Origin of the sequence: Bernardetia aquimarina (assembly GCF_042180575.1) — a bacterium.
In the GTDB taxonomy this organism is placed as follows: Bacteria; Bacteroidota; Bacteroidia; order Cytophagales; family Bernardetiaceae; genus Bernardetia.
In genome coordinates this window covers 3,258,358-3,316,028 of record NZ_CP170094.1, presented here as the reverse complement: position 1 = coordinate 3,316,028, position 57,671 = coordinate 3,258,358, and the positions used below count along the sequence as shown (strand labels likewise).

Below are 57,671 nucleotides of genomic sequence, written 5' to 3'. Positions count from 1 at the left end.
TCCCATGTAGAAGATGTTCCAAATATAAATACAGAGTACACATAATTAATAATTGTTACATAACGTGTAAACAAACCAACAATTAAAAAACACAATACAATAGTCCAAACAAGCAGAAAAGCATTGATGCTAAATTCATAGTGTATGTGTATTGATTGAGGATTAAATATTAAGTATCTAAAATAAAATAACTGCAAAACTTCTCCCAACAGAACAAAACCAAAGCATATACGAAACAAGGCTAGTCCAGTAGGATCTACTTTTTTATCATAAAGCTTTTCAAAAAAATCATATATTTTTTTCATCTGAATGTATTAACTTCAACAATTATTTATTTAATATAACTCTAATACTTCTTCCGAACTAGGAACTTCATTAGGCGAAAATTTTCCTACCACAGTTCCTTCGTCAAGCATCCAAAGTGCAGGGTTTGAGCGAGCTATCGTTTTGATAACAGTTGCGTCGATATAATAAAAAGGATAATTAAAATTCTGACTAGCTTTAAAAGCATCAATGGCTGTTTTTGTATCAGAGGTAAGAATTGCAACTTTTATGTTTGCATTCTTTGCTGTTACTTCACTAATCACTTTTTTAATTTTCTCAAAGTTACTAAAATCCCCCTTTTCTACATTCTGAACTAAAATGAAAATGCGCTTTTCTGTTAAAGACTCCTGTGTAAAATCTCCTTCATCATTCCAAAGACTATAATCTGTAATTTTAGGTTTGCTTTCAGCTTCGTTCAGAAGTTCATTACTTATATATTTATAAGCTGGGTCAGTTGGATATTCTTCCATTCTGAATTCTTGTCCGTCCTTTTCCATTATGTAAATATAACGAGGAGGCTCTTGAGATTTCATTTGTTCAGAAATATTTTTACCAACTGCATATGCTCTAAAATCAATAGGAGCTTCATATTGAATAGCATAATAAGTCAAAAACCCTGAAAGAAGTGTTGTAGAAAGCATAACTACAAAAGTAAAAAAATTAGATTTATTGGTTAATTTCTTTACTTGAACTAATAGAATTGTAATCAAAATAAAAAGAACAACATCTTTTGTAAAGGATTCCCAAGGCTTTAAAGGAATAAAATCGCCAAAACAACCACAATCTGTTACTTTATTGAAATAAGCTGAATAAAAAGTAAGAAACGTAAAAAAGGTAATCATCAAAAATAAAAGCCAAACCGTAATTTTTCGTTTAAAACCAATCAAAAGAGCTGTTCCTAAGACTATTTCTGAAACAACAAAAACCACAGCCAAAACAGTAGCATTCTGATTCAAAAAATGAAAAAAGCCATGAAAAGAGGGTACATCTGTTGCAAAAACTTCAAAGTATTCGCCTAATTTTATAGCTGTTCCAATGGGGTCAATGGCTTTTACTGCACCCGAAAAAATAAATAATGCACCAACTAAAAAACAAATGATTTGATTGAGAAATTTCATGGTAATTTTTATTGTTCTTGTAATTTTTTATCTATTTTTTGTTCATTACTTCCTTTATTTTGATTAGAGCTTTGGTTTTGTTCCATCATCAAAATAAGTGCAAAAACAGAGTAATTTATCATATCTTTATAGCCTGCATCAATGCCTTCAGAAACCAATGTTTTGCCTTGGTTATCTTCAATGCGCTTAATACGAAGCAGTTTCATCAAAATAATATCTGTAATACTTGTAATTCGCATGACACGCCAAGCCTCTCCGTAATCGTGGTTTTTACGGTTCAAGAGTTGCTGTGAAACTTCTGAATGTTTTTGATAATATTCAGTTACTTCTCTAAGTGGAAGCTCTAAACGCTCATCGTTTCGAAGCTGAATTTGAATGAGTGCCATCAATGAATAATTGATTATTCCAATAAACTCAGAAGCAATATCATCACCTACCATTTGCGAACCTTTATCTTGAATAGTTCGGATGCGCTGTGCTTTGATATAAATTTGGTCTGTAATACTTGGCAATCGCAAAATACGCCACGAAGTACCATAATCTTTGTTTTTTTGGTCGAATAGTTGCCTACACGTAACCATTATTTGGCGATATTGAGCTAGTGTTTTGTCGGTCAAGGCGTTTCTTTTTTTAATGAATAGTTTTGATTGTACTTACAAAAATACATAATCTAGTTTACTTATTCGAATTTGATAGATATTACTCTATTTTTTGTGAACGTTGCTTTTTCCTATAAATAAAAGTATTAGTCTTTTCTCTAACCAACTATGTAGAGGTACAATAGGAAGAGCAATAATTAAATTTGCAATAAGTTTTATTAAGATATTGCCAACAGCTAATGCTTCTATTTTTGGTTCTAATAAAAGAAGAATAAACTCAAAAAGAAGTAGTAAAACAAAAAACAAACCTGCTTTAAGTACTTTTTCAGAAGCATTGAATGTTTTGAGAAGGTATAAAAAGCCAATAATAACAAAAAGAATAATTGTTATTCCTGTATAAATAAGCATGTTTTGTCTTTCTATTTTTTCCTCTAAAAGCTGTTTTTGATTTTCTTCTTCTTCTTTTTCTTGTGCTATTTTTCGTTCTATTTCAAAATTGCCTTGTAGACGAGCAGCATCCTTTTGACTTTCCAAATCATTTATAGAGTCTGTATATAATTGACACTGACGTTCATGAAATAATGCTTTTTCAAACTTTTTTATTTTCTCGTTATATTCAGTAGATACTTCATGATAAAACAATGCTATATTTATATCATAATTATTTTCTAAAAAATCAGCGACTTGGTCTAGTGTTATTTTTGCTTCATTATATTTATTTTCTAATAAAAATAACTTAGTTTGCTCCAAACTAATGCTGTTTTTAAGTATCCCTTCTTCTGCTACTATTGCTGCTTGTAGTCCTTTCTGAAAATACCATCTAGCAGAATCATAATTCTCTAAGGCTATATAATTTATGCCTATATTTTCACATATCATTGCAATACTACTATAATCTTGTAACTTTTCATAAATATCTTTTGCTTGATAACTATAGTGCATAGAAATTTTATATTCTTCTTTATCACTATAAGCAGCACCTAAATTTTGTAGAACCCAAGAAGCTCGTAATAAATCTTCATCTTCTTTATAAAGCTTTAAAGATTTTTCATAATATGGAAAAGCGACATTGTACAGACCTTGTATATCATATATTGCTCCCACAACAAGATAGACCCAAGCACGAGTTTGTAATGTAGTAATCTTGGCAGAATCTAATAGCTTAACAGATTGAATTCCATAATCAAAGGCTTTATCAATTTGTCCTCTTTGCTGATAAAACCAACTCAAATGAGAAAGTGAAATAACCTCTCCCTCCGTATAATGTATTTTACGTGATTCTTGATAGGCTTTTTGAGCATATTCTCCGTACTTTTTTGTATCATTTAAAAAATAAGCCCAACCTATTTCATTGAGTAAATCAACTTTTTTCTCTTCTGTTTTAATCTTTTTCAGTTCTAAGACAAGACTATCTATAGTTTTTGTTTGACTATATGAATAATTAGAAAATGATAGAATAAATAGAAGTATAAGTAAAATATGTATTTTCATAAGTATTATTTTTTGTTGGCTACTTTTTTACTCTACAAGAAAGTAGTGTAATATCATCTGGGTAAGGCGTATTTCCTTTAAAAAGATGAAGTTTATCAAATAACCGTTCGTGAAGTTCTTGGTGTGAATGGTGAAAGTTTTCTTTTACACCTGCGAGTAAATTCTCTTCTCCAAATTCTTCTCCATCTTCAGCAGCCGTTTCTGTAAAACCATCTGTGTAACAAAAAATTAAGAAATCATCTAAATTATTTAGATTTGCAACTGTCAGAAAAGGAAGTGTATCAAATGTTCCTAAAATAGTTGTTCCTTCTTCCAAATGCTGAACGTGATGAGGATTAAGTATTAAAATAGGTGCATTGTGTCCAGCATTAATATAAACTGCCGTTTTTTGACTTTTATTATACAAGAAAAAGAACGCCGTAATAAAATGTCCACCACCCGAATTTTGAATAATCAAATGATTAAGTTCTTCTACAATTTTTTTTAAATCTGTTGTCTGACGTGCCATTGTACGTAGAGCTGCTTGAAAGTTTGACATAAGTATAGCAGCAGGAAATCCTTTTCCAGATACATCAGCTACACAAAGCAAAAATTGGTTATCATTAATTTGAATATAATCATAATAATCTCCTCCTACATTGTGATGAGGGTAATAACTTGCCACAACACTAAATTTGTCTTGATTAGGCAAATGCTTTGGTAAAAGTAAAGATTGTACTTCACTAGCTATTTCCAACTGACGATTAAATGCCTCTTGTATTTTTTGTTTTCTAGCTAATTTTTTATTCTCCACAGCAACAATGATAATATCACTCAGTGCTTGAATAAAAGGCAAATCCAAATCCTCTTCTAATAAATTATCATAAGCTCTGCCTAAGAAAAGGTATGCCAAAACTTGATTCTTGTGATGAATGGGAATCAAAAAACAAAACTCATTAAAAGGAGCTAAATGATTAAAATCTGTTGTAGAAGAAACTTTATTTATCTCTAATATTTCTTGTGGCAAAAGCACATTTCTATAATTTCCCAACGTGCCAAAACCTTCTTTATTAAACCATTTATTTCTGCTTGCATCCACTTCTGTATCTTCATCTAAGACATACAAAGTCATCTTCGAAATATGTGGATATGAGCGCAATGTAAACATAAAAGTACGGTACAAGTCCTGTTCTGGAATGTTTCCGTTAATAGATTTAATAATATCGATGAGTGAATCCAACTCAATTTTTTTGAGTTCTAATTCATCTAATGCTTCTGTTGCTTTTTCTGACATGTTATTATAAAGAAGAAAGAGTAGTGTTTAACTCTTTATATTTTGCTATTATTTTTTGATACTGGCTAAATTTGATAGGCAATTTACAAAAAAGGAACGTATTTTACAGCATTGTTTTTTTCATTTTGTTTTGCTTCCTATTCGATATTTTAATTTATGCTTTACCATTTTCAAAAAAAATTAGATTCTAACTCAAAAATTCGTTTTTTGATTGGTTTTTTGATTCTTCTTATTTTTCAAATTTGGAGTACTTATAAAGGAGTAGCACAGACACATGATTCAGTACAATATCTCAAAACGGCTGAAAATTTAGTTTTGAATTATACGTTTTATACAAATAGATTCTCAGCCTTATATTGCTTGGGCGTTGGGTTTTCCTTTTTTACTGATTTTTTTGGCTCTTCCGACTTTTTAGCGATTATATGAATTTGACTATCATTCTCAATCTAAAATTTTGAAAGTTTCTAAACCCATACCCACTCCTTTTGAGGGTCTTAATTTTATTATTAATTCCCTCTACTATTCCGTTAGAATATCTATCTTTGAAGAAATTAATAATATCATTTTTCCAAGAATTAAACGTATTTATAAATCTATTTAGAGCCTTATGATTTATTTTTTGAGCTTCTTCTATCCATTGGTCTAGTAGTTTTTTAGCTTCTTGTTTACTCAAATCAGTATTAAATATATTTTGTAATTCCACTTTCATAAAATACACCTGTCTAAGCGTTGAGCTAAACCTAAACGCTTTAAGTAAAACTCGTCTTTCTTTATAAGTAAGGTCTTTCCATGCCTTGTATAAAAGCCATTTTATTTGCTTGAAATGAACGTTTTTATCATCTTTTCGTCGTAATTCTTTACGAATGCTATCTAGCACTTTATTACAATGCTGAAAAAAATGAAAGCGATCTATTACTACATCAGCGTTAGGAAATACTTCTTTTGCTGTATTTGAAAATCCCTCCCACATATCACAAGAAAATACTTCTATACTAGTACAAAAAACTTCGCCTTTGGATAAAAAATAGGCTTTTAAATACTCTTTATTACGGTATTCTAAAATATCCCAAACTTGACCTGTATCTAAATCTACTAAAACAACAGCATATTCCTTTTTTCCTTTTTTGTAAGCAAATTCATCAATACCTAAACGTCGAGGAAAATAATCTAGGTGTTTTTTTATCTCACGTTTACTATAGGTTTTAAAAATACCATCTAAAACATCCCAAAGTATGTTTTCTCGGATAGCTACTTCTTTGAAACTGCTATCTTTCAAACATAAATAAAGATATTTTTCCAAACGATGAGTTTGATTTTTTTGCTTAGAAACAAAACTAAAAACTTCTTGAAAGTAACGAGTACAATCTTGACAATGAAATTGACGAGAAGTTAAGTGTAAATAAACCTCTTTGTCTAAAATATTTCGGTCACGAACAATACGTTCTGAAGTAGAAGTCACTTTATTGCACTTTTTCAAGCAATTAGGACAAATAGAATCGGCTAAATTACTTTCTCCATAAATAGTTAAGCGAAGTGGAGAAGATTCTATTTTCGTTACTGAAAAATCTGAAAAACCTAATAAAATTGCTATTGTGTTAGTATCCATAGAAAGGCTAAATTAAGAAATTATCGCTAAATTGTCGGAAGAACCATTTTTTTTAAGAATTCTATTTTTTTAAATTTACTCAGACTAAACGCACTATAAAATTAATAAAAAAGAGTTAATTTTCGTTCTCACTTTTAATTTTTTCTCTTTTATGGTCAGTTTAAGCTCTTATTTATCAGAAGTTCCTGATTTTCGTAGGCAAAATAAAAATTACTTGCACAATTTGCAGGATATTTTGCTTTTAAGTGTATGTGCTATTTTTCATGGTGCAGATGGTTATGAAGAAATAGCCGATTTTGGTATTGAGAAAAAGGAATTTTTACAAAATTTTCTACGTTTGCCTAACGGAATTCCTTCCCATGATACTATACGTAGAGTTTTTTTACACTTAGATAGTGCTTTTTTTAATAGTTGTTTTATGGATTGGATTTCAGCTTGCATTAAAGATTTAGGTTTACCTTATCAGCAAATTAGTGTGGATGGAAAAGCTCTTCGGGGTAGTAAAACGGGGATTTATTTAGTTAGTGCTGTTGCTAGTGAACTAGGTTTGAGTTTAGGACAGGTTCAAGTAGAAGAAAAAAGTAATGAAATTACGGCTATTCCAGCTCTTTTAGGAATGCTTTATTTGAAAGGATATGTTGTTTCTTTAGATGCTATGGGAACACAACAAGCGATTGCTCAACAGATTATAGAGAAAGAAGGAGATTATTTTTTAGCCCTAAAAGGAAACCAAAAACATCTTTTAGAGCAAACAGAGCTTACTTTTAAAGTAGAAAAGGCTGATGATATATTTGAGACACAAGATTGGTCAGCAAGTGCTAATCAAGTAGTAGAATATAAAGTAGAGGTAAGTTCAAACTGTAAATGGATAGAAAATCTAGCTAATTGGTTAGGTTTAGTAACTTTAATAAAATTAACTACAAATAGCTCATTACGAGGAGAACATATACGCTATTATATCTCAAGTATTAAAAATTTGAGTGCAAAACAAGCCTATAAATTAGCTAGAGGGCATTGGGCAATAGAAAATAAATTACATTGGCAACTAGACGTTATTTTAAAAGAAGACGAAAAAAGAAACCGAAAAGACAATTCAGTTCATAATTTAGCACTAGTCAGAAAAATAATACTAAATGCTGCTAAAATGTATGAAACTAAACTTAGCACTAAAAAAATGATGAATAAAATTAATTGGAATACAAGCTATGCTGAACAACTTTTTACCAAAATGTTCATTTAATAGTGCGTTTAGTCTGATTTTACCCAACATAATTTTGAAAAAAGGTTAGTTATGAGTAATTTGATACGTGGAAGTTTCCCTTTTAATTTCACACACTCTATTACTACTTCTTTTTCCTAAAAATTGCCATTGATTATGAATAGAATTTATTATTTTTTTACTTTTTGCATCCTTGTTTTTTTTGCAAAAATAAATTTTTCTTATAGTCAAGATAATGTGCAACAAGGTAATGTAGCTGCTCCAGACTCTACCATGCGACATTCATTTGAGTCTTCTTTGCAAGAGCTTTTAGATGAAGAAGTCGATTATGAAAATCTATGGTCAAATGCACGAGTAATGACAGCAAGTAGAAGTGTAGAGCGTATAGGAACTGCACCAGCAACAATTTATGTCGTTACAGAAGAACAAATCAGACAGCGAGGTTATACTTCTTTGGAGGATGTTTTGGGAGATATTCCAGAAATTGAAATCCAACAAAAAGCAAATACTTATACAAATAGTTATTATTCTATTCGTGGAATTGGAGGAAATGAACGTTTTGTAATTTTGCAAGACGGAATCAGAATCAGCTCTATTACAGGAGTTTTGCATCCTGTTCAGCATAACTTTGCTATTTATCACGCCAAACAAATTGAGGTTATTTTGGGTCCTGCTTCGGCTCTTTATGGTGCAGATGCTTTTTCAGGAATTATAAATATTATTACCAAAAATGGAGCAGAAATAAAAGGGGCAGAAATAAATTCTTCTTTTGGTAGATTCAATACAGCCGATAATTCGTTTGTAGCAGGTGCAGCAATAAAAGATATTTCAGTAATGATTTATGGAAAACAGTATTATTCTGCCGAACCTAATTTTCCAGAATTTTATAAAGAAGATTTTGATTGGTATATCAATCGTTATCAAACTAACGGAGAAGTTTTGGCAAGTCAGTTTGTACCTGATGTAACACGAACAGTAGAAATTGAGCCTTTCGCAATGCCTACACAAGCCTATAATGTAGGTGCAAAAATAGGTGTTGGAGAAAATTTTACGGTAGGTTTTACACATCATCAACAAACACATTCAACTTCTGTTGCCAATCGTCCAGAATATACATTATTCAAAAAAGACATTAAATATGGTACAAATCTGACAAATATTTATACTTCTTTTCAAAGAACGATAGACAAGTTTTATTTCAGAACGATTGCGTCTTTCAATCACTTTACTGTAGATGAAGATTCAAATTTTGAAAATGTCTATTCTAGCTATCAAAAGGGATATAAGTATGCTTCTGAATCTACTTTTCAGTTTGACCAACAATTTCAATATTATTTTACAGAAAAAACTAATCTTACTTTTGGTGTTCTTTATCAAAATGCAAAGGCACTTCCACAAACAGGTGATTTACCCAACCCATACAATGGAAATATTCCTGAATTTTCATCTCAACAATACTATATTGGTACCAATGTCTTAGATTCTTCAGGAAATGATTTGACTATTTTTCAAAATTTTTATTGGACAGAATATCAAAACTATGGTGTTTATGCACAGTTCAAAACCAGTTTTGCAGACCGTTTGTATATGACTTTGGGAACTCGTTATGATTATAATACTCGTTATGAAGGTGCTTTTAATCCTCGTGTAGGTCTTGTTTTTTCGCCTGATGCAAAATTCAATATCAAACTTTTATATGGAGAGGCTTTTTTAGCTCCTTCTAATCAAAAAACATTTCAACATTTTGGCGATTTTATACCTGTTACTAATGATAACAATCAAGTTACTGGTTTTGCCTTGCCTTTTTATCACTTACCTAATCCACAATTACGTCCAGAAAGAAATCGAACATTTGAAGTCAATGCTTCTTATGCTCCTGTAACTAATCTTCGTTTTGGTGCTGATGTGTATCATAATACACTTACAGATTTGATTGTAGATGTTATTCAATCAGGTCAGACCTTTAAAGGTATTGATGTTGGCGCTGCTGAAGTATCTGTAAATCAAGGAAGTGCAACCACTTATGGAGGAACTTTTCAAGCTATTTATCATCAAAAATTTGGAGATTGGAAAGTGCATACAAATCTAGCTTACTCTTATTCTGATGGAAAACTTAATGGAGGACAACTTCCCCTTAGTGCTATGCACACACTACGACTAATGGGTGAATTTTCTTACAAAAACTTTGATTTTACACCTTCCGTTTTGTATAGAAGTACAAGTTATCACACCACATTCAAAGATGATGCAGGAAATCCTCTTGGTAATGACCCTTTTTGGATAGCTTCATTGTATGCAGGTTATAATATCAAAGAAAAATTTACTGTTTTTGTTCGTATTAAAAATTTATTAGATGCTCGTTATTATAATGCCTCACTACCCAATGTAACCTCTTTTGTAGGTGTTCCACAAGACCCTTTGAGATGGAATTTGGGATTTAATTGGAAGTTTTAATCAAAAAAGGCTATGAAAAATAAGTCAATATTTATATTCTTACTTTTTTTGATATTTGGTTGTACAAGTATCAAAACTAGCAGAACAAAAAATACTAAAAAACTATCAACTATTGATTTTGTCCAGATAGTAAATAACAACAAAGAAGAAGCTATTTTTTATTATCAAAAAAACTGGAAAGTCTTGAGAGAAATGGCTTTAGAAAAAGAATATATCAATTCTTTTGAGCTTTTTTTGATGGATTCTAGTGAAGATACTCCTTTCGAAATTATGCTTATTACTACTTATACCAACAAAATACAGTATCAAAAACGAGAAGAACACTTTGCAGAAATAATGAAGTTAAAAGGAGGGTTAGAACTACTCAATGATAAAAAGCCAAATGAGTTTAGAAAAACTTTATTTAGTAAAGATTCCATAAGTAGTTTTTGATAAAACAATAATATTTAGATAAACAGTAAAATATATTTTCATTCTCTTTTTTCTTCCATAACTCTATGGATAAATTGTATTTTCATTCTATCTTTGTATTTATTTCTAACTTCATATATATGACTTCTGAATTTATTCCATGGATAAAATTATTCCTTTCGATACAGGACTTTTACTAACAATCATTTTGATTCTTATTATTGCAGGAATTGCTTCTCGTTTAGCAAAGTCAGCCATTAATAAGCACTTGAGAAATATTGCTGACTCTCAAGAATCAAAAGACTATGACAATGCTACTCGTCTTCGTTTTCTCAAAAATGGTGTAAACTTCATCATCGTTATTTTGACTATTTTACTTATTACCTATACTATTCCTTCACTACGTGCGCTGGCTGTTACTCTTTTTGCTGGTGCTAGTATTTTCGCTGCTTTTATTGCTTTTGCTTCTCAACAAGCCTTTAGTAATATTGTAAGTGGAATTTTTATTGTTTGGTTTAAGCCATTTCGTGTCGGAGATATTCTTGTTGTAGGTACACATTTTGGAGCTGTGGAAGATATTACGCTACGTCATACAGTGATTAAAGGGCTAGAAAACAGACGAATTATTATTCCAAACTCTAATATTAGCAGTGATGTAATTGTTAATTCTACCATAGAAGACCCTACTATTCAACGTTTTGTGGAAATTTGGATTAATTATGATTCTGATTTGAAAAAAGCAATGGAAATAATGGAAGAAGAAGCAATAAAACATCCCAATAAGATAGATGGAAGAACATTAGAAGAAAAAATAAAAGGAGAACCTATCGTGCTTGTCAGAACTACTGGAATGGACGAACGAGGAATAAAAATAAGAGCCAGCGTTTGGGCAAAAGACCTTTCTACTTCTTTTGATATGTATTGTGATTTGCTTAGAGATATAAAATATCGTTTTGATGAAGAAGGAATAAAACTGGGTGTTCCTCATCGTCATTTAAGTCAAAGTCAAGATACCGAAAAACAGAACAAACAAACAATTTGAAGTAGAGGTTGTTAATAGTGTAGAAAGTGTCCAAAAGAGAAGTTAAAAAAAGCAGTATTGATTTTTTGGCATCAAATTTTCATATATCATATTGATTGCATAATAGACACAGTCATTTTGACATATCAAAAAATTGATTTTTATTACCAAAACAACAAAAAAATGTCAATTTGTCATATTTTTATCACAAAATGCTTTTAAAGCCTTTTGGTTCATAATTTGAATAATATAAGTCAAATGCAACTAAGAATAATATAAAATAGTCGCATTTATTTTAAAGAATTTTTTTTTAATTTATTCCTTAATCACTTAAATTTTTATTATTATGACACTCATAAAATATAAACAGAATTTAAACAACTCTTTTTTGCCTTCATCTTTTGCAGAATTTTTTGAGCAAGATTTTCTTCCTAGTAATAGAAGTATGTTTGGTTCAGAAATTCCGATGCCAGCCGTAAATATCAGCGAAAATGAAAATGAACATTTGATTGAAGTTTCGGCAGCAGGTTTTGAAAAAGACCAATTCAATATCGAAATGGAAGATAATAAACTTACTATTTCGGCAGAAATGAAAGAGGAAAAAGAAGAAAGCTCAAACGAAGACTCAGAAGATAAAAAACAGAATTATTACACTCGTCGTGAGTTTCGTTCATCTTCTTTCAAACGCTCATTTACACTGCCAAAAAATGTAGATAGCGAAAATATCGCAGCTTCATACCAAAATGGAATATTAAAACTCATTTTGCCTAAGAAAGCTGAAGTAATTAACAAGAAAAAAGTAAGTATTTCGTAGCTTTGTAAAAATACTAAAATACAGATACGAAATATCAGAAAACATATAGATAATTAGAAAATATTCAAAATATTTAAGATCAACAGTAGTTAAGTTGTGAAATCCAAAAGAACCGTTTCCTTGAAACGGTTTTTTTGTTCGATTTTTGTTCGAACAGACCTAAACAAATAGCTTCTATTTTTGTAATCCTTATTATCATTCTCACACAAAATAACTTTAAAATGACTTTAGAAGAAGCTCAAAAAACAGTTGATGATTGGATAAATCAATTCGGAATTCGATATTTCAATGAACTTACCAATATGGCAATGCTAACCGAAGAAGTAGGAGAAGTTGCCCGAATTATTGCACGAAAATATGGGGAACAGTCTTTCAAAGAATCTGATAAAGACAAAGAGCTTTCAGACGAACTAGCTGATGTTCTTTTTGTGATTATTTGTTTGGCAAATCAAACAGGCGTAAATTTGACAGAAGCATTACAGAAAAATTTAGACAAAAAAACAAAGCGAGATAGCACAAGACATAAAGAAAACAAAAAATTACAATAGCTAGTAAAACGACATTTTATCAATCTGCTTAAAAAAAATTATCCTATTATTCTCAATAATCTACTTTTATGAATCGCTTTCTAGCGAATTTTTCAACACTTTTTTTATTATATTTCATTTATAGACCAATTTCTACACTCAAATTTAAGAAAGACTATTTTTGTGTTTTATGGTTTCTATTTTTCTATTTCTTGATTTCTACTCTATCAGCACAAGAACTTTTTCTGACAGCCAAATACAATGAAAACGGCATTGCAGACCCAAATTATACCAGCAATGAATGGAAAATTGATGCTATTGAGGGTAGTTTTTTGTATGTTTTGTTTAGAAGTGAAACGGAAATTACAGACCCAAAGCTATATCTTTTTATCGATAAAAAAGTAGTTTCTAAAAAGGAAAGTACTACTGAAGAACATTTTGAAGAATACGATAATAAAAAGATTTATATCAATAAAAAACGTAATTGGGCAGCCCTTCAATACACGTTTCTACAAGCAGGAGTTTATAAAATTTCGATTGCAGATGCTGATAAAAAAATTCTTGTTTCTAAAGAAATTACGATTCATTACAAATCAAAAATTTTGTTTAGTAATGATTTAGACGAACAAAAATACCCAATTTCACATCAAAAAACATTCAAATTAGAAAAGGCAAAAGAAGGAATTTATATTTTTATAAAAGACGAAATTCCCTTCAATTCACAATCTTTAAAAGTCGTTATTGAAAAGCAAAATAAAGAAGGAGTTTATCAAAAATATATAGAAGAAACTTTTTTTATAGACAAAGAACTGCGTTTTTCGTTTTTCGAACAATCTTTTGAGCTAAAGGGAACATATCGTATTTCTGTTTTTAAAGAAGGACAAGAAAGTGAAGAAGAACTTTTAGCTGTTGGTTTTCTGAAGGTGGTTTGAGATAATTTTCCCCTAAAAAATCATAATTCAAAATAGCTAAATGAATTAGAAAGTTAAAAAATCTGTATCTTACCTTTTTCTTTCTGACTTTCAAAACTTACTTTAAGACTTGTTGTTATTAGAGTTTTAGCCAAAACAATACTACTTTTTTGCTTATGTCTTCCCACTATTCTACACACAAATTAGATTTTTCAAAAACGAATCAATTTTCACAGCTTTTTTTAGATTATATTTCTCAAAAAGAAGAATTAAAAGAATTGTATGGAAATTTACCTCAACTAGAAGACTTTGAAAAACAGATTGAATTAAAAATAAAGAATAATTCATTTACAGATAATAAGCGAAAGGTTTTAGTAAACTCTCTACACAATCAATATAAAAATACAGAAAATCCACCTACTGAAACAATAAATTTACTTCAAAAAGAAACCACTTTTACAGTTACGACAGGGCATCAACTCAATATTTATACAGGAACACTTTATTTTCATTACAAAATCCAAACAGTAATAAATGCCTGCAAAACATTGAAAGAAAAGTACCCTAACTATGATTTTGTGCCTGTTTATTGGATGGCGAGCGAAGACCATGATTTAGAAGAAATTGCTTCTTTCAATATGTTTGGTAACAAATATACGTGGCAAACTGACCAAAAAGGAGCAGTTGGAAGGATGAATACAAAGGGGTTAGAAAACTTAGGTTTTAAAGAAGAAAAAGCAAAAGAACTAGGGAAATTTTATAAAGAAGCAGAAGACAAAAATGAGAATTTAGCTCAAGCAACACGAAATATCGTGCATTCATTTTATCAAAAAGATAATTTAGTAATCTTAGATGGAGATGATAAAGATTTAAAAAGATTATTTATTCCAATCATTAAAAATGAATTAAAAACTCAGAAAAGTCATTTAAAAATTGAAGAGAGTAGCAAAAAATTAGACAAACTAGGTTACAAAACACAGGTTACACCACGAGAAATCAATCTTTTTTATTTAGAAGATAATTTGAGAGAACGAATAATTAAGGATGCAGAAAACAACCTTTTTGGTGTTTTGAATACTGATATTATATTTTCAGAATCAGAAATGATGGAGTTGGTAGAATCAAATCCTGAAAAATTTAGTCCAAATGTTGCGCTTCGTCCTGTTTATCAAGAAATTATTTTGCCGAATCTTTCCTACACAGGAGGACCAGGAGAGCTTGCTTATTGGTTGCAATTAAAATCTATGTTTGATTATTTTGATGTCGATTTTCCAATTCTTTTGCCTCGTAATTTTGTCTTATTTATTCCTAAAGTTATTCATCAAAAAATGAATAAAACGAGTCTTTCTTTTGAAGATATTTTTAATTCTTTTGATACACTTAGGATAAACTATGCTACGCAAAATGCAGAAAATGATGTTTTATTAGAGAATGAAGGAAAAGAAATAGAAAGTATTTTTGATAAAATCGAAGCAAAATCTACAAAGTCTATTAATACGACAGATGTTTCTCTTCAAAAGTCCATTGCAGGAGAAAAACATAGAGCCTTAAAACGAATAGAGCATATTTCTAAAAAACTCCGAAAAGCAGAAGAGAGAAAATTATCAGATGCTATTGGTCAAATAAAATCCGTAAAAGAAAATTTGTTTCCAAAAGGTAGTTTGCAAGAACGCTATGATAATTTTTTGAGTTTTGTAATTAATGATGAAGATTTTTTAGATAAAATACAAGAAAATCTAAATCCGTTTGATTTGTGTTTTTTGATTGTTACAGAGTAAAATTATTGTAGGTCAGACTTTCTCATTTTGAGAAAAAGAAAATAAAATTGGTTCTTTATGATTTTAGTTGCAAATGTTTAAATTAGCATTTATTTTCTCTTTATTACAAATATCATTTTTATGGATAGTGTAATTGTTTTTGATGAATTATTACATATTGTCGCTCCTTTTCATATTCGTCAAATTGATAAAGATGAATTAGCCAAAAAGGTTCATGTTTATGTTGAAGTTTGTTCTACTTACCGTCCTTCTGCTTTTGAAGACTGGCGTATTCATAGCTATAAAGATAGAGAGTGGGAGCATTTAAATATTTTTGAATATCGCTGTTTTATTCATTGTAAACTACCTATTTATCAAAACAAAATTACTAAAGAAACTTCTCAACTTAAAGTAGATTTTTCTAGAGAGTTTTCTCGTTTTACTCTACTTTATGAGCAAAAAGTAATGGATTTACTAAAAATATATCATTGTTTTCAAAAAGTAGCTAAACAACTAGGTATTTATACACAGCGAGTGGAACACATTTATCACTATTATACGCAAGACTTAAATGAAAATCCACCTCTAGGAGCAGTTAGAAAAATAGGAGCAGATGAAACTTCTACTAAAAAAGGACATGATTATATCACTTCTTTTATAGATATGGAAACTTCAAAAATAATTGCAATAGAAGATGGGAAATCAGGGGCTACTTTTGAGCAATTAGCTCTACACCATCCTAATCCTAATACAGTAAAGGAGATTTCTATTGATATGTCTCCTGCTTTCATTAGTGCAGCCAATGAATATTTTCCAAATGCAGCTCTTACTTTTGATAAATGGCATGTAATTAAGTTATTATACAAACACTTAGAAAAGTTAAAGAAAACACCAATTTATGATAGTCTAGTACTTAGTATGGAAAAACTTGAAAGTTTTTACGAGAACAAATCAATAGAAGAAGCCAAAGCACAATTACTGTTTATGGCTGATTTTGCAGAAGAAATAAAACCCAAAAATCCATTCACAAAGACAATATATCGTCATTTTGAAGGTATTATAAATTACTTTTCTTCTAAACTAACAAATGGTATTTTAGAGGGAATTAATTCAACTATACAGGTAATTAAAAGAGTAGCTAGAGGATTTAGATACACTCATAATTTCAAGAAAATGATACGATTTATTTTTAGTGATAAAGTGTATTTGCAACCGAATTCATAAAGAACCATAAAATTCAACTCTAACATTTAAAAGCAAAAATGAAAATCGGAATTATTTCAGATACACATTCTTATTTAGACCCACAAGTAAAAACGTACTTTAAAGATTGCGACCAACTTTGGCATGCAGGGGATATTGGAAGTATGGAAGTAGCAGATGAATTAGAAGCCTTTAAACCTACTATTTTTGTCTATGGAAATATTGATGACCAAAAAATGAGGGTTCGATATCCCAAAAATCAGATTTTTGAGTGTGCAGATTTGAAAGTTTTTATGACCCATATTGGAGGTTATCCACCCAATTATAAGCCAGAAATTAGGAAAGAATTAGATGAGATACAACCTAGAGTTTTTGTATGTGGACATTCGCATATCCTTAAAATAATGCCTGACCAAAAACGTAAACTTATTCATTTTAATTCTGGAGCAGCAGGAAAACATGGTTTTCATCATATCAGAACACTCATTCGATTAGAAATAAACAATGCCAAAATCACAAATGTAGAAGTAATAGAACTAGGAAAACGAGGAACAATTACAGACGAAGATGATGTATAATTTTTATCTACTACCTTTTCTCAAATCAATCCAACCTCTTCTGACCCATTCTTTAACAATTTTTCTGAAAGGAATTGAATTTGCAAGACATTTTGCATTTTTATCTATTTGTCTATCACTACTTATGAAACAAGTAGTTGTGCAAGAAAAGCATATTTTTAATACCGAAATAGGTATTCCATTTCTGTAGAAAACTAAAATATCTCTATAAATAGGACTACCACAACGCCAAACGGGATAACTCTCGCAACTATCTATCGGAAAGACCTGTACTAGATTTTGAATATCAGAATTATCTATCAGAATAGCTCGTTTTTCAAAATAAGATTCTGTTAGTATTTTAAGATTGTCAAAAGGAAATATTTCATCTCTATAATAAATCTCTTGGTCTAGTTGTAGATTTAATGTAGAATCTTTTTTATTTGGAATATTTCCATAATACCATTCAATAGAATCAACTTCTTGTTTTGGAAAATAGTCTTGATAAGAGAAACTATTTTGACTGTAAGAAATAGAACTAAAAATAACTGAGAAGATAAATAAACTAAAAAAGCTAATCAGTTTTTTAAGACGATACATAATTTTGTTTTTTTTTATCAACAAAGATAAATACAATTTTTCACTTTACGTCTGTATGTTGTTAAATTTTATCAAAAATAATAAAAACTGTTGATATACTAAAAAAACACCCATTAGACTTTATTACGATAAGTTTTGATAGGTTATTCTTCTCTTTACCCTTAAATTATGAATACCACACGCAATTTCCATGACTTGGTCTCTTATCTCTTCTCCCCACAATCGGATTTCATCTAAGACAATTCTAAGTCTTTTTACTCCTGCTATGCTGTGTTCTGCACGTACTCTACGACTAGACTTTTTACTATTTTCTGCCTTGTCCTGCTCCGATAATTCTTTTCCTCTAGGTTTTTTTTTTGGTTGCTCAATAAGGACACCTTTAGGTCTATGCCCTTGATAGCCAGTATCTTGATGAAGAATAGTTCCCTCAGGAAAGGTAATATCATCTTCTTCTAATAAACGTTTATCGTGTACTTTTCCTGTTTCTGTATCTCCTAAAAAGACTACCTCTTGATGTTTATCTGTAACTAAAGTATTTTTTATAGTGTGCTTTTTTTTTTCCACTATATACTTCTTTTTGAGCTTTGTAATCGGAGGGACGAGGAATTTCACGTTCGCTTCCATCTACCCATAACTCTAAGGCTTTACCTGCTTCTTCAACACGATCTGCAAGTTTTATTGTCCATTCCGATTCATTTCTTGCAGGCAATACATTAATTTTTCTTAAACTTTCTTTTAAAATGGGAAGAAGGCTGTTAATCCATTGATTAACTTTTCCTTGAGAAACATCAAAAGTAAGAGCTAAAGATTCCTGTAAAGGGTTGTTTTTCAAGTAGTAAAGGATAAAAAAAAGTTTCATTTCACTACCTTTTAGTTGTATTTTTGCGTGTTCTCGGAAGGTGGGCTTATTTCTAGCCTTTCCTTTGAGGTCATAATACATATAATGTTTTTCCCAAAGTGGAGAAAAAGTAGCTAATAACTCATCAAATTCTTTGATAGTCAAGCTAGTAAGAGCCATAAAAGGCTTTTCTTTTTTACGTAAGTTAGATAAATCAATCATAAAGTAAGGATAAAATGACCACTAATATAATAAAATTTACGTTTTAAAGTCTATTGTATATGTTTCAGAAAGTTGATAAATTTAAAGGTTTTGCGAAGGTTTTTCCTAGAGAAAAACATAAAGAGGATAAAGAATTTACTAAAGCAATATAAGGAAATAATACCATGATTAGAACACGAAATAGAAGGACAAATCGTAGAACAACTTGCTTCTCAAAAGAGTTGATTTATCATGAAAAAATGATGTATAAAGTTATCATGGATGATAAGGAGAGCTAGAAAAGACATATTTTGAAATTGGCATTGTTCAATTAAAAAACTAATTTAAGACCAAACACAATTTTACTACACTACCAAATTTAGCAAAAAAAACAATTTATTTCTTTTTCCTTCCATTTATAACTAGCTAAGATTATTTTTTAAACACAAAAAAACCTTAGCCGTTCCGTTGGCTAAGGTTTTTCTTGCTTTTGCACAAAAAGAGAGGGAAATATTCTCTTTTGTTAAGTCTTTGTTCTCTAAGTAGGCGACATTTAATTGTCTTATTTTATGAATAAAAGAGAATGAATATGTTTATTTAGTACTAAATAAATACAATTACTCAATCAGCTTTGTAAGTTTTCTGTAAAATGGGCTTATCCCATTTCTATTTCTTCTCCATTGGCATTATAAAAATGATGCTGTGTGAGAGCTAAAGAAGAATCTTTTACTAAAGTTACCCATTTATAATATTTAAAAAACCATTTCATACGTTCGGAAATCAATCCTGCTGTAAAAAAAGCATATAAATAAGGGTGTAAAGCAATAGTAACTTTCTTCTCATTTTGTTTGCCTAAAATATAGTCTAGCTTATGCGTAATGGCTTCAGCTACACCAATAGATGCCGAAATTTTGCCTGTTCCGTTACACGAAGGACAAATTTCTCTAGTTGCAATGTTTAGTTCGGGACGCACACGCTGACGTGTAATTTGCATCAATCCAAACTTAGAAAGTGGTAAAATAGTAAATTTCGAACGGTCGGTTTGCATGACTTTTTTCATGTGTTCATACAAGGCACGACGATTCTCTATTTTTCGCATATCAATAAAATCAATAACAATAATTCCTCCCATATCACGAAGTTGCAGTTGTCGTGCTACTTCTGCTCCAGCTTCCATATTGACTTTAAGTGCAGTAGTTTCTTGGTCGTTTTCTGAAGACGATTTGTTACCACTATTTACATCTACAACATGCAGCGCTTCTGTATGTTCGATAACCAAATACCCACCACTTGGCAAACTTACTGTTTTTCCAAATAGCAATTTGAGTTGTCTTTCGATACCAAAGGTTTCAAAAATTTTGCCTCTTCCATTGTACATCTTTACGATGCGTTCTTTATCGGGCGCAATTTTGTGAATATACTCCTTTATGGTATCAAATGTACTTGCGTCATCTACTGTAATACTATCAAAACTCTCATTTAAGAGGTCTCTAAGCATAGAAGTTGCTTTGCTAATTTCTCCAATTACTTTATCTCTAGGCTTTGCCTTAGCAAGATTAGCCATTCCTCCACGCCATTTATCAGAAAGTGTACTCATATCTCTGTCGAGTTCTGCTACATCTTTTCCTTCTGCAACAGTCCGTACAATAACTCCAAAACCTTCTGGTTTGATAGAATCAATAAGACGTTGAAGACGACGGCGTTCGGTTTTGCTAGTAATTTTACGAGAAATAAGAACACGCTCATCAAAAGGAACTAACACCAAATATCTACCAGCCAATGAAAGCTGACACGACAAACGAGGTCCTTTTGTTGAAATTGGTTCTTTAACTACTTGTACCAAAACCAGTTGATTTGGCTTCAAGACATCACCCATTTTACCGAGTTTGTCGATTGGCTTTTCAAGCTGAAAGTTAGTAAACTTGTAGTCTTGCTGTCCATTTTTTGGATTATTACTACGTACTTGCTTCGTATATTTTATCAAAGAACTTACATTTGGACCTAAATCCAAATAATGCAAAAATGCGTCTTTTTCATATCCAATGTCTATGAAAGCTGCATTCATGCCTGGAACAATACGTCTTACTGTTCCTAAATACATATCTCCTACTGAAAACTGATGATTTCCCTCATCATGATGAAACTCTACTAAGTTTCTATCTTGCAAAAGCGCAATTCGCCCTCCTTCAGGAGTGGCATTAATTACTAATTCGTTACTCACATTCGTAATTCGATTAGTTGAATAATTCATCTAAACTAACCTGCGCTTTAACTCGGTTAGGAAGATTCTTTGCTTCGTTTATGGCTTAGGAACAATTACGAATTGAAAATTACGAATTACGAATTTAATACATTGACTATCAAAATCTTGAGTTCTAAATTGTCTCTGTTAATTAATTTCTATTCCTTACATAAAAAATGCAAATAATGTAGCATACATTTAAACTATTTTATCACTAAAGTAAATAGTAGTTTCTAAAATAGCCGATACTTTGAAAATATCGTTAGAAAAAAGAGTTTGCTACATTTTGCCACAAACGCTTTTCAATACCAAAAGCAGAAACTTTTATCAACAGTAAATTCTGTTTATTAAAGTATCTGCTTTTGTAGAGAGTATCAATTATTTTTTCTTATGACGATTTTTACGAAGACGTTTTTTACGTTTGTGAGTAGCAATCTTGTGTCTTTTACGTTTTTTTCCGCAAGGCATAATGTTGTTGATTTAAATGATTAAATAAATTTTTGAAAATGAGTTTGAAATATAATTACTAATAAATGGTTGTTGTTTGTATAAAATTCACAATCCAGTTTATTATATAAGTCAAATAAGTATAAGTTGAATTTAGCTGTTTTTTGGTTTTGCCAGTTTTCAAAATATGGTTTTAAATCTTCACCTAAACACATAAAGTTATTTTGAAAGCTAAATCCTATAAAGTGTCTTTCTAAGCAAATAATATACTCAAAAATAGAGAGAAAATCAAATTTATTTGATTTTACTTACTCTACACCTAATTTTGGCAAAGATACCATAAATAGTGCAAAAATCATACAATTAATAAAAATTTGTCCTATTTAGTTGTAATATCGCTCGTGAGGACACAAGCAATGGTAAATTTATCTATTAAAGTATAATATACAAAAAACTACTGTTGCTCGTGTCCTCACAAGCGACTTATTATCTAAAGTTAAAGTCCTTTCAAATATTCCTTAGCAGCATCTTTTAAAGCTGGGTCAGTTGCATTATCAAAGACAAATTCTAACTCTTTTCTGGCTTTTTCTTTTGCACCTATTTCTTTGTAGCTCACTCCCAAATATAAATGTGCCGAAACATCTTCTGGTTTGAGTTCTACCAATTTCTCAAAACGAGTAACAGCTTTATCATACTGTCCAGACTGAACAGAAAGTAAACCTAAATTTTCAATCGCTTTTGCATGATTTGGGTCTTGCTCTACAATTTCTCTAAGCATAGCAATTCCTTTCATCGGATTAGGAGTTGTTACATAAGTCATTGCTAGTTGCGCTTTGGCATCTGTATTTTGTGGGTTTTCTTTCAAAACCAATTCGTAATACTTTCTTGCTTTTTCAGAAGCCACACTTGCTTTTGTTGGATCAATAGCAAAAACAGAGGCTTCATAATAGGCATCAGCAGCAGCAAGATTATGCCCTAAAGTTGGGTTTTCTTCTGCTTCAAGAGCCAAATAATAGGCTGCACTATCAAAAAGACTGATTTTTTTGAGCTTTTCAATAAAGTTTTCTAAGGCTTGATGTTCATCATTATGACTTACATTTGCCTTATTTGAAACCTCAAAGTAAAGAGTACGAGCTGAGTTTACTAATTCTTTATCTTCCTCTGAAACAGTCATCATGTGCTGTGCAGTAGCATCATGGGTTTCTTCTGAATTAGAATTACTATGGTCATGTCCGTCATCTTCACTATGTCCATCAGGAATAGTAGTTTCTTGACTAAATTCTTGATTGAGAGAAGAAGAAGCCGAAACAACACCTTTATCACGATTTGCAGAAGCATCAGAATCATTTTTTACAACTCCTTTAGGCAAAAAGGCCAAAAGAGCTGTCAATCCAACTCCTGCTGCGATAAGTGAATACTGTTTGATTTGCATAAATAAAGAATGTTATTTTTGTAAAAACTAGCCAAAATATAATGTATTTGTAGGTCAAAAGGTTTGCCTTTGAGTGTATTTGTTTCAAAAGGCACAAACATTGTCAAAGGCAAGCCTTTAACCTACTAATTTACAATTTTATTAAGCTGTTGCTTTCATTCTTCTATCAGATTCTTCTAGTTCTACTTCTGCAAGTAGTTTTTCACTACTTTTTACAGCTTCTACAAATGTTTTGGCTGGTTTGAAACTAGGCACAAAATGAGGTTCGATGACCATTGGTTTTTTAGCTGCAATATCACGAGCTACTTTTCTAGCTCTTTTTTTATTGACAAAACTTCCAAATCCACGAACATAAATGTTCTCACCATCTGCCATATTGTCTTTTACGACATTAAAAAATTCTTCTACGATATTTTGAACGTCTAATTTATCTTTTTCTGTGCGATTAACGATTTCTGCAATAAGATCTGCTTTAGTCACTGTGGTTATTTTTTTGGGTTAAAAGAATGAATTTTAAATGACATTGATGAGCTTGATTTATCAAAATCAGTGTATCAAAAATAAAATTCAATAAGTATGATAACAAAAATCAAAATAATAGACAAAATAAAATATTCAGCCTATATTCTAATTTTTATCTAGAATTCGGTTGAGTATTTATAAAATAGCTTACTAACTAAACTATTTTTTTTAAACTCTCCCAATTATATTCCATTGATATTTAGTTGTTTGTCTTCCAAATAAGGGTAAAACGTCACGTTCAAACAAATAAGATAAGCCTCCATAAATCCAAACAAACTATTGTAAAAAACATCAAATTCAGAATAATAAAACTATTCAAATAGATTTCTACATATATTCTAATTTAAAGCATGATTTTTACAGCCTATTTTTGACCATTAATTCTCATCTTTTTCTGAAGTAATAGTTTAATAAATTAACTTTTTTTGATAAAATACTAAAACTAACCACTTCATTGTCAGATTGTTGTCAATCCTTTTGGGAGTGCAAAGGTACTTTTGTAATTTGTATTTAGCAAGTAAAATTCTATTAAAAATTTGTTTTTATGATGAGATTGTATTTTGAGTTAGGTTATTTTCAATGAAAATGTCCTTCTCTGTCTAATTTTCTTACAAATTTTGAATCATTTTTAGCTGCAAAAATAGTTTGAAAATTATCTTTAGAGCTTTCAAATGCTAAATTACTGAAAATGAATGAATTAGCAATATTTTTTTTTGATAAAAAATATTATAACAGGGAGTATCGTGTCTAGTTTATTTGAAATTGAATAAAACAAAATGATAATTGATAGTATTACTATAAACTTTTTAGTAAATGTAGAGTTATGATTTTTCAAAAGTTTTTTTTATTCAAAATTTGGTGGTGTTCTTTTTATAAGGATAGATTCTTTGCAATAATTTCATTATTAAATGTATTTAAAACAATTCAAAAAATACGTCAAGGGCAAAAGTCAAATGGAAACTAACTACCTAAATAGTTACCATTATTTTTAAGATTATAAATTTTTTCCCAATCAATTTCACCAGTATTTCCTTCTACACTTTGAAAAACATTAGTAAATTCGAAATAATTTCCATACTGCATTGTTAAGGGATTGAAACCACTTAAAAAAGAATAGTAATAAAAAGATTTTATTGTTTCTCCTGTATCTTCATCATCAAACCAACCACTTTCTTTATCTATTTCAATGAGTTCTTTTAGGCTATAATTTTTGAATAAAAACTCCCAGCCTTTATCATAAATAATAGCTTCAAAGATTTGACAATAATCAAATAATTCAATTATTTTATTTCTTATAATCAAATCTTGTTCAAAATAATTAGTTCCATTTGGTAGGTAAAGGATATATACGACAAGCTAGTATTTCTGATTCCATTTTTTTATATTATTCTAGCATTATCTTTATTTGCCGTTGTTGGTCTCTCCATCAACAACAAAATACCCTATTTAATAATCTTAGAAATAGCTTTAAATTGCTCCGTTCCTGCCACTTCACAAAGCTCAAAAAGTACAGATTCTACACTTGTAAAAGCTACTTTATTTTGTAATCTCAAAACAGAAATGCTTTTATTCTCTTCACTTCTAGAACCAACTGCATCAAGAACCAAAGCAACATCAAAACCTTCTGCACACAAATCTAAAGCTGTTTGAAGAACACAAATATGTGCTTCTATTCCTGCTAAAATGATTGTTCTTTTTCCACTTTTTTCGATAGCTGCTGCAATTTCTGAATTTTGCATACAACTAAAAGTCATCTTTTCGAAAATAGCTGTATTTTTATTTAGCTTTTCAGAAACTGAACTGATTGTCTTTCCTAGTCCTTTTATGTATTGTTCTGTAACAATAATCGGAATTTCTAAAACCTGCATTCCTTCAACAAGCTGATTGAGCTTTTTTTCTAACTCAAAATGCTTATCTATATGAGGAAATAATTTTTCTTGTACATCAATGAAAAGTAAAAGGCTATCATCTTTTTTGATTTGCATAACTTAGGTAAAATTACGGATTACGGATTAAAAATTACGAATTAAAAACTGCGTAATCCGTAATTTTTAATTCGTAATTGATTTAGAATTTAACTACTTTTTGCACTACGAGTCATTTGTTCGACCATATCCCACATATCTTGAGGAACATGCTCTAACATAGAGAACTGTCCAGAACCTTGTGCTACTTCGCCACCATCAATCGTAATAATTTGCCCATTGATATAAGCAGAATAATCAGAAATAAGATAGGCTGCAAGATTAGCTAATTCTTGATGGTCGCCTACTCTTTGAGAAGGAACACGATTTTTAATATCAAATTTATCTTGTAAATTTTTAGGCATCAAGCGTTCCCAAGCTCCTTTAGTAGGAAATGCTCCTGGTGCAATACCATTGAAACGAATACCATATTTTGCCCATTCTACGGCTAGAGATTTGGTAAGAGCCACAACGCCAGCTTTCGAAGTCGCCGAAGGAACAACATAACCTGAACCTGTTTCTGCATACGTAGTTACGATACTCAAAACTGTTTTAGGGTTAGCATAATTATCAGCCTTTCCTGATTCAATCCAATATTTTCCAAAAGCAAGTGTACAATAATACGTTCCTTTCAAAACAATATCAACGATTGTATCATACGCACGATGCGACAATCTTTCTGTCGGACTAATAAAATTTCCTGCTGCATTATTAAGAAGTCCATCAATACTTCCAAATCTTTCAACAGAATCTTTAAGCATCTTTTCAATTTGGTCATAATCACGTACATCACATGCCAAAGGAAGTACTGTTCCACCTGTTTCTTCTTCCATTTCTTTAGCTGTTTTTTCCAAAACATCTAATTTACGACTTGTAATGACAAGGTTAGCTCCCAGTTTTAAAAAATATGTTCCCATTGCACGACCTAAACCTGTACCACCACCTGTAATAACAATAGTTTTTCCTTTGAGTGCATCTTCACGCATCATAGGGTGTGCGTAGGTTGGTTTGTCATTTTCCATAGCTATATTTAGTTAAGTTTATTTTATAAAAAATTTTTGTCTAAGATAATAGATTTTGTAAGTAGAAACAATTTTTTGTTTCTAAATGATAGTGTATCCTTGTAGTGTAATACTACTTTACCCTATTATTTTTATAACACACAGATTTTACGGATTAAAGAGATAAAAACACCGACTTTTTGAATGTTAATTACATTTTTTAATAAAAAACTGCAATTTACAAAATGGTCTATAATATTATTATTCTGTATCTCATCATATAAATCACTCACTAACCAGTTACAAAAAAATGGTAGGGTACAAGAAAAATACTATATCATCGTACAGAAAGGGTTAGTAATGACAGATAGAAAGTGAATAATCTATTACTAAAGTAAGAAATTATTAAGAATTTAAACAAAATTGAAAAATTGACAACTATTTTTATAAAGTGTCCGTATATAAAAACAGATTTCACAACGACTACTAATTATTTTTTAATCTTTACATTTATTCAAATAAAACGCTGATTTTCAGTCAGAAATAGCACATCTTTATTTGTTTTCAACCTATCTATATTACTTAATAAATTGTCTAATAATTCTTTAAACATGTTCACTTCTCCACAACCTATTCTAACTATAAACACAACTGATATTTCCTCACTTGTAGGTGTTGTATTTGAATTTTTTGCTAATCCAAATGAAAGAAACCTTTCAATTATTCAAAACAACACAAAAAAAGTTACTGAAATGAATAGTTCTGTTGAAAAATTAAAAAATTGGGCTTGGCAACACGCAGATTTAGAGTATGCAAAAAGGCAATTTCATAAAACGCAAGAAGTAGAAAAAGTAGTAGAAACAACTTATAATTCGTTAGGTGTTTTAATGAAAAGCAATATTTCAGAACCTATAGAAATTTTTCTCCAAAAATTCGAACAATTACTCAAAAATTTACAATCATATCTTTCTATTTTAGAAAATGACTTAAAAAAAGAGGAAATAAAAGAAGAATTAAAAACGCTCAATAAGCGTAAATTTAATATTGCATAAAGTAAAAATTGAAAATTAAAATATATAGAAAAGGAATCCCATTATTTAAAATGTGATTCTTTTTTTTTTGCAAATGTATTCGTAATTATTCCTTATTCTACCAAAGACTTCTGAAACGACGAAAAAGCAATAGGTTTCTCAGCAAACCATTGTTTTGTTTTCTTCCAAACATTTCCAAAAAGCTCAGAGTCTCTATAGTTATTCAACTTCTCTTCATTTTCCCAATGGCTGTATGTCAGAAAAATACACGGATTATGAGCATCTTGCCATAATTCTAAATGTTTACATCCTTCAAAATGACGAATTTTCTGTTTGTTTTCTTCAAAGTTATCAATAAAATCTTGAATATATTTTTCTTCAAAAGTCATTCTGACGACACGTAATAAGTTCATTTGTAGGATGGGTTTAAATTAGGTTTAAAAGTTTGTCTAAATTTTATACTAAATTTGTTTTAGATTTATCTAACTTTTGGGTTAGAAGTATCTTTATAATAAATAGCTTATCTCTTCAAAGTGAAATAGGCTACAATGAATTTACAAATTTAAGTTTGTTTTATCTAAAATTTAGGTTATTTCAATTTTTTCAATGAATGATTTTCAGATAATATTGGTCGGTATTTTGGTAGCTGTTAGTTGTGCAATTTTAGGCTGTTTTTTGGTTTTACGCAAAATGGCGATGGTAGGAGATGCAATTTCTCATGCTGTTTTGCCTGGAATTGTGATTGCTTTTTTGATTGTTCAGCGTTTTGATTCTATTTTTATGTTGATTGGTGCTGCTATTTTAGGAGTTTTTACGACACTTTTAATAGAGTTTTTACACAAACAAGGCAAGTTACAAACTGATGCTTCTATTGGAGTTTCTTTTACATCTCTTTTTGCTTTGGGTGTGATTCTAATTTCAGTTTTTGCTAGTAAAGTAGATTTAGATGCTGAATGTGTGCTTTTTGGTGAAATTGCGTATGTTCCTCTTCACGTTTGGCGCATAGATTTGGATGATGGTGCAATACTGAACTTGGGTGCAAAGGCTGCTTGGTGGATTGGTTCTGTACTTTTGATTATTCTATTTTTTGTTACTGTTTTTTATAAAGAAATGCTACTCACAACCTTTGACCCTTCTTTTGCTTCGGCTATTGGTATCAATGTTTCAGTTTGGCATTATTCGCTGATGAGTTTGGTTTCGTTGGCTACAGTGGCAGCTTTTGAGTCTGTGGGAGCAGTTTTGGTACTTTCTTTTTTGGTTGTTCCTCCAGCAACAGCTTATTTACTGACAACTAATTTCAAAAAAATGCTTTTTCTATCCTGTTTTATTGGAATAATTACAGCTATTTTGGGGTATTATACAGCTTCTTTTCTCAATGCTTCCATTGCAGGTTCGATGACGAGTGTAGCAGGAGTTATTTTTGCACTTGTTTTTTTGTTTGTCAGAATTAAAAAAAATAAATAGTTTCAATGATTTATTGGTAGAACAGAGTTTTTATAGCTTTCTTATATTGAATTTTGTTACTTTTAAACAAGCAAAAATTTAAGGTTCAAAATTTGAGACTAAAAATAAGCTAATTACTTCTGCATTTTTCTGCTAAAAAATATGTCAAAATCAGTTTCGTATTCTTTCTTATTTATTGCTTTAGCTGCATTGTTGGCTGGTTTGGGGTTTCGATATTTTTTGGTAAATACAAAGGATTACAACGAATACACACAAGAAGTCAGAAAAAAGGTAGATAGAGAATTAGAAGTTGCAGAGATAGAACTTACAAAATTAGAAGAAGCAGTCATTCAGAATTACAAGAAATTAGACTTTTCGCTACTCACTTCCAACACAGAAAAATATCCAATTTATATTTTTAGAAATAGTGAATTGCTTTTTTGGACAGATAATACCTATTTACTTTCCTACGATCAACTCAAAAATAACTATTCAGAATACACCATCGAAACGCCAAAAGGGTTGTTTTTAGTAAAACAGAAAATCATAGTTACCAAGTATGATAATATGACAGGGGTGGTTTTGATTCCACTAGCTTCTGAATATAAAATTTATAATCAATTTCTGACTTTAGGTGTTAATCCAAAACTTTTTTCTACTTCTGATATTAGTCTTCAACTCAATCCAGAAGGTTCTTCATATAGAGTTTATGGAACAGGAAGCAACTTACTTTTTGCACTTATCTTTCCTTCAGATTATAGTTGGCAATCTTCACAAAACTATACTGTACTTTTCTTTATGATTATTGCTTGTGTTTTTGTGTTTTTACAAGCTAGAGTTTCGATGCTTTATTTTTTGAGACAAGGACAGGTTTGGTATGCCTTTTTTACGCTTTTGAGTACATTTATAGGGATTCGTTTTTTGATGCTTTTCTTAGAATTGCCTAATAGTGTTTTGCCTACAATTCTCTTTAATGCTCGTTATTATGCTTCTTCCATTGTTGCACCTTCATTAGGAGATTTATTTCTGAATGTATTATGTATTTTTATTGTGAGTAGCTTTTTGTTTGTTCATTTTAGTGAACTCTCTCACATGAGAAGTATCGGAAGCCGAAAACGCAAGCGTTTTGGTATTGTGATAGCTATTACGCTTTCTTTTGCGATTGCTTTTTATCATTTTCTCAATCTTCGTAATCTTTATATTCACTCTCCCCAAATTTCTTTAGATTTTACACGAGAATTAGATTTTTCGCTTCTCAAAATAATAGCTCTTTTTATAGGAATCTTGACAGCAACAACCTATTTTTTACTCATCCATATTTTGGTTAGGTTTATTGAATGGCTACATGTAGAAGGTAAAAAGTTGATTTTATTAGTTTCTGTGGGTATTTTGATTGGTTGGGTTGTGAGTGGTATTTATGGTTTTAGTGTTCATGCAAATCTATCAGATGCTTGGATTGCTCTGATTCATACCATTTATATTTTGGTTGTTATTTTTGTAGAATTGCCTCGTTCGGAACGTTCTTTTACCTATCAAATTTTTATTTATATCTTCTTGGGAGCAATTACTACTTCGATTATGAGTAGTTATATTATTTATTGTTTTGAACAAACTAGAGAAAGAGTAGCCAAAGAAAACTTTGCCGACCAACTTTTATTAGAAAATGATTTGCAAGGAGAATTTTTATTAAATGACGTGGTCGAATCACTTCCCTTTGACCCAATTATCAAGAATAGATTGATGACTTCTTTTACAACAAAAGATATTATTACACGAAAAATAAGAAAGTTTTATTTGGATTATTATTTTGATAAATATGATATAAAAGTTCATTTGTTTAATGGAAATGGAATGCCCTATGAAAATACAATGACTTTTGATGAAATGTATTCACGATATGCACAACCAGCTTATTCGACTGAATATGAAGATATTTTTTTAGTTCATGATTTATCCACCAATACAAAACGCTATTTTGCTTTTAGTGAAATCAGTAGAAGTGGTGTCAAGATTGGAAAAATTGTATTAGAATTACAACTCAAAAAAATAGTTTCAAATAGTGTTTATCCCAATCTTTTATCTGATAATCCATATTCAAACTATAATCGTTGGGGAGGAAGAAATGCGTGGAGTTATTCTATTTTTAAAGGGGGAGAGCCTGTTTATACACAAGGAAATTTTGTGTATTCAAAAGATTTTTTGAATAATTTTGATTCTGTTACTACTTTTTCTACTTCCTCTTACAAACACCTTTTGGTAAAAGAAAATGAATCTAAAAAAGCTGTTGTTATTTCTTCAGTAAAATATCCTTTAAAATCTGTCTTAACTAATTTTTCGATGCAGTTTATTTGTATTGTCTTAACAATGCTTTTGCTTTTGGCTGTTTATAGACTTTATTTCAGACAACAACCTTTTACTTTCAATCTTACTGGCAGAATTCAGCTTTATCTTAATCTTGCTTTTTTCTTGCCTACTATTTTACTTAGTATTCTGATTGTAAGTATTCTGAATTCGGAAAACAAAAATCAAACTATCGAAACTTACTTTCAAAAAGCTGAAAATGTAGCTCAAAATTTTTCTACCAAACTGACTGATTATGTAGTTTACAAAGACATTACAAAAGATGAATTACTTCAATCACTTCAAGAAATTGCTCGTCTTACCCAAACAGAAATCAATGTTTTTGATAGAGATGGAGTACTTTTGGCTTCTTCACAACCGACCATTTATGATAATGGATTAGTATCTTCACTCATCAATCCTAAGGCAATGGCACTTTTGATAGAACAAAAACAGAGCAAAACAATCTTGAGTGAATCTATTGGAAAGCTAGATTATAATTCGGCTTATGTGGTTGTAAATTCTCCTGCTACTGGCGAAATTGTGGGGGTGGTAGATGTTCCCTTTTTCGAATCTCAACGTTATGCTGATGAGCAGATTTTGGAAGTTGTTTCGACGATGCTTAATGTTTTTACAGGAATATTTTTGCTTTTGGTGGTACTTTCCTTTTTTGCTTCTAGGGATTTGACAAAACCATTGAGTCTTGTTACTTCTCGCCTAAAAAGAATTACATTGAGTGGAGATAATAAGCCTTTAGATTACAAATCAGATGATGAAATTGGTCTTTTGGTAGGAGAATATAATAAAATGCTTGTAAAATTAGAAGAAAGTAGAGCTGCACTTGCTGCCAGCGAAAAAGAATCTGCTTGGCGAGAAATGGCAAAGCAAGTGGCACACGAAATAAAAAATCCTCTTACGCCAATGAAACTGACTTTGCAACATTTGCAGCGTGTTCTTGCCAATGAAGAATCACCTGCCGAACGTTCGATTAAAAGTTTGCTTACTCAAGTAGATACATTGAGTGATATTGCGACTTCATTTTCGGCTTTTGCAAAAATGCCGATTCCAAAAACAGAGCGTTTTGATGTTTCGATGGTGCTACAAGAAACACTAATTTTATACAAAAATGATGGAAGTGTTCGTCTTGATGCAATTATTGACCAAGGAGAATTTTATATAAATGGAGATGCAAAACTAATGGGACGAATCTTGACAAACCTTATTTTGAATGGAATACAAGCAGTTCAAGAAAAAGATCCACATATCAATGTAGTCTTAGAAAAGACAAATCAAAAATCGCCAAAAACAATCATTATTTATATTCGTGATAATGGAAAGGGAATTGATGAAGAAACAGCCAAAAAGCTCTTTATTCCTAATTTTACGACTAAATCAACAGGTTCTGGAATTGGTCTTTCGGTAGCAAAACGTGGAATAGAACACGCAGGAGGAAGAATTTGGTTTGAAACAGAACCGTATTTCGGAACTACCTTTTTTATTGAATTGCCTTTGGTGGAATAAGTTATGAACCTATAAAATCATCTTTAGTAGAGATAAGAGAATTAACTTTTGCAGTATTTTGAGCGTGAAATAAATCTTTGCCTAATTCGCTAATAAAGTTATTTCTAAGCACATTGGTCTTTATGAGTTTGACATTTTTCTCTTTTGTACTTGATTTTCTCTCTACTTTTCCTCCCACAATTATCCCAAAAATAGAGCTTTTATTAATATTCATTCTCTGTTTGAAGAGGTCTATGCTTATTTTTGTTCGTAGGGTTTTGATATTCGTTCTGCATTGCCTTTTAATTCGACAAAATAGTATTGATTAGGTTGATAATCATCATTATAATTGATAAAAATATAATCACATTTTTGACTCAAATTACTATCTATACTATCAAATAGTTTTTCAAAATCTATACGAATCAAACGGTTTGTTTGTGCTGTGTTTTTAGTTTCTTTTGATTGAAAAATTATTGTTTTGCCATTTTCTGTTTTCTCAAAAAAGATGTTCTCTTCAAAAAAAGGTAAGCATTCGTTTTTATCGAATAATTTGATGGTTATCTCATTAGAGTTTTCCTTTTTATTAGCTTCACTTACCCACTTTTTAGATGTTATTTTTTTCATTCAGATACAGAGTTAAGTAGTTAGACAAAATTATTAAATATTTTTTTTATCTTTGTTTTATGAGAGGAAAAAAACGTTTTATTAGTTTGAGTATAGAGGAAGTATCTTCCTTAGAGCAAGGTTGGAAAGAAGGTAAATCATCAACTTTCCGTACTCGTTGTCATTACATTCTTTTAAGCCATCAAGGAAAAAAGGTTAGTGAGATAATGGATTTTTATCAAGTTACTCGCCAATTAGTTATTCGTTGGTTTAATCGGTATGAAAAAGAGGGCATAGCAGGATTAGAGACGAGTAAAGGACAAGGTCGTCGCCCTATTCTTCGTATAGATAATGAAGAAGAAATGAATAAAGTAGAATCTCTAGTTGAAGCCAGTCCTCAAAGTTTGAAAGTAGTTGTTTCTCAATTGGAAGAGGAATTGGGTAAATCTATGTCAGTCAAGACTTTAAAAAGGTTGCTTAAAAAAAAAATGGTGTTGGAAACGCTTCAGAAAAGTAACTGTTAAGAAACCTGACCCTGTTGTATATGAAGAAAAAAAACGTAGTTTAGAATTTCTCATTCTTTTATTTTTAGCAGGCTGTATAGATTTGCGTTTTTGTGATGAGTCTTCCTTCAATTTAGAACCCAATGTTCCTTATGGTTGGTGTAGAATAGGAGAACAAGTAGGCATTAAAAGTAGTAAGGGAGGTAATTTAAATGTATTTGGATTGCTTAACTTGCGTGGAGAACTAAGCAGTTTTGTAAGCACCCAAAACATTAATTCTAAAGTTATCATTGATTGTATAGATCAGTTTGTAGAAACAATTGAAAAAACGACTGTTCTAGTGTTAGATAATGGACCTTGGCATATTTCTAAAGAAATAGAAGAGAAAATAGAGGAATGGGAAGAGAAAGGAGTACTTATTTTCTACTTACCTTCTTACAGTCCACATTTGAATCCCATAGAAACACTATGGAGAAAAATCAAAATAGAGTGGTTAAGACCTCAAGATTTCACGAGTAAAGAAGACTTACATCAAGCTGTAAAAAATATTCTAAAAAAATACAATAGTAAAAAGTATAAAATTGATTTTACTATATATAAAGGAAAATTGTTACGATAATTATGTCTAACTACTTAGAAAGATTACTTTGCAAATCTAAAAGTTGGTCATACGTAATTTCAATTTTCTCTGACACTTCGTCAATTATTTCTGCATTAATGCTTTGAGTATTTGGATTCACGACATCTTCAAAAATAAACCTTCCGTTTTCTGTTTGTTTTGCGCTATAAACTCGTACACGACTAACATCTAAACGTTCTTCCTTTGGAACTAAAGAATTTAAGGTCAAATTATTTTCTCCTAGCTGTTTTTCCAATTCCTTTGCCTTCATCAAAACATTCAGAACAGCTAATAAATAGGGCGTGTGCGTAGAAATAAGTAACTGAACATTTGGATTAGAATTTAATAAAATCACAATCATTTCCATTAATGCTTTTTGTGAAGCAGGAAATAAATGAGCTTCGGGTTCTTCGTAAACTCTAAAAGCCAAATCTTTAAAAACAAAGTGATAATTAATATCTTGAATCAATCGTAGTGATTCTTGTTGTCCTGATGAACTGTTGGATAAATGAATTTTGTTGGTATTTGATACTTCTATAAACTCTTCATCTCCAAGTCGAACATATTTTCCATTTGTAATAAGATTTTGTTTCAAAGAAACAGTATTATCATTCTGTAAAAGACTAGGTGCAATTTTTTTCAGATAAGTACAGAAATTAATAAATGTGTAATTAATTAAATCATTCTCATTATGGGTATCAAATCCTAAATAAATTTTATAGTTTTTTAAATAATCTCTGTAATTATTTTTAAACTCTTTGCCTAACTCAATAACTTGCTTGTTTGCTAATGCAAAAAAACTTCTTCCAGCAGGAAAATAAACATTATCTGAGAGATATGGAATCAGTACTTTAGTCTCTTTTGTTATCTGATTTGTTAATAGGTTAATTGATTGCTCAGTAGCAAAAACATGCTCACTAACTAATACTTTAGTGATTCCGATATTGGTACACCTTTCATTATATAGCCACTTTGAGAAGTATTCTTAAATTCAAAATAAATATCTTCTTGATACTCGTAGCGAATAAAAAATTTTTTTGGTTCTTCCGACAATTTAGCGATAATTTCTTAATTTAGCCTTTCTATGGATACTAACACAATAGCAATTTTATTAGGTTTTTCAGATTTTTCAGTAACGAAAATAGAATCTTCTCCACTTCGCTTAACTATTTATGGAGAAAGTAATTTAGCCGATTCTATTTGTCCTAATTGCTTGAAAAAGTGCAATAAAGTGACTTCTACTTCAGAACGTATTGTTCGTGACCGAAATATTTTAGACAAAGAGGTTTATTTACACTTAACTTCTCGTCAATTTCATTGTCAAGATTGTACTCGTTACTTTCAAGAAGTTTTTAGTTTTGTTTCTAAGCAAAAAAATCAAACTCATCGTTTGGAAAAATATCTTTATTTATGTTTGAAAGATAGCAGTTTCAAAGAAGTAGCTATCCGAGAAAACATACTTTGGGATGTTTTAGATGGTATTTTTAAAACCTATAGTAAACGTGAGATAAAAAAACACCTAGATTATTTTCCTCGACGTTTAGGTATTGATGAATTTGCTTACAAAAAAGGAAAAAAGGAATATGCTGTTGTTTTAGTAGATTTAGATACAGGTCAAGTTTGGGATATTTTAGAATACCGTAATAAAGAGTATTTAAAAGCCTATTTTTTATCCAAAGGCGAAGTTTTTTGTACTAGTATAGAAGTATTTTCTTGTGATATGTGGGAGGGATTTTCAAATACAGCAAAAGAAGTATTTCCTAACGCTGATGTAGTAATAGATCGCTTTCATTTTTTTCAGCATTGTAATAAAGTGCTAGATAGCATTCGTAAAGAATTACGACGAAAAGATGATAAAAACGTTCATTTCAAGCAAATAAAATGGCTTTTATACAAGGCATGGAAAGACCTTACTTATAAAGAAAGACGAGTTTTACTTAAAGCGTTTAGGTTTAGCTCAACGCTTAGACAGGTGTATTTTATGAAAGTGGAATTACAAAATATATTTAATACTGATTTGAGTAAACAAGAAGCTAAAAAACTACTAGACCAATGGATAGAAGAAGCTCAAAAAATAAATCATAAGGCTCTAAATAGATTTATAAATACGTTTAATTCTTGGAAAAATGATATTATTAATTTCTTCAAAGATAGATATTCTAACGGAATAGTAGAGGGAATTAATAATAAAATTAAGACCCTCAAAAGGAGTGGGTATGGGTTTAGAAACTTTCAAAATTTTAGATTGAGAATGATAGTCAAATTCATATAATCGCTAAAAAGTCGGAAGAGCCATTTTTTTTGGTCTAAGACAGATGATTCACTAAAAAAAGAGTAAAATTGAGAATAGCAAAAATCAGTAATATCTTCAAATAAATCATCTTTTCTGAAATTTCCTACTAATATCTCATCAGTCAAATATTTCCCCAACGTCTTAAAAAAATAAATCAATTTAGCGAGGGTACTTTTTCCACTAGCTTGTTGTCCGATAAAAAAAGTAAGGTCATTTACTTCTATTTCGGCATATTCTATGGCTTTAAAATTCTTTACTATTAGCTTTTCCATTTTTATTATTTTTCTGTCTTTTTTCTTACTAAACTTCATTCAAGTTACAAAAATCTATAAATTACTTCTCCAATTTTTTGTTTGTATCAAAAAAAGATGTTGATAATATACTCATACGTTTTTGGTTTTCGAAAATCAAATTTATCAGTACACCTCAAAGGTGTCAGATAATTTATTTTTTGAATTGTACTGAAACTTATGAACGGCTTTAGCCCTCAACGAAGTTAAAGTGTCTGACAGTTTTGTTTTTTCGAAAACCATTTTTGATTGAGTATAACGAAATAAGCACAAAAAAATATTCATTAAACAATCTCAAAAAACAGTTTTTAAGAAGCAAATTTTCCAAGCTGTCTCAAAAGAGCATTAAAATCTTTTGGATATTCTGTTACTGCTTTTATAACTTCTCCATTCATTCCTTTAAAACTAAGTTCTTTTGCATGAAGAGCCACACGTTGCATCAAAGGAAGTTCTTCTTCCCATTTTTTGAGGTTGAACTTTTTCTTTTTTATCTCTGACAAAAATAAATCCTTGCCTCCATACGCTTTATCAGCTACCAAAGGCGCACCTAAAGTCTGTGCATGAACACGAATTTGATGCAAACGTCCAGTAATTGGACGGCATTCCAAAAGTGTATAATGACGAAAAGCCTTCAAAGTAGAAAAAAATGTAAGAGAGTGTTTGCCCTGTTTGTAACTTACCTGTGAAAGACCATTTTTCATTTTATGCAAAGGAACTTCAACAGCTTGCTCTTTAAAATCGTGAACACCAACAGCAATAGCATGATATACTTTTTCTACTTGACGTTCTTGAAACTGAATAGAAAGATGGCGATATGCCTCAAAATGTTTTGCTATAGCAACAGCTCCACTTGTTTCTTTGTCCAAACGGTGTCCCAGTTTTGCTTCTGGAAGTTCGGCTCTAATAATCTGTAAAAGATTCATCGCATTTCCCAAGCGTTCATCTAAAGAAGACAAAAAAGGAGGTTTATCAACAATTAAATAATCGTCGTTTTCAAAAATAACAAGGTCAGAAAGTTTATAGCGTTTCATAAAATACCATACAGAATAAAGAAAATCAAAAAATAAAGACTACAAAATTACGAATTTATTCAGTTCAATTACGTATTATAAATTAAAAATCATAATTTAACTATGTATTCTTTTAGTAATGAATGGGTAATATGCTTTATTTTACTCTTCCTCTATTACTTCAGTACGCTGCAATTTAAAAGTAAACTGTGTTCCTTCTCCCATTTTACTTTTGACACTTATTTTAGAATTATGTTTTTCAATAATATGCTTTACAATCGCTAATCCTAAACCTGTTCCACCTTCTTGTTTCGAACGACTTTTTTCTATTCTATAAAAACGCTCAAAAATACGTACTAGATGTTCGGGTTCAATTCCATTTCCATCATCTTTTATAGATATTTTGAGATTTTTAGTAGTTTGAGTGAGAGTTACTGTTACCGTTCCATTTTCTTTTCCGTATTTGATGGCATTAATTATTAAATTTATCAAAACCTGTCGGATACGATTATAGTCAGCATACACATAAACACCTTCTTCGTACTGACTAACCAGTTTTAGAGTAACTCCACGTCTTTCAGCCTTATTTTCAAGCTGTTCGAAAACTTCCAAAACTTGGTCTTGCATTTCATATTCTTCTTGACGCATCGTAATATCACCTGATTCTATTTGAGAAAGTGTCAGCAAATCCTCCACCAAAGCAGCCAAAGCCTTTAAACTTCGTGCAGCCTTACCCAAAAAAGCATCACGTACATTTTCATCATCTACTGCACCATCAATAAGCGTAAGAATAAAACCTTGTGCCGAAAAAATAGGCGTTTTGAGTTCGTGAGAAACATCTGCAATAAACTCTCTACGAAAGGCTTCCATTCTAAGAAGCTCATCTATTTCTTTTTGTTTTTGTCCTGCATACGCTGTAATTTCTTGATTCACTCTTCGAATAGGATTAGCAGACGGCATAAGGTCAGAAGTAGGAGGAACAAATTTGAAATCTTTTTTCTTTATTTTTGATAACTTGCTATATACATTGTTTATTTCTTTGAAAATAAGAAATTCAAAAGCAATATAAATAAGTAAAAAAGAAGATGAAAAAGAAACTAAAAAACAAACCGACAAAGCCACCGAAGAAACACTAGGCATTAATGACAAAAAAGCACTTGTTACACTACTTACCAAAAGAGAAAGTATAATTGCTACGGCTCTTGAACTTACCAAAGAGCGTTTGATAGCATTAGTAAGTCTATCAAAAATACTTGTTTGTTCCTTTCTCTCTAGGTTAGCATTTGTTTTTATAATCATTCGTTTCTATATTTCATCAGGCGACATAAATTTATATCCAACACCTTTAACAGTTTTGATATAATTATCTCCAATTTTTTCTCTAATTCTACGGATATGAACATCAACAGTACGAGCCAAAACATAGACATCTTGCCCCCAAATATTTTTTAATAAATCTTCACGATTATATACTTTATTTGGACTTTGGGCCAAGAAATAAATCAATTCAAACTCTTTTTTAGGAAGTGCAATCAGTTCGCCATCCTTCTGTAAGGTATAACTTGTTTTATCAATATACAAATCCGAAATTTCGATGACTTCATGAGATTGTGTCTGCTGCTTTTTGAATTCTCTACGAAAAAGAGCATTGATACGGCTCATCAGCGCACGAGGTTTGATAGGCTTGTTCAAATAATCATCTGCTCCTACATCAAAAGCTGCTACTTCTGAATATTCTTCGGCACGAGCTGTCAAGAAAATAATATATGAATCTATCATATCAGGCATTTCACGAAGCAAGCGACACGTTTCTACACCATCCATTTTGGGCATCATGATGTCCAAAAGAATGAGTTCGGGTTTAAAAAATTCAGCTTTTTTTAGAGCTTCTTCACCATTGGAAGCAACCTCTACTTCATATCCTTCACGTTCCAAATTGTATTTGAGCAAATCCAAAATATCGGGTTCATCATCTACGACAAGTACACGGTTGTTATTCTGCATGAGAATGGGGTATTTTTTTGATTGATAGAAGTAAAAATAGCATTACATAAATTTTTGTACTTTCTTATATTTTTTACGAGTTTGTACAAAACTATACAAAAATGCCTCTATTCTTTTAGTTTTGCAAAAATAAAATTTATCAAGCAGTTTCTTATCAAAAAAGACATAAACTTATTATGAATTTTTGAATGTTCTGTTTTTAATAGATTAACATCAAAGAAGTATAGGCATAAAAAAAACCATTTTAGAAATTAATCTAAAATGGTTTGTGTCAAATGAATGACTTTGTAGCGAGAACAGGACTCGAACCTGTGACCTCCGGGTTATGAGCCCGACGAGCTACCAACTGCTCTATCTCGCGCCGTAATTGGTACAACCTAAGCCTATTTGCCCCGATTGTTTTACAAAGGTACAAAAATATTTTTAATCTGCAAGTATTTATTCAAAAAAAAGCTATTATTTTTCGTAAAAAATGTAGATTACAGGTTTTTATTGATTTAAAAGGCTTTTCTCAGACTAAAAAGATTAAAAAAATAATAATTATACTGCATTATTCTATAAAAAAAGCGAACTTTGTAGCATGAAAGAACTTGACTTAGATGCCATTTTGAATGCTGGCAAAGAATCTGAAAATCATAAAGCTGGTTTTGTAGCCTTGGTTGGAAAACCAAATAGTGGCAAATCTACACTCATGAATACCGTTTTGGGTGAAAAATTAGCCATCGTAACACACAAAGCACAAACTACTCGCCATCGTATAATGGGGATTTTGAATAGTGAAGACTATCAAATTGTGTTTTCGGATACTCCTGGTATTATTTCTCCAAAATATGAGCTTCACGAAAAAATGATGCGTTTTGTAGAAAAATCATTAGAAGATGCTGATGTTATTTTGTTGGTTACTTCGCTTGATGAAAGTCATGACGAAGAAGATGCTATCCAAAAACTTAGGAAAGCATTAGAAAAAAAGAAAATTCCTGTTATTGTTCTATTAAACAAATCTGATTTAGTCAATCAAGAAATTATTGATGAAAAAATTGCTCGTTGGAAAGAAGTCCTAAACCCACAAGAAATCTTGCCAATGTCTGCTTTAGAAGGTTTTGATGTCAATGAATTGCTAGAGCTTATCTTAAAATACCTTCCAAAACATCCTGCTTATTACGACAAAGAAATGCTGACCGACCGTCCAGAGCGTTTTTTTGCTGCCGAAATTATCAGAGAAAAAATATTTTTAAATTATGACCAAGAAGTTCCTTATTCTACCGAAGTAGGAGTGTTGGAATTTAAAGATACACCAAAAATGTTGCGTATTCATGCTGAAATTCATGTGGAGAGAAAGTCTCAAAAAGGTATTTTGATAGGAAAAGATGGAAGCGCACTCAAAATTATCGGAACAGAAGCACGATTAGACATGGAAGCATTCTTTGGTAAAAAAGTTTTTTTACAGCTTTATGTTCGTGTAAGTGAAGACTGGCGCAAAAAAGCAAACAAACTAAACTGGTTTGGCTATAAATAAAGTAAGACCTGTCAAAGCAGCGAAGCTAACTTAGATTTTAGAAGTCAGAAGTAATAACATATAATTTATTCCTAATTCCGAATATCTAATCCCTAATTCCCATTTCCCAATATCTAATTCCTAAAAAATGAAAGATTCTAATTTCCGTATTCCGACAACTCATTCTGATAAAAATGTTAAAGTAGAAATGACTGGTTCATTAGCTTCTATTAAAGAAAGCGAACGCCAACTTTCTAAATTTATTATTGACAAAAAAACATATTTTGTTCTTACTCAAAGTGATATTGATAAACTAGAAGATGGTGGTTTTGGTGTAAAAGGCTATGCTGTTTGGGTTTTTGAAAATGAAGCCAAAGAAGAAAATTATGTAGGAAAAATGATAAATATAGGAGGAAAAGAGCCTGAAATGGAAGCAAAAGAAGAACATCAAAAATATGTTTTTGTAGTCTTAGATGTGATTAGAGAATGGGTTAAAAAGTAACTGTGAATGATAAATTGCAAATTGTAAATGTATAGAAATAGCTTTATTCCCTTATTGATTTTACTGTTTTTTTGTTTTTTATCGGCTTGTCAGTCTGATACGAAGCAGTTTGTCGAAACATTACCTCCTTTGCCTGACTCTGTTACGACGATGACGACGAAGCAAGTACAATTTCTCAATGAGCAAATCGAACAAAGTGAAAATACAGACAACAAAGAAAACACAGCTCATTATTATTACAAACGAGCTTCTTTGTACTTATCTTCTGGAAAAGAAAATATTGCTTTAGATGATATTGAAAAAGCAATTTCTTTAGACAGTACAAAAAGTAAATATTATTTTGCTTTGGCAGAGGCTTATCAGCAAAGAAACGAACCTCAAAAAGTTTTAGAAGCAGCTCAAAAAGCCATTGATTTGGGTTTTACAGATTTAGAATTGTATCGTTTGTATGCCTATTCTGCCTTTACTCAAAAAAAATGGTCAGAATCTTTGAGTGCTTTTGAAGAAATTGCAAAGCGAACAGGAGAAAAAACAGAAACGCTTTATTATCAAGGGATGATTTGGAATAAGAAAAATGATACTACAAAGGCAATTTCATTTTTGAGAAAAGCGATTGCAAAGGATAGCACCTATATTCCTGCTTACACCGAAATTGTCAAAACCTATAATACATCAGAACTTCCAAAAAATGCATGGAAAGAAGCCCAAATTGCTTTTCAGAAAACAAATTATAATTCTTCAAAAAAAATAATTAGTACATCAGATAATAAAATTCGTTCTCAACTTTCTCTTCATTATGGCAATACTTGGCTCAACTTAAATAAACGAGATAGTTCTATTGTATGGTACAGAAAAGCTATTAAACAAGATTCTACTTTAGATGAGGCTGCTTTGCAAGTCGGAATTTATATGTTTGAGAAACGATATTATCCACAAGCAGAATATTATTTCAAAAAAGTTATTGAGCAAAAACCATCTCAACATACAGCTAACTATTTATTAGGGGTTTTGTATGAATACAAGCTCTTCGAACCAGAAGATAAAATAAAACGTTTCGAAATGGCTCAAAACTATTTCCAAAATGCTTATAAAGCAGATACTTTAAAAGCAGATTATAAAGAATCTATAGTCAGAATAGAACGAAAAATAGAACGAGAAAAATACAAACTTACTCCTGAGTATGCCGAACAAATGAAAAGACTTCGACTAAAAGAACAACAAAGACAAGATTCGATTGGAAGACTTATTCTAACAAATCCTATTTTTTAAATCTAAATAAATCCAAGAGTTTGTAATAAAATGAGGATAATCTGTACTTATTAAGTCAAAGAAAAATTATTTCTCAACTAACTATTTTTATTTATGCAATCTGCAATTCGTTATGGTTTAATTTTAGGTGTTCTAAACATTCTATTAGCTGTTTTTGGTTATATAATGGGCGTAGAGTTCGCAATGAGTTATTATGCTATTATTTCAGGTATTGTTTCTATTGGGGCAATTATTTTTGTTTGTATGCGTATCAAAAAGGAAAATCAAGGAGTTATCAAATATTTTGATGCTGTCAAAATGGTATTTGTTGCTTTGATGTTAAGTTATGTAATTGGGGCTTCTTATAATTATGTCTTTAATAATTTTGTTGCTCCAGAATATACAGAACAAATAGCGAAAGAATCATTAAATAAAGCAGAGTCTCTCATGGAAAGCATGGGAATGCCAGAAAGTGATATAGATAAAGCCATGGAAGAGGCTCGTATAGAATCACAAAAAAGTCTTGAAAACCCATTGATGCCATTTCTTCAAAGTATTATGGTAGGTGCAGTTGTTCTTTTTGTAATTGCTCTCTTAGCAGCTATTTTTGTTCAAAGAAAGCCTATAAATGGAGAGTTTTTATATGATGAAGAAATATTAGATGATAGTACTTCCATGTAAAGAAAGCTGGTAATAGTAGAAATTGTTCAATTTGCATTTTACAGTAAAAACAAATTTTCCATAGAGCAACAAACTACTGTTCTATGGATTTTTTTATACTAAAATTTCAATTCAAAAAATCGTTGTAAGAATTGAATACTTCATCAAAAATATCTTCTAGTATTTTCTTTTGTCTTCGAATACTCAAAACACAAACAGCCGTATGGGCAAGCGTAAAAAGACCAATCAGAATAGCATAGAGGGCATTGATTTTATAAAAGCTAAAATATAAAGTCATACACAGCCCAAAAAATCCCCAAAACCAGATTAATATTCTAGTAAATTTGAATGTTTTGTATTTGATTTGAATAAAACACCCCTTCGAAGTAGCTTCGATAGTTCCTTCTGCTATACTCAAAAAATTGTTGGGTTCTACAACGGTTCTTGAAAGGCGAAATGTATTTTTTTCTATTTGACCTGTAAAACGATAACGCTCATAGTCTTTTTTGCGTTTTGGTTTTTCTCCGTAAGGTTTTGTAAGGTGTTTTAAATGAGCAAGCAAACTATTTTTGTCGAAAGGCAAAATATATGTTCGTTGATTGAGATTCCAATAAAAAGAGTGAGAATGAAAGTTTTCTAACTTCTTCATTTCGTTTCTATTTGACTTTAGTTCTAAATTATTTATTTAGAAACTATCTGATAACTCAAAATTACTTCCTCATTATTTATACATCTTTCTGTTTTGATGTATTGTTTTATTTAACTGACTTTACTTATTTGTAGTTCTTCGAACTCTCCCATTTTAGAGAATTTTTCTGTTCGTTGTTGCTTTAAAGTCTTGCTATCTAATTTTGAAAGTTCTTTTATCATTTCCAAAACAGCATTTTTTACAATTTGCATGGTTTCTTCTTGATGACGATGCGCTCCACCTAGAGGCTCTTCAATGATTCTATCAATCAAACCAAACTTGTGCATATCCGAAGAAGTCAGACGCAAAGCACTAGCAGCCTGTTCTTTATAATCCCAACTACGCCACAAAATAGACGAACAAGATTCAGGTGAAATAACCGAATACCACGTATTTTCAAGCATACAAACTCTATCCCCAATCGCAATACCAAGCGCACCACCAGAAGCACCTTCACCAATCACAATACAAATCACAGGAACATCTAACAAAAACATTTCCTTCAAATTTCTTGCAATCGCCTCACCTTGTCCTCGCTCTTCGGCTTCTATCCCAGGATAAGCACCAGGGGTATCTATCAAAGTCAAGATTGGCATTCCAAATTTATTAGCCAGTTGCATCAAACGTAAGGCTTTACGATAACCTTCTGGATTTGCCATTCCGAAATTACGATACTGTCTTTGTTTGGTATTTCTTCCTTTTTGTTGCCCTATAATCATGACAGACTGCCCATCAATTTGGGCAATTCCTCCAATCATAGCTTTATCATCTCCAAAACCTCTATCTCCATGCAGTTCGATAAAATCATCTGTCAGATGAGCAATGTAATCAAGTGTATAAGGACGGTCTGGATGACGAGAAAGTTGTACACGTTGCCAACGAGTTAAGTTTTTGAAAGTTTCTTTTTTCAAATGATGAATACGCTCTTCTAATAGTTTTACAGCCTGCCCTACATCCATATTATTTTGGGCAGCAAGGCTTTTTGTTTCCTGTAATTTTTCTTCTAATTCAAAAATGGGCTTTTCAAAATCTAACAACATAACAATAAAAAATAAACGGATAAAACTAAATTTAGTAAAATATAAATACTTAAAACTAAAGAGGAATACATCAATTTTTGACAAAACCAACTGCAAATATACTAAAAAAAGAATGAGAAAAAGTTATACGATAACCTACAAAACTACTATCTTTTTAATTTTAGAATTTATTTGACTAAAACGATCTTAAATTTTGAAAAGGTTTTGATAGTTTACTAGGTGCTTTTTCTAAAATGGTATATTGATTTTACTACAAGTTAGCATGAAATGTGTTGATTTTATATAACGACTTTTTTACTCTCTTTAATCAAGAAAATGAAGTTTTAGTCTTTTTATTTAAGACAAAAATAACCTATAAACCTACTAACGTAAAAAAAAATACTTTATAGTGCATAAAATGAGATTTTACCTAACTTTATTTGTTTTTTATACGTTATACCTACTAAATAAGCTACTTTTTTGAAAAAATAAAAAAAATATTGTGTGTATTCTATTTTTCAAACTAAAAAACACGACATTTTTAGCAGAAAACACACATCAAACTCCAATTATTATTATTTTGCTTATTTGCAGTTTACAAACTTTAGGGTTAGTTTTTGCAGTTATTAGACTGAGTAGTAGATTTTTAGATTCTTTTCTTTAGCTATTTTGAAACTACTCTACTATCAAAAAAATAAAAAATTAGCAGTGGTTTTAATCCTTGCTCAGAGTTTTAGACTTTCTCATTTAGACTTAGAAAATTCCAGACAATTAATATTATAGACATCTATTTTCCTATACCTTTTATGCATAAATACTTACAGTTCTCTTTATTCTTATCTTCTCTTCTAATTATTACTTTTACATTCTCTGTAAAGGCACAAGAAGCAATAACTGCTTTTTCGGATGAGGAAAATAACGAAATTTTTCCTTTAGAACCTTTCCAACTTCTTAACTATGATTGGGAAATTGCTCCTATTCCTTCACAATTAAATACAGAAGAAAATAAAGAAGAAGCCATTTTTCAAAAGTATCATTATGCCTTAGAGTATTTTTATGATGAGAATGGAGATTTTAGAGTTTGGGAACTGACACACCATATCGTAAAAATAAATTCAGAAAATACCCTCAAGCAATATAATAAAGTATTTGTTCCTCTTCAAAGTGGTGAAAGATTGGTTAGTTTGAAAGCAAGAAGTATTCAAAATGATGGAAAGACAATAGAAATAGACCTTTCTCAAATTCGTAAAATAGAAGAAAATGGTTTTTTTGCTTCTTCTACTCGTTTTCCTATTGAAGGCGCACAAGTAGGAAGTGATATTGAGTATTTTTATGTGATAGAGCGTTCGGCTTCTCTTTCTGGACATTATATGTATCCAGCTAATGTACTACTCAAAAATGTAAGTTTCGAACTCGTTACTCCTACAAATATTCTTTTTACTAGTAAAAGCTACAATGGACTTCCACAAGCCAAACAACAAAGTGATGCAATGGGAAGAAATTTACTTTCTATTTCTGCTAACAAAATACATACTTCTTCTTCAAAATCTATTCTAGGAGAAGGAAATTTGATGCGTTTACATTATCGTTTTTCACACGTTTTGGCTGATGAAAAATATGCTGATAATAGTTGGGGAAATATTGCCAATGGTCTTGCTTCAGTAGTTTATCCATTGAGTTTGAAAGATGAAAACAGACGTATCAATTCTATTTTAGAAGAACTTGCTGCAAATAAAACGTCCTTATTACCACAAGAACAAAAAATAAAAGCGATTGAAGATTATATCAAAAATCATATTCGTATAGATGAAAATGTTAGTCATGACTCTTATTCTCTTCTGACTTCTTTAGAAACAGGAATGAGTGATAGTTATGGTGTTTTGCGTTTGTTTGGTGCTTTCTTTCAAAATGCAGGAATCGACCATCGTTTGGTAGGAACTTCTGATAAAAAATATTTTGCATTTGATGAAAGTTTTCCATCTTGGGACTTTATTCACGCTTATTTGTTTTACTTTCCTTCTCTGAAAAGCTATTTAATGCCTACTGAGATCAATTATCGTTATGGATATATTCCTTATTCTCTTATCAATAATAAAGGTATTTTTGTAAAACCACCAGTAATTTTGGGAGAAGATATTGTTGCTTATTCAGATATTCGTACTATCAATTTTGTTCCTTCTCAAAGTCATACTAATACACATTATAAGGTAAGTTTTGAAGATGAGTTGAGTACTACAAAAATCAATTTAAAAAGAGAACTTACAGGATATGCAGCCATAGATTATCACGCTTATTACTACTTATCTGACGAACCTGAAAAAGCTGTTGCTAGTCGTTTTGATATTCGTGCAGGTGAAGCTATTCCAGAACGTGTTGATATTACGACCATAGAAAATCATTATTATGATGCTGAAACTGTTCGTATGGATTTATTCAAGGTAGAAGGTAAAATCTCTTCAAATACACTTGTAGAACAAGCAAACGAAACATTTTTATTCAAATTAGGAAGTCTTTTGGATGCACACCCAAAATCATATACACAAAAAGGAAATGTAGAAAAAGGTTATCCAGAAGAATTCAAAACTGTTATTGAAATAGAAATTCCAGAAGGATATTATATCAGAAACTTCGAATCACTCAAAAAACAAGTTTGGAATGTAGAAATGGGGCAAATGCTTATGCACTTCAAAACAGAAGCTATTATCAAAAATGGCGTTTTGACAGTAGAGATAACAGAATTTTATAGAGATGGGATTCAAACTAAAGAACAATTAGCTGCCTTCGAACGTATCAACTCAGCATCAATAAATTTTAGTAATGCTGTTGTGATGATTCAGAAAATGAAATAAAAATAATATAGAATAAACAGGAAAATATAAAAGTAAACTCCCCTTTTAATTTTATTATAAAACTTATATTTCAATCCTACAAAATAACCTTTTGTAGGATTTTTCTTTATCAAAAAACAATTTAGGAATAAAAATTAATTAAAGCACTCTTTTACAAAAGTTAAGCTATTGATAATCAGTAATTTAATTTCGTAATTCGTAATCTTTAATTCGTAATCGTTCCTTACTCTCTATTGCTTACAATTTCTCCCAAAATAGCTAGTAATTCTATTAATTCAGGAATTTTTTCGCCTTGTGCTGCGTGTTCGAAAGACTGCATTAAATTATGAAGCATTCTTCTCAAAATTGCCAAATTATCACAGGGAGAATAAAAAACTTCATTTTGAGGTAGCTTTAATTGTTTGAGATAATTATCAATGTCTTGTTTGGCAAAAATAACTCCTCTGTTAAAAACATTGATATAAAAAGTAAGTTCTTCAGATTTGTAAGTCAAAACAAAAAGATTAGGCAAATTGACACCAAAAACAGGTAATTTGAGTTTTTGAGCAATTAACATATAAACAACTGCCAAACTGATAGGGTTTCCTTTTTTAGATTCCAAAACTTGATTTATCATGGAATTATTGACCGAGTGAAAGTTATTTACATTTGCTTTAAAGGCTAATTTTTCAAAGAATATACTATTCAACCTTCTTATTTGGTCAATAGGATGTTGAACGTTTTGGAAAGCCACCCACGTTTCAAAATAAAGCTGTTCTACTTTTGTTTGAAGTTCTTCAAAATTCAAATCTGGATATTGATAGGTTGCCAAAATCCATAAGCCTTTTAATAAATCATCTTGCTCATTTTGATACCAATTTTGTAGTTTTTTCTTCAAAAGACCAAACTGTAAGGTATGCAAAATATCTTCAATTCTACTTTGAAGTTTGGGGTTAAAACTACTTGTCCAAGAATCTTCTAAAAATGGAATAATTGATTGTCCGATAGACAAAATTTTATTTTCTACATGGGCTAAAACTTGTGTATCATCGTCTTCTAAAAGAGAAATTAGAGCTTTTAATTCTTTTTCATTCAAGTTATTATTTACTGAACCTGTATTTTGTTCTTCCATACTTTTTGTTTTAATTTTTATAATTATCTAAACTCAAAATATAGGACAATCATACTAAATTTGAATAGTTTATTTTTGTGATAAAAAATAGAATTTTTCTTATCTTATTTTTCTATGGTTAGTGATTTTATATTGTTGTCTTAATAATCTTCCTAATATTTTGGGCTTAATTTTATGTGGTGTTTAGCAGATTTCGACACCTTTGTAAATATAATCAATTCTTTCTACAAGAAGAATTAGGCTTTGAATTTTCTAATGGCACACTCTCAGATACTCTTGTACACACTTTATTTTGTCAAAATGAAAATATAGTCTTTCATTTTGATAAAATGAATTGTATTTTTTATTTATGAAACTCTTTAAAAAATGTCCTTATGAACTTTTAAATGCCTTTTTTAGTCTTTTTTGATATATTTTTGTAGTTCGGCACAAGACATGAATATAGTATAGGTACTTATAAAACTATATTACCAATTTTTTAAACTCCCTTTTTTATTATGCGTTTGCGTACCAAACTTTTTGCTGGACTAATACTGTTATTTGTAGTGATTTCACTATTAGCAGTTATTGGTGGGTATGCTGTATATAAATTAGACGAAAATTCAGAAGAAATTCTTGCAGATAACTTTTCTTCGGTAGATTATACTGTTGAGATGCTCAATTCACTTGATGAACTTAGAGCAGCACAACAAACTATGTTGTATGACCCTAATTATTCTCCTCAAATAAAAACAAATTATAAGGAAGCTAAAGCCAACTTTGAAAGTAATTTTGAGTTACAAGCAGCTAACATTACTGAAAAAAATGAAGCTAAATTAGTAGCTAAACTTAACGAAAAATATGAAAGTTATATATCTAATTTTGAAACAGCACAAATCGATAAGAATTTATCAGTAGCTTTTTATAACAAAAAAATAGAGCCTATTTATCAAGAAACTAAAGATCAAGTATTAGTTATTTATACGCTCAACAAAAATGCAGTCTTGGCTCGCCATGCGTATGCGAAAGAACTTGCCAACAATAACTCTATCTTTATTATTACTTTAGGATTACTTAGTGTCGGAATTACATTTGTATTTATCTTGTATTTTCCTATCTATATTACAAGACCTCTTGCTCGTCTAAAAGAAAAACTACAAGCTGTTGCTAATTATGATTATTCTCAACAATTACAGATAAAATCAACCGACGAATTAGGAATGCTTGCTTCTACCTTTAATACAATGGTAAATCGTTTGAAAGAATATGAAGAGTCATCAGTAGCTCAATTAAGGTACAAAAATCAGCACACACAAGCTGTCATGAATCAGTTGCAAGAAGGTGTTTTGGTATTGGATGAAAATTTAAAGGTAGTTGCTATCAATAACCTGTTAGCACATTTGATGCAAGTAGGACAACCTAAAGACTGGAGAGGCAAATATGCACCTGACATGGCTCTCAAAAGTAATTTGATGCGAAAGTTAATTGCACCTACTCTAAAACCTCATTCATTAGATAGTCAAGCTCTTCAACCTTCTGAAACAAATCTAATCAATGAAGCGCAAGAAGAGTATTCACGCCTTTTGCGTATAGAAGACCATGAACAAGAATATGTCTATCAAATAACTCAACAAAGGTTTTATACAAATAAGACTAGAAACAAACAATTTGCAGGTTATATTATTACTGTAAAAGAAGTAGCTGAAAATCAGCCTCAAATTAGTCAAATGCAAACAAATTCATTCCTCAATCAATTAGAACATAATTTGATAGAATGGAAGAATAATGAAGAAAATGAAAAATCTCTTCAACACATAAAAAATCTTATAGATACTACTCAAAAATTTAATAGCACGTTGAATGGAAGGCTCAATATTACTTATTGATGATGAAGAACAATTACTAAAACTCTTCACACGAACTTTAAAATTAGAGGGATACGAAATTACACAGGCAAAAAATATTGCTGAAGCATTCAAAGCATTAGAAAAAGATGACTTTGAGCTTATTCTGACTGATGTAAAACTACCTGATGGCGATGGTGTAGAAGCTACCAAAACCTACAAAGACAAGTATCCAAATACAGAAATAATAGTCATTACAGCTTACGGAACTATAAAAGATGGCGTAAAAGCTATTCAAAATGGGGCGTTCAATTATCTCACAAAAGGTGATGATAATGATCGCCTTTTGCCGTTGGTAGCTAATGGAATTGAAAAAGCTAGATTGCAACAACGCCTAAACAGAATTACAGATAAAGCACAAAGTAATTATGGTTTTAGTGCTGTAATAGGAGAATCAGATAGTCTCAAAAAATCAATTACACTTGCAAGAAGAGTTGCTCCAACACCTACTACTGTACTTCTGACAGGAGAAACAGGAACAGGAAAAGAAGTTTTTGCACAAGCTATTCATTATGAAAGCGACCGAGCAAAAGAGCCTTTTGTTGCCCTAAATTGTAGTGCATTTGCACCACACCTTTTAGAATCCGAACTTTTTGGTTACAAATCAGGAGCTTTTACAGGAGCTAACAAAGACAAACGTGGGCTTTTGGAAGAAGGACATAGAGGAACAGTATTTTTGGATGAAATAGGTGAAATGCCTTTAGAACTCCAAGCAAAAATATTGCGTTTCCTAGAAACAGGTGAGTTTATAAAAGTAGGAGATACCAAAACTACCAAAATTCAAACCCGAATTATTGCTGCCACCAACCGAGAATTATTGAAGGAAGCAGAAGAAAATAAATTTCGATTGGATTTATATTATCGTTTGGCAGTCTTTCAAATTCATTTACCACCTCTTGTAGAACGTGGAAGAGATATTGAATTACTAGCACGTTTTTTTGTAAAACATTTTTCAGCTAAAATGGGAAAGAAAAGTCCTACAATAGAACAAAACTTCATAGAAAAACTACAAACATATAGTTGGAAAGGAAATGTAAGAGAACTTAAAAATGTCATTGAAAGAGCTGTAATTATGTCTGATGATTTGCTTACTCCAGATGTTTTATTATTTGGACAGACAGGAGCAACCAACGGAACTATAATTACACCTCTTACAAGTCTCGCCGAAGTAGAAAAACATCACATGAAACGAGTTTTAGCACACACAGAAAACAATAAATCCGAAACTGCTAAAATATTAGGCATTGGACTCACGACACTTTATAGAAAAATGCAAGAATACGAATTGGAGAAGTAATTTTTCTGTTTAGATTATTAGAAATCCCCTTATTTTGATATAGAATAAGGGGATTCGTTTTGGTTGTTTGACAATTTTGGAAGTCGTCAGTGAGGACATCATAGTCGTAAGGTTAATAATGAAAACAGGGTTAAAACCCTGTTCAATTGAAGAAAACAATTCTGAAATTATGAATTGGACAGGGTTTTAACCCTGTTTATGAGATAAAATAAAATTAGCCTCATGGCTATGGTGAGGACACTGACGATTTTTTACCCATTCACAAAAAAGCTATGAAGTCAATAAATAATGAAGAGATAATTGAAATAATTGATTATTCTGATGAACTGAGCGAATGGGTCAAAAAATTGAATTCTGAATGGCTAGAAAAATATTTTGAACTAGAAAAAGGAGATGTAATTTCGCTTTCGAATCCCAAAAAAGAAATTATTGATAAAGGGGGATATATCTTTTTTGTGAAACTTAAAAATGAAAAACAAGCAAAAATTATAGCGACTGCATCACTATTAAAAAAGACAGATATGACCTTTGAATTGGGTAAAATGGCTGTTACTAGCACAGAACAAGGCAAAGGAATAGGTAAATTACTTTTAAAACATTGCTTAGACTTTGCCAAAGAAAAGTCTATTTCTATTGTTATTCTTTATTCGAATACTCAGCTTCAATCAGCCATTCATCTATATAAAAAAATAGGTTTCGAAGAAGTTCAATTAGAAAAAGGTCTTTATCAGCGTGCAAATATAAAGATGCAGTTAGACTTAATAAATTATAGTTCGTAAATTTTAATTCATAAATTTCTACAACTATTTGGAAATCAACAAGAAAACCTCTAATTTTGCAAACCTATTAAAATAGCAGGATAGAGTTTTCGTTTGCAAAAACATACTAGCTTGATACTGAATGATTTTGATAGAAATTAGTTAAATTTTTATAGCAATTTGAATAGATATTTTTATTGAATAAAGTATTATTGGTATTACAAATAAATTATATTCATAATCAGAATAGTTATTTGGTAATTCATAATTCGTAATTCGTAATTGAAATTTCTTTTCAATAAATTTCCAAAAAATGGATTCACTTAGTTACAAAACTGAGTTTGTTACTGCAGAGCAAGGCAAAGAAGACCGTGAATGGCTTATTGTTGATGCTGAAGGACAAACTTTGGGTCGTATGGCAAGTGAAATAGCGAAACGTTTGCGTGGAAAACACAAACCTTCTTACACTCCTCACAATGATTGTGGCGATAGTGTAATCGTTATTAATGCCGAAAAAATCCACCTTACTGGTAAGAAGTGGAACGACAAAAAGATCATTACTCACTCTGGTTATCCAGGTGGTCAGAAAATTTATTCAGCACGCCAAATTTTACAGCGTAAGCCTACACAACTTGTAGAAGATGCAGTAAAAGGTATGTTGCCTCACAACCGTCTAGGACGTGAGTTATTCCGTAATTTGTTTGTGCATGCAGGAAGTGAGCATCCTCATGAAGCACAACAACCTAAAGAAATAAAATTCTAAAGGTAAATCTAAACCATTTAATTTATAAATGAGTACAACTCTTCACACCCTCGGAAGACGTAAGAAGGCAGTAGCTCGTGTTTATATGCAACCCGGCGCAGGAAAAATCACTGTAAACGGTCGTGCTATAGAAGACTACTTCCCAACAGAAATCTTACGTATTATCATCAACCAACCTTTTGTTGTAACAGACAAAGTAGGTGTTTTTGATGTAAAAGTAAACGTAGCTAGTGGTGGAATCACAGGACAAGCAGGTGCTGTTCGTCTTGGTATTTCTCGTGCCTTAGTTGAGCATGACCCAGAGCTTCGCCCAGCACTTAAAGCTGAAGGATTTATGACACGTGACCCTCGTATGGTCGAACGTAAAAAATACGGTCGTAGAAAAGCACGTAAAAAATTCCAATTCAGCAAGCGTTAAGAATTTTCTTTTTGGACAAAATCTATTTGTTAGGTATTTCAAAATACCATACAATTATATATTATTTTTCTCCAAAAATTTATTTTTTCAAATTTCTCAAAAGGCATTTTTGAAAAAATACTAAGCTAAAATAGACTTAGATTCTTAACCTTCCTTTTTTTATTAAAAATAATAATCCCGAATGCGTGGTTCTCGCCTCTACAAAATAGTTGTACTTGTCAGATACTTTCAGACAAATAAAGTTTACAACTTGTACAGAAAAAAGAACCAAAGTTTCGAAATTGATTTACATTCTCCTCACAGAGTAAAAAATTACTATGGACAAAATAGAATATAAAGACCTTTTGGACGCAGGCGTGCATTTCGGTCACTTGAAACGCAAGTGGAATCCAAAAATGGCTCCTTACATCTTTATGGAGCGCAATGGTATCCACATCATTGACCTTAATAAGACTCTCGCCAGTCTAGAACGTACTACCGAAGCCATCAAAGAATTGGCTCGTAAAGGACAAAAAATTATGTTTGTTGCTACTAAGAAACAAGCACAAGAAGTAGTATCACAAGAGGCTCAACGCCTTAATATGCCTTATGTTACAGATCGTTGGTTGGGTGGAATGCTCACTAACTTTGCTACTGTACGTAAGTCTATCAAAAAAATGCAGTCGACAGACCGTATGATTAAAAGTGATATGTACAAAAACTTAGCAAAGCGTGAAAGACTAATGATTTCTCGTGAGCAAGCAAAATTAGAACGTGTATTAGGTGGTATTGCAGACCTTAATCGTTTGCCTTCTGCTCTTTTTGTAGTAGATGTTGTTCGTGAACACATTGCTATCAAAGAAGCAAAACGCCTTAATATTCCTGTTTTTGCTATCGTAGATACAAATGCAGATCCAAACATCGTTGATTATGCAGTTCCTGCAAATGATGATGCTTACAAATCTATCTTACTTCTTACTTCTATAATTGGTAAAGCTATTGAAGAAGGTTTAGCAGAACGCAAAGAAGATCGTGAACAAGCTAAATTACAAGAAGAAGAAAACAAAAAACGTGCAGTTGATGAAGGTAAAAAACCTTCGAAAGCTGTAGCTTCGAAAGCAAATGCTGACGAAGAAGAATAATTTTTGAATTGTGAATGGTAAATTATGAATGATAAATTAACTTCTCATTTTATTTTCTATTCTTCATTATTATTCTACTATAAACTAGACAACGAAAAGTAGATTAGTTAAACCTATAAGGTTTTCAAAAACCTTATAGGTTTGGTTAAAATTACTTTAAAATATAAATTGATTTTATCAAAACAGATTTTGGTTACTTAAAATAGAATTTTAATTTTCGTAATTTTTAATTCGTAATTCGTAATTAAATTCAAAAATTCTTATATCACTATGGCTTTCGAAACAAAGACCAAATTAAAGATTGAGAAGCGTATCAGTGAGCTAAAAACTATCCAGTCAGATTATTTCAAAACGAAAAAATCTGAACGTCCTTCTGAAGGATTGGATACTGCTCGTGAAGAACTCAATCGCCTCAAAACTATTCTTGCTAATTCTTACCGTGGTCGTGAGAATTCTCAAGAAGATACAGATTTTGTAAACTCTAATTTTGCATAATCTTAATTAATGAATAATTACGAATTAAAAATTACGAATTACGAATTTAATTCGTCATTTATAAATTATTTTTAATTAAAAGGTGTTTATTTTTAAATTACTGATTATAGATAGATATATCATTTATGATGACTTCGTAATTCGTAATTCGTAATTGTTTCATAAGAGAGTGATTCGTAACTTTGCAGCTACTAATCACTCTTTTTTTTAATTCGTTTTTAATCGTTCTATCAAGAACACAAAACATACAACAGCAATGGCAATTACGGCAAGTGAAGTAAAAAAACTTCGTGAAATGACAGGTGCAGGAATGATGGACTGCAAAAAAGCTCTTACAGAGTCTAATGGAGATTTTGATGGTGCAGTAGATATTTTGCGTAAACAAGGACAAAAAGTGTCTGCAAAACGTGCTGATAGAGATACATCTGAAGGTGCAGTTTTTATCGAAATTTTCAATAATGACTCAGAAGGCGTAATCGTAGGATTGGGTTGTGAAACTGACTTTGTAGCTCGTAACGAAGAGTTCCAAACATTAGGAAACGAAATTGCAAAACTTGCAGCAGACAAAAAACCTGCTACTTCAGAAGCTCTTTTAGCTTTAGAAACAGGTGGACAAAGCCTAGAAGCTAAGATTACTGACTTTGTTGGTAAAATGGGCGAGAAAATTTCTATCGTAGGGTATAATCATCTTTCGGCTGACAAATTATCTGCTTATATTCACTCAAACGGTAAAGTTGGTGTTTTGGTAGCAATGGATAATGCAGGAGATGCTGATTATGATGCTATTGGAAAAGATTTGGGTATGCAAATCGCAGCTATGAATCCTGTTGCTCTTAATGAAGATGGTGTTGATCCTAAAGTTACTGAGCGTGAAATGGCTATTGGTGTAGAGCGTGCAAGAGAAGAAGGCAAGCCAGAAAACATCTTAGACAGAATTGCTCAAGGTTACGTAAAAAAATACCTTCAAGAAAATACATTAATGAACCAAGCATTTGTAAAAGACCCTAAACTTACGATTGCTCAGTATGTAAAAAATGAAGGAAAAGGAATGGAAATTAAAGCATTTGAACGTGTATCAGTAGGTGAATAGCTAACTGATTCATTGGTTTGTCAAACAAAAACAGCTTGTTTTCTTAGACAAAATACACATTTGAATTATATAAATGAAACACTAAACTTTTAAAGTTTAGTGT

Annotated in this window: 55 protein-coding genes, 1 tRNA gene and 1 pseudogene (1 of these 57 running past the window's edge); 30 read left to right on the top strand and 27 right to left on the bottom strand. The window is 30.9% G+C overall.

Features of this window, described 5'->3' with window-relative positions:
- The 5 genes from ACE193_RS14165 to ACE193_RS14145 form a co-directional block, all read right to left on the bottom strand.
- Window positions 1-305, bottom strand: the start of a protein-coding gene (locus ACE193_RS14165; RefSeq protein ID WP_375558873.1) for an HTTM domain-containing protein. The gene continues 1,219 nt to the left of window position 1, outside the view; 305 of the gene's 1,524 nt are visible here — the first part of the coding sequence; the start codon lies at window positions 303-305; the stop codon falls past the left edge of the window.
- A gap of 30 nt (window positions 306-335) precedes the next feature.
- Window positions 336-1,442 carry a BT_3928 family protein gene (locus ACE193_RS14160; protein ID WP_375558872.1) on the bottom strand — a complete coding sequence of 369 codons (1,107 nt, stop codon included), beginning with the start codon at window positions 1,440-1,442 and terminating at the stop codon, window positions 336-338.
- 8 nt (window positions 1,443-1,450) lie between these two features.
- Window positions 1,451-2,059 carry a DUF1599 domain-containing protein gene (locus tag ACE193_RS14155; RefSeq protein WP_375558871.1) on the bottom strand — a complete coding sequence of 203 codons (609 nt, stop codon included), beginning with the start codon at window positions 2,057-2,059 and terminating at the stop codon, window positions 1,451-1,453.
- Window positions 2,060-2,146: 87 nt separating this feature from the next.
- Complete coding sequence (locus ACE193_RS14150; protein WP_375558870.1) at window positions 2,147-3,532, bottom strand: tetratricopeptide repeat protein; 1,386 nt, start codon at window positions 3,530-3,532, stop codon at window positions 2,147-2,149.
- Window positions 3,533-3,551: 19 nt separating this feature from the next.
- Complete coding sequence (locus ACE193_RS14145) at window positions 3,552-4,805, bottom strand: SpoIIE family protein phosphatase (RefSeq protein WP_375558869.1); 1,254 nt, start codon at window positions 4,803-4,805, stop codon at window positions 3,552-3,554.
- Between the two features lie 156 nt (window positions 4,806-4,961).
- Between ACE193_RS14145 and ACE193_RS14140 the strand changes: the two genes are divergently transcribed.
- Window positions 4,962-5,231 (top strand): hypothetical protein, encoded by a 270-nt coding sequence (locus ACE193_RS14140; protein WP_375558868.1) that lies wholly within the window; start codon window positions 4,962-4,964, stop codon window positions 5,229-5,231.
- On the opposite strand, the gene ACE193_RS14135 is transcribed toward ACE193_RS14140, so the two are convergent.
- Window positions 5,224-6,411 (bottom strand): ISL3 family transposase, encoded by a 1,188-nt coding sequence (locus tag ACE193_RS14135; protein WP_375558606.1) that lies wholly within the window; start codon window positions 6,409-6,411, stop codon window positions 5,224-5,226. The genes ACE193_RS14140 and ACE193_RS14135 overlap by 8 nt on opposite strands.
- Window positions 6,412-6,562: 151 nt before the next feature.
- Here ACE193_RS14135 and ACE193_RS14130 point away from each other — a divergent pair, with 151 nt between their 5' ends.
- The 10 genes from ACE193_RS14130 to ACE193_RS14085 all read left to right on the top strand — a co-directional run bounded on the left by ACE193_RS14130 (window position 6,563) and on the right by ACE193_RS14085 (window position 17,306).
- Window positions 6,563-7,651, top strand: a complete 1,089-nt coding sequence (locus ACE193_RS14130; RefSeq protein ID WP_375558711.1) for an ISAs1 family transposase — start codon at window positions 6,563-6,565, stop codon at window positions 7,649-7,651.
- Between the two features lie 135 nt (window positions 7,652-7,786).
- Window positions 7,787-10,084 carry a TonB-dependent receptor plug domain-containing protein gene (locus ACE193_RS14125; protein WP_375558867.1) on the top strand — a complete coding sequence of 766 codons (2,298 nt, stop codon included), beginning with the start codon at window positions 7,787-7,789 and terminating at the stop codon, window positions 10,082-10,084.
- A 12-nt stretch (window positions 10,085-10,096) separates the two neighbouring features.
- Complete coding sequence (locus ACE193_RS14120) at window positions 10,097-10,516, top strand: hypothetical protein (protein WP_375558866.1); 420 nt, start codon at window positions 10,097-10,099, stop codon at window positions 10,514-10,516.
- A gap of 139 nt (window positions 10,517-10,655) precedes the next feature.
- Window positions 10,656-11,537, top strand: a complete 882-nt coding sequence (locus ACE193_RS14115; protein ID WP_375558865.1) for a mechanosensitive ion channel family protein — start codon at window positions 10,656-10,658, stop codon at window positions 11,535-11,537.
- Window positions 11,538-11,862: 325 nt separating this feature from the next.
- A complete protein-coding gene (locus ACE193_RS14110; RefSeq protein ID WP_375558864.1) occupies window positions 11,863-12,330 on the top strand; it encodes an Hsp20/alpha crystallin family protein in 468 nt (155 codons plus the stop codon).
- A 221-nt stretch (window positions 12,331-12,551) separates the two neighbouring features.
- A complete protein-coding gene (locus tag ACE193_RS14105) occupies window positions 12,552-12,878 on the top strand; it encodes a nucleotide pyrophosphohydrolase (RefSeq protein ID WP_375558863.1) in 327 nt (108 codons plus the stop codon).
- A 68-nt stretch (window positions 12,879-12,946) separates the two neighbouring features.
- Window positions 12,947-13,789 (top strand): hypothetical protein, encoded by an 843-nt coding sequence (locus ACE193_RS14100; RefSeq protein ID WP_375558862.1) that lies wholly within the window; start codon window positions 12,947-12,949, stop codon window positions 13,787-13,789.
- 155 nt (window positions 13,790-13,944) lie between these two features.
- Window positions 13,945-15,546, top strand: a complete 1,602-nt coding sequence (gene bshC / locus ACE193_RS14095) for a bacillithiol biosynthesis cysteine-adding enzyme BshC (protein WP_375558861.1) — start codon at window positions 13,945-13,947, stop codon at window positions 15,544-15,546.
- Window positions 15,547-15,666: 120 nt separating this feature from the next.
- Complete coding sequence (locus ACE193_RS14090; RefSeq protein ID WP_375558860.1) at window positions 15,667-16,749, top strand: transposase; 1,083 nt, start codon at window positions 15,667-15,669, stop codon at window positions 16,747-16,749.
- A gap of 38 nt (window positions 16,750-16,787) precedes the next feature.
- Window positions 16,788-17,306 carry a metallophosphoesterase family protein gene (locus ACE193_RS14085; protein ID WP_375558859.1) on the top strand — a complete coding sequence of 173 codons (519 nt, stop codon included), beginning with the start codon at window positions 16,788-16,790 and terminating at the stop codon, window positions 17,304-17,306.
- A gap of 3 nt (window positions 17,307-17,309) precedes the next feature.
- Here the strand turns inward: ACE193_RS14085 and ACE193_RS14080 are convergent, their stop codons facing one another.
- The 9 genes from ACE193_RS14080 to ACE193_RS14040 all read right to left on the bottom strand — a co-directional run bounded on the left by ACE193_RS14080 (window position 17,310) and on the right by ACE193_RS14040 (window position 26,553).
- Window positions 17,310-17,885: a hypothetical protein gene (locus ACE193_RS14080; protein ID WP_375558858.1), complete on the bottom strand. Its 576-nt coding sequence runs from the start codon at window positions 17,883-17,885 to the stop codon at window positions 17,310-17,312.
- Between the two features lie 123 nt (window positions 17,886-18,008).
- Complete coding sequence (locus ACE193_RS14075; protein ID WP_375558857.1) at window positions 18,009-18,449, bottom strand: transposase family protein; 441 nt, start codon at window positions 18,447-18,449, stop codon at window positions 18,009-18,011.
- Window positions 18,403-18,945 carry a transposase family protein gene (locus ACE193_RS14070; protein WP_375558856.1) on the bottom strand — a complete coding sequence of 181 codons (543 nt, stop codon included), beginning with the start codon at window positions 18,943-18,945 and terminating at the stop codon, window positions 18,403-18,405. The genes ACE193_RS14075 and ACE193_RS14070 overlap by 47 nt, the downstream gene beginning before the upstream one ends.
- 634 nt (window positions 18,946-19,579) lie before the next feature.
- Window positions 19,580-21,145, bottom strand: a complete 1,566-nt coding sequence (locus ACE193_RS14065) for a ribonuclease E/G (RefSeq protein WP_375558855.1) — start codon at window positions 21,143-21,145, stop codon at window positions 19,580-19,582.
- A gap of 964 nt (window positions 21,146-22,109) precedes the next feature.
- A complete protein-coding gene (locus ACE193_RS14060; protein ID WP_375558854.1) occupies window positions 22,110-23,045 on the bottom strand; it encodes a tetratricopeptide repeat protein in 936 nt (311 codons plus the stop codon).
- Between the two features lie 141 nt (window positions 23,046-23,186).
- Window positions 23,187-23,525 (bottom strand): HU family DNA-binding protein, encoded by a 339-nt coding sequence (locus ACE193_RS14055; protein ID WP_375558853.1) that lies wholly within the window; start codon window positions 23,523-23,525, stop codon window positions 23,187-23,189.
- 1,002 nt (window positions 23,526-24,527) lie between these two features.
- Window positions 24,528-24,869 (bottom strand): hypothetical protein, encoded by a 342-nt coding sequence (locus ACE193_RS14050; RefSeq protein WP_375558852.1) that lies wholly within the window; start codon window positions 24,867-24,869, stop codon window positions 24,528-24,530.
- A gap of 140 nt (window positions 24,870-25,009) precedes the next feature.
- A complete protein-coding gene (locus ACE193_RS14045) occupies window positions 25,010-25,552 on the bottom strand; it encodes an isochorismatase family protein (RefSeq protein ID WP_375558851.1) in 543 nt (180 codons plus the stop codon).
- Between the two features lie 89 nt (window positions 25,553-25,641).
- Window positions 25,642-26,553, bottom strand: coding sequence for an SDR family oxidoreductase (locus ACE193_RS14040; RefSeq protein WP_375558850.1), 912 nt, complete (start codon window positions 26,551-26,553; stop codon window positions 25,642-25,644).
- Window positions 26,554-27,143: 590 nt separating this feature from the next.
- On the opposite strand from ACE193_RS14040, the gene ACE193_RS14035 reads away from it, so the two are divergent.
- Window positions 27,144-27,584: a hypothetical protein gene (locus ACE193_RS14035; RefSeq protein ID WP_375558849.1), complete on the top strand. Its 441-nt coding sequence runs from the start codon at window positions 27,144-27,146 to the stop codon at window positions 27,582-27,584.
- Window positions 27,585-27,676: 92 nt separating this feature from the next.
- Here the strand turns inward: ACE193_RS14035 and ACE193_RS14030 are convergent, their stop codons facing one another.
- Entirely contained in the window at window positions 27,677-27,976 is a 300-nt protein-coding gene (locus tag ACE193_RS14030; protein WP_375558848.1) for a putative quinol monooxygenase, read from the bottom strand.
- A gap of 193 nt (window positions 27,977-28,169) precedes the next feature.
- On the opposite strand from ACE193_RS14030, the gene ACE193_RS14025 reads away from it, so the two are divergent.
- Entirely contained in the window at window positions 28,170-29,027 is an 858-nt protein-coding gene (locus tag ACE193_RS14025) for a metal ABC transporter permease (RefSeq protein WP_375558847.1), read from the top strand.
- A gap of 141 nt (window positions 29,028-29,168) precedes the next feature.
- Complete coding sequence (locus tag ACE193_RS14020; RefSeq protein WP_375558846.1) at window positions 29,169-32,867, top strand: ATP-binding protein; 3,699 nt, start codon at window positions 29,169-29,171, stop codon at window positions 32,865-32,867.
- Window position 32,868: 1 nt separating this feature from the next.
- Here ACE193_RS14020 and ACE193_RS14015 read toward each other — a convergent pair whose 3' ends face one another.
- Together ACE193_RS14015 and ACE193_RS14010 are read right to left on the bottom strand one after the other, a co-directional pair.
- Window positions 32,869-33,081, bottom strand: a complete 213-nt coding sequence (locus ACE193_RS14015; protein WP_375558845.1) for a hypothetical protein — start codon at window positions 33,079-33,081, stop codon at window positions 32,869-32,871.
- 23 nt (window positions 33,082-33,104) lie between these two features.
- Window positions 33,105-33,473: a hypothetical protein gene (locus tag ACE193_RS14010; protein WP_375558844.1), complete on the bottom strand. Its 369-nt coding sequence runs from the start codon at window positions 33,471-33,473 to the stop codon at window positions 33,105-33,107.
- Between the two features lie 59 nt (window positions 33,474-33,532).
- Here ACE193_RS14010 and ACE193_RS14005 point away from each other — a divergent pair, with 59 nt between their 5' ends.
- Window positions 33,533-33,976, top strand: a complete 444-nt coding sequence (locus ACE193_RS14005) for a helix-turn-helix domain-containing protein (protein ID WP_375558679.1) — start codon at window positions 33,533-33,535, stop codon at window positions 33,974-33,976.
- A 31-nt stretch (window positions 33,977-34,007) separates the two neighbouring features.
- Window positions 34,008-34,574, top strand: a pseudogene (locus ACE193_RS14000) (IS630 family transposase); the annotation flags it as partial.
- Window positions 34,575-34,584: 10 nt separating this feature from the next.
- On the opposite strand, the gene ACE193_RS13995 reads toward ACE193_RS14000, so the two are convergent.
- Window positions 34,585-35,442, bottom strand: a complete 858-nt coding sequence (locus ACE193_RS13995) for an AAA family ATPase (protein WP_375563361.1) — start codon at window positions 35,440-35,442, stop codon at window positions 34,585-34,587.
- Window positions 35,443-35,658: 216 nt separating this feature from the next.
- Between ACE193_RS13995 and ACE193_RS13990 the strand changes: the two genes are divergently transcribed.
- Entirely contained in the window at window positions 35,659-36,846 is a 1,188-nt protein-coding gene (locus ACE193_RS13990) for an ISL3 family transposase (RefSeq protein ID WP_375558606.1), read from the top strand.
- Here the strand turns inward: ACE193_RS13990 and ACE193_RS13985 are convergent.
- The 5 genes from ACE193_RS13985 to ACE193_RS13965 all read right to left on the bottom strand — a co-directional run bounded on the left by ACE193_RS13985 (window position 36,807) and on the right by ACE193_RS13965 (window position 40,532).
- Window positions 36,807-37,139: an AAA family ATPase gene (locus ACE193_RS13985; RefSeq protein ID WP_375558843.1), complete on the bottom strand. Its 333-nt coding sequence runs from the start codon at window positions 37,137-37,139 to the stop codon at window positions 36,807-36,809. The genes ACE193_RS13990 and ACE193_RS13985 overlap by 40 nt on opposite strands.
- Before the next feature lie 326 nt (window positions 37,140-37,465).
- On the bottom strand, window positions 37,466-38,188 hold the full coding sequence (locus ACE193_RS13980; protein WP_375558842.1) for an RluA family pseudouridine synthase: 723 nt from the start codon (window positions 38,186-38,188) through the stop codon (window positions 37,466-37,468).
- A gap of 141 nt (window positions 38,189-38,329) precedes the next feature.
- A complete protein-coding gene (locus ACE193_RS13975; RefSeq protein ID WP_375558841.1) occupies window positions 38,330-39,466 on the bottom strand; it encodes a sensor histidine kinase in 1,137 nt (378 codons plus the stop codon).
- 6 nt (window positions 39,467-39,472) lie between these two features.
- On the bottom strand, window positions 39,473-40,171 hold the full coding sequence (locus tag ACE193_RS13970) for a response regulator transcription factor (protein WP_375558840.1): 699 nt from the start codon (window positions 40,169-40,171) through the stop codon (window positions 39,473-39,475).
- A gap of 288 nt (window positions 40,172-40,459) precedes the next feature.
- Window positions 40,460-40,532: transfer RNA gene (locus ACE193_RS13965), tRNA-Met, on the bottom strand.
- Between the two features lie 219 nt (window positions 40,533-40,751).
- On the opposite strand from ACE193_RS13965, the gene era reads away from it, so the two are divergent.
- The 4 genes from era (at window position 40,752) to ACE193_RS13945 (ending at window position 44,097) form a co-directional block, all read left to right on the top strand.
- Window positions 40,752-41,687: a GTPase Era gene (gene era, locus ACE193_RS13960; protein ID WP_375558839.1), complete on the top strand. Its 936-nt coding sequence runs from the start codon at window positions 40,752-40,754 to the stop codon at window positions 41,685-41,687.
- 127 nt (window positions 41,688-41,814) lie between these two features.
- Window positions 41,815-42,168, top strand: coding sequence for a hypothetical protein (locus tag ACE193_RS13955; RefSeq protein WP_375558838.1), 354 nt, complete (start codon window positions 41,815-41,817; stop codon window positions 42,166-42,168).
- Between the two features lie 27 nt (window positions 42,169-42,195).
- On the top strand, window positions 42,196-43,437 hold the full coding sequence (locus ACE193_RS13950) for a tetratricopeptide repeat protein (protein WP_375558837.1): 1,242 nt from the start codon (window positions 42,196-42,198) through the stop codon (window positions 43,435-43,437).
- Between the two features lie 93 nt (window positions 43,438-43,530).
- Window positions 43,531-44,097, top strand: a complete 567-nt coding sequence (locus tag ACE193_RS13945; protein WP_375558836.1) for a DUF4199 domain-containing protein — start codon at window positions 43,531-43,533, stop codon at window positions 44,095-44,097.
- Between the two features lie 106 nt (window positions 44,098-44,203).
- On the opposite strand, the gene ACE193_RS13940 is transcribed toward ACE193_RS13945, so the two are convergent.
- Window positions 44,204-44,725, bottom strand: coding sequence for a hypothetical protein (locus ACE193_RS13940; protein WP_375558835.1), 522 nt, complete (start codon window positions 44,723-44,725; stop codon window positions 44,204-44,206).
- Window positions 44,726-44,835: 110 nt separating this feature from the next.
- The gene (locus tag ACE193_RS13935; protein ID WP_375558834.1) at window positions 44,836-45,804 is read right to left on the bottom strand and encodes an acetyl-CoA carboxylase carboxyltransferase subunit alpha; all 969 of its coding nucleotides are present in this window, start codon (window positions 45,802-45,804) and stop codon (window positions 44,836-44,838) included.
- A gap of 785 nt (window positions 45,805-46,589) precedes the next feature.
- On the opposite strand from ACE193_RS13935, the gene ACE193_RS13930 reads away from it, so the two are divergent.
- The gene (locus ACE193_RS13930; protein ID WP_375558833.1) at window positions 46,590-48,632 is read left to right on the top strand and encodes a DUF3857 domain-containing protein; all 2,043 of its coding nucleotides are present in this window, start codon (window positions 46,590-46,592) and stop codon (window positions 48,630-48,632) included.
- A gap of 223 nt (window positions 48,633-48,855) precedes the next feature.
- Here the strand turns inward: ACE193_RS13930 and ACE193_RS13925 are convergent, their stop codons facing one another.
- Complete coding sequence (locus ACE193_RS13925; protein ID WP_375558832.1) at window positions 48,856-49,743, bottom strand: transglutaminase-like domain-containing protein; 888 nt, start codon at window positions 49,741-49,743, stop codon at window positions 48,856-48,858.
- Between the two features lie 497 nt (window positions 49,744-50,240).
- Between ACE193_RS13925 and ACE193_RS13920 the strand changes: the two genes are divergently transcribed.
- The 8 genes from ACE193_RS13920 to tsf all read left to right on the top strand — a co-directional run bounded on the left by ACE193_RS13920 (window position 50,241) and on the right by tsf (window position 57,568).
- Window positions 50,241-51,608, top strand: coding sequence for a HAMP domain-containing protein (locus ACE193_RS13920; protein ID WP_375558831.1), 1,368 nt, complete (start codon window positions 50,241-50,243; stop codon window positions 51,606-51,608).
- Window positions 51,583-52,923 carry a sigma-54-dependent transcriptional regulator gene (locus ACE193_RS13915; RefSeq protein ID WP_375558830.1) on the top strand — a complete coding sequence of 447 codons (1,341 nt, stop codon included), beginning with the start codon at window positions 51,583-51,585 and terminating at the stop codon, window positions 52,921-52,923. The genes ACE193_RS13920 and ACE193_RS13915 overlap by 26 nt, the downstream gene beginning before the upstream one ends.
- A gap of 272 nt (window positions 52,924-53,195) precedes the next feature.
- Window positions 53,196-53,702, top strand: coding sequence for a GNAT family N-acetyltransferase (locus ACE193_RS13910; RefSeq protein WP_375558829.1), 507 nt, complete (start codon window positions 53,196-53,198; stop codon window positions 53,700-53,702).
- A gap of 292 nt (window positions 53,703-53,994) precedes the next feature.
- On the top strand, window positions 53,995-54,444 hold the full coding sequence (gene rplM, locus ACE193_RS13905; protein WP_375558828.1) for a 50S ribosomal protein L13: 450 nt from the start codon (window positions 53,995-53,997) through the stop codon (window positions 54,442-54,444).
- Window positions 54,445-54,472: 28 nt separating this feature from the next.
- Window positions 54,473-54,862, top strand: a complete 390-nt coding sequence (rpsI, locus tag ACE193_RS13900; protein WP_375558827.1) for a 30S ribosomal protein S9 — start codon at window positions 54,473-54,475, stop codon at window positions 54,860-54,862.
- Between the two features lie 317 nt (window positions 54,863-55,179).
- Window positions 55,180-55,983 carry a 30S ribosomal protein S2 gene (gene rpsB / locus ACE193_RS13895; RefSeq protein ID WP_375558826.1) on the top strand — a complete coding sequence of 268 codons (804 nt, stop codon included), beginning with the start codon at window positions 55,180-55,182 and terminating at the stop codon, window positions 55,981-55,983.
- 270 nt (window positions 55,984-56,253) lie between these two features.
- Window positions 56,254-56,478 (top strand): hypothetical protein, encoded by a 225-nt coding sequence (locus tag ACE193_RS13890; RefSeq protein ID WP_375558825.1) that lies wholly within the window; start codon window positions 56,254-56,256, stop codon window positions 56,476-56,478.
- A 256-nt stretch (window positions 56,479-56,734) separates the two neighbouring features.
- Window positions 56,735-57,568, top strand: a complete 834-nt coding sequence (tsf, locus tag ACE193_RS13885; RefSeq protein ID WP_375558824.1) for a translation elongation factor Ts — start codon at window positions 56,735-56,737, stop codon at window positions 57,566-57,568.
- The last annotated feature ends 103 nt before the right edge of the window (window positions 57,569-57,671 follow it).

Excerpts from the sequence above, each read along its gene's own strand:
- ACE193_RS14145 (WP_375558869.1), bottom strand. The coding sequence starts at position 4,805 with ATGTCAGAAAAAGCAACAGAAGCATTAGATGAATTAGAACTCAAAAAA.
- ACE193_RS13890 (WP_375558825.1), top strand. The coding sequence starts at position 56,254 with ATGGCTTTCGAAACAAAGACCAAATTAAAGATTGAGAAGCGTATCAGT.
- era (WP_375558839.1), top strand. The coding sequence starts at position 40,752 with ATGAAAGAACTTGACTTAGATGCCATTTTGAATGCTGGCAAAGAATCT.
- ACE193_RS14060 (WP_375558854.1), bottom strand. The coding sequence starts at position 23,045 with ATGCAAATCAAACAGTATTCACTTATCGCAGCAGGAGTTGGATTGACA.
- ACE193_RS14125 (WP_375558867.1), top strand. The coding sequence starts at position 7,787 with ATGAATAGAATTTATTATTTTTTTACTTTTTGCATCCTTGTTTTTTTT.
- ACE193_RS14045 (WP_375558851.1), bottom strand. The coding sequence starts at position 25,552 with ATGCAAATCAAAAAAGATGATAGCCTTTTACTTTTCATTGATGTACAA.
- ACE193_RS14040 (WP_375558850.1), bottom strand. The coding sequence starts at position 26,553 with ATGGAAAATGACAAACCAACCTACGCACACCCTATGATGCGTGAAGAT.
- ACE193_RS14130 (WP_375558711.1), top strand. The coding sequence starts at position 6,563 with ATGGTCAGTTTAAGCTCTTATTTATCAGAAGTTCCTGATTTTCGTAGG.
- ACE193_RS13930 (WP_375558833.1), top strand. The coding sequence starts at position 46,590 with ATGCATAAATACTTACAGTTCTCTTTATTCTTATCTTCTCTTCTAATT.
- ACE193_RS13910 (WP_375558829.1), top strand. The coding sequence starts at position 53,196 with ATGAAGTCAATAAATAATGAAGAGATAATTGAAATAATTGATTATTCT.
- ACE193_RS13940 (WP_375558835.1), bottom strand. The coding sequence starts at position 44,725 with ATGAAGAAGTTAGAAAACTTTCATTCTCACTCTTTTTATTGGAATCTC.
- ACE193_RS13920 (WP_375558831.1), top strand. The coding sequence starts at position 50,241 with ATGCGTTTGCGTACCAAACTTTTTGCTGGACTAATACTGTTATTTGTA.
- ACE193_RS14120 (WP_375558866.1), top strand. The coding sequence starts at position 10,097 with ATGAAAAATAAGTCAATATTTATATTCTTACTTTTTTTGATATTTGGT.
- ACE193_RS14070 (WP_375558856.1), bottom strand. The coding sequence starts at position 18,945 with ATGATTGATTTATCTAACTTACGTAAAAAAGAAAAGCCTTTTATGGCT.
- ACE193_RS14080 (WP_375558858.1), bottom strand. The coding sequence starts at position 17,885 with ATGTATCGTCTTAAAAAACTGATTAGCTTTTTTAGTTTATTTATCTTC.
- ACE193_RS14035 (WP_375558849.1), top strand. The coding sequence starts at position 27,144 with ATGTTCACTTCTCCACAACCTATTCTAACTATAAACACAACTGATATT.
- ACE193_RS14135 (WP_375558606.1), bottom strand. The coding sequence starts at position 6,411 with ATGGATACTAACACAATAGCAATTTTATTAGGTTTTTCAGATTTTTCA.
- ACE193_RS14115 (WP_375558865.1), top strand. The coding sequence starts at position 10,656 with ATGGATAAAATTATTCCTTTCGATACAGGACTTTTACTAACAATCATT.
- ACE193_RS14005 (WP_375558679.1), top strand. The coding sequence starts at position 33,533 with ATGAGAGGAAAAAAACGTTTTATTAGTTTGAGTATAGAGGAAGTATCT.
- ACE193_RS14110 (WP_375558864.1), top strand. The coding sequence starts at position 11,863 with ATGACACTCATAAAATATAAACAGAATTTAAACAACTCTTTTTTGCCT.
- ACE193_RS13945 (WP_375558836.1), top strand. The coding sequence starts at position 43,531 with ATGCAATCTGCAATTCGTTATGGTTTAATTTTAGGTGTTCTAAACATT.
- rpsB (WP_375558826.1), top strand. The coding sequence starts at position 55,180 with ATGGACAAAATAGAATATAAAGACCTTTTGGACGCAGGCGTGCATTTC.
- ACE193_RS14085 (WP_375558859.1), top strand. The coding sequence starts at position 16,788 with ATGAAAATCGGAATTATTTCAGATACACATTCTTATTTAGACCCACAA.
- ACE193_RS14160 (WP_375558872.1), bottom strand. The coding sequence starts at position 1,442 with ATGAAATTTCTCAATCAAATCATTTGTTTTTTAGTTGGTGCATTATTT.
- ACE193_RS13950 (WP_375558837.1), top strand. The coding sequence starts at position 42,196 with ATGTATAGAAATAGCTTTATTCCCTTATTGATTTTACTGTTTTTTTGT.
- rplM (WP_375558828.1), top strand. The coding sequence starts at position 53,995 with ATGGATTCACTTAGTTACAAAACTGAGTTTGTTACTGCAGAGCAAGGC.
- ACE193_RS14010 (WP_375558844.1), bottom strand. The coding sequence starts at position 33,473 with ATGAAAAAAATAACATCTAAAAAGTGGGTAAGTGAAGCTAATAAAAAG.
- ACE193_RS13985 (WP_375558843.1), bottom strand. The coding sequence starts at position 37,139 with ATGGAAAAGCTAATAGTAAAGAATTTTAAAGCCATAGAATATGCCGAA.
- bshC (WP_375558861.1), top strand. The coding sequence starts at position 13,945 with ATGTCTTCCCACTATTCTACACACAAATTAGATTTTTCAAAAACGAAT.
- ACE193_RS13970 (WP_375558840.1), bottom strand. The coding sequence starts at position 40,171 with ATGCAGAATAACAACCGTGTACTTGTCGTAGATGATGAACCCGATATT.
- ACE193_RS13915 (WP_375558830.1), top strand. The coding sequence starts at position 51,583 with ATGGAAGGCTCAATATTACTTATTGATGATGAAGAACAATTACTAAAA.
- ACE193_RS13955 (WP_375558838.1), top strand. The coding sequence starts at position 41,815 with ATGAAAGATTCTAATTTCCGTATTCCGACAACTCATTCTGATAAAAAT.
- ACE193_RS13925 (WP_375558832.1), bottom strand. The coding sequence starts at position 49,743 with ATGGAAGAACAAAATACAGGTTCAGTAAATAATAACTTGAATGAAAAA.
- ACE193_RS13980 (WP_375558842.1), bottom strand. The coding sequence starts at position 38,188 with ATGAAACGCTATAAACTTTCTGACCTTGTTATTTTTGAAAACGACGAT.
- ACE193_RS13935 (WP_375558834.1), bottom strand. The coding sequence starts at position 45,804 with ATGTTGTTAGATTTTGAAAAGCCCATTTTTGAATTAGAAGAAAAATTA.
- ACE193_RS14140 (WP_375558868.1), top strand. The coding sequence starts at position 4,962 with ATGCTTTACCATTTTCAAAAAAAATTAGATTCTAACTCAAAAATTCGT.
- ACE193_RS14090 (WP_375558860.1), top strand. The coding sequence starts at position 15,667 with ATGGATAGTGTAATTGTTTTTGATGAATTATTACATATTGTCGCTCCT.
- ACE193_RS14105 (WP_375558863.1), top strand. The coding sequence starts at position 12,552 with ATGACTTTAGAAGAAGCTCAAAAAACAGTTGATGATTGGATAAATCAA.
- rpsI (WP_375558827.1), top strand. The coding sequence starts at position 54,473 with ATGAGTACAACTCTTCACACCCTCGGAAGACGTAAGAAGGCAGTAGCT.
- tsf (WP_375558824.1), top strand. The coding sequence starts at position 56,735 with ATGGCAATTACGGCAAGTGAAGTAAAAAAACTTCGTGAAATGACAGGT.
- ACE193_RS14150 (WP_375558870.1), bottom strand. The coding sequence starts at position 3,532 with ATGAAAATACATATTTTACTTATACTTCTATTTATTCTATCATTTTCT.
- ACE193_RS13990 (WP_375558606.1), top strand. The coding sequence starts at position 35,659 with ATGGATACTAACACAATAGCAATTTTATTAGGTTTTTCAGATTTTTCA.
- ACE193_RS13975 (WP_375558841.1), bottom strand. The coding sequence starts at position 39,466 with ATGATTATAAAAACAAATGCTAACCTAGAGAGAAAGGAACAAACAAGT.
- ACE193_RS14030 (WP_375558848.1), bottom strand. The coding sequence starts at position 27,976 with ATGAACTTATTACGTGTCGTCAGAATGACTTTTGAAGAAAAATATATT.
- ACE193_RS14025 (WP_375558847.1), top strand. The coding sequence starts at position 28,170 with ATGAATGATTTTCAGATAATATTGGTCGGTATTTTGGTAGCTGTTAGT.
- ACE193_RS14100 (WP_375558862.1), top strand. The coding sequence starts at position 12,947 with ATGAATCGCTTTCTAGCGAATTTTTCAACACTTTTTTTATTATATTTC.
- ACE193_RS14020 (WP_375558846.1), top strand. The coding sequence starts at position 29,169 with ATGTCAAAATCAGTTTCGTATTCTTTCTTATTTATTGCTTTAGCTGCA.
- ACE193_RS14015 (WP_375558845.1), bottom strand. The coding sequence starts at position 33,081 with ATGAATATTAATAAAAGCTCTATTTTTGGGATAATTGTGGGAGGAAAA.